Source organism: Jiella marina, assembly GCF_024359545.1.
Lineage (GTDB): Bacteria > Pseudomonadota > Alphaproteobacteria > Rhizobiales > Rhizobiaceae > Jiella.
In genome coordinates, this window is record NZ_JAKQZG010000018.1 from 1 (window position 1) to 55,864 (window position 55,864).

The 55,864-nt window shown below is 60.7% G+C and carries 53 protein-coding genes, 1 tRNA gene, 3 pseudogenes and 1 riboswitch (1 of these 58 cut by a window edge); of the genes and pseudogenes, 28 read left to right on the plus strand and 29 right to left on the minus strand.

Annotated features, from left to right (window positions below; translation table 11 throughout):
• The 7 genes and pseudogenes from MF134_RS22100 to MF134_RS22130 form a co-directional block, all read right to left on the minus strand.
• Positions 1–297, minus strand: a pseudogene (locus MF134_RS22100) (hypothetical protein); the annotation flags it as partial.
• The gene (locus MF134_RS22105) at positions 294–956 is read right to left on the minus strand and encodes a hypothetical protein (protein WP_255341587.1); all 663 of its coding nucleotides are present in this window, start codon (positions 954–956) and stop codon (positions 294–296) included. The pseudogene MF134_RS22100 and the gene MF134_RS22105, both read right to left, overlap by 4 nt.
• A complete protein-coding gene (locus tag MF134_RS22110; RefSeq protein ID WP_255341588.1) occupies positions 919–2,214 on the minus strand; it encodes a restriction endonuclease in 1,296 nt (431 codons plus the stop codon). Before MF134_RS22110 ends, MF134_RS22105 begins: the two co-directional genes overlap by 38 nt.
• A gap of 169 nt (positions 2,215–2,383) precedes the next feature.
• Positions 2,384–3,001, minus strand: coding sequence for a DNA-binding protein (locus MF134_RS22115; RefSeq protein WP_255341589.1), 618 nt, complete (start codon positions 2,999–3,001; stop codon positions 2,384–2,386).
• On the minus strand, positions 2,976–4,166 hold the full coding sequence (locus tag MF134_RS22120; RefSeq protein ID WP_255341590.1) for a helix-turn-helix domain-containing protein: 1,191 nt from the start codon (positions 4,164–4,166) through the stop codon (positions 2,976–2,978). The genes MF134_RS22115 and MF134_RS22120 overlap by 26 nt, the downstream gene beginning before the upstream one ends.
• Entirely contained in the window at positions 4,159–5,532 is a 1,374-nt protein-coding gene (locus tag MF134_RS22125; protein ID WP_255341591.1) for a 7-cyano-7-deazaguanine synthase, read from the minus strand. The genes MF134_RS22120 and MF134_RS22125 overlap by 8 nt, the downstream gene beginning before the upstream one ends.
• A complete protein-coding gene (locus MF134_RS22130) occupies positions 5,529–6,098 on the minus strand; it encodes a hypothetical protein (RefSeq protein ID WP_255341592.1) in 570 nt (189 codons plus the stop codon). The genes MF134_RS22125 and MF134_RS22130 overlap by 4 nt, the downstream gene beginning before the upstream one ends.
• Positions 6,099–6,310: 212 nt before the next feature.
• On the opposite strand from MF134_RS22130, the gene MF134_RS22135 reads away from it, so the two are divergent.
• Entirely contained in the window at positions 6,311–7,060 is a 750-nt protein-coding gene (locus MF134_RS22135; protein ID WP_255341593.1) for a hypothetical protein, read from the plus strand.
• A gap of 22 nt (positions 7,061–7,082) precedes the next feature.
• Here MF134_RS22135 and MF134_RS22140 read toward each other — a convergent pair whose 3' ends face one another.
• Complete coding sequence (locus MF134_RS22140) at positions 7,083–7,415, minus strand: hypothetical protein (RefSeq protein ID WP_255341594.1); 333 nt, start codon at positions 7,413–7,415, stop codon at positions 7,083–7,085.
• A 928-nt stretch (positions 7,416–8,343) separates the two neighbouring features.
• Here MF134_RS22140 and MF134_RS22145 point away from each other — a divergent pair.
• Positions 8,344–9,243: an ArdC family protein gene (locus tag MF134_RS22145; protein ID WP_255341595.1), complete on the plus strand. Its 900-nt coding sequence runs from the start codon at positions 8,344–8,346 to the stop codon at positions 9,241–9,243.
• Positions 9,244–9,366: 123 nt separating this feature from the next.
• Here MF134_RS22145 and MF134_RS22150 read toward each other — a convergent pair whose 3' ends face one another.
• The 4 genes from MF134_RS22150 to MF134_RS22165 form a co-directional block, all read right to left on the minus strand.
• On the minus strand, positions 9,367–9,660 hold the full coding sequence (locus tag MF134_RS22150) for a type II toxin-antitoxin system RelE/ParE family toxin (protein ID WP_255341596.1): 294 nt from the start codon (positions 9,658–9,660) through the stop codon (positions 9,367–9,369).
• Positions 9,650–9,907: a type II toxin-antitoxin system ParD family antitoxin gene (locus MF134_RS22155; protein ID WP_255341597.1), complete on the minus strand. Its 258-nt coding sequence runs from the start codon at positions 9,905–9,907 to the stop codon at positions 9,650–9,652. Before MF134_RS22155 ends, MF134_RS22150 begins: the two co-directional genes overlap by 11 nt.
• Positions 9,908–10,035: 128 nt before the next feature.
• Positions 10,036–10,713: a hypothetical protein gene (locus MF134_RS22160; protein ID WP_255341598.1), complete on the minus strand. Its 678-nt coding sequence runs from the start codon at positions 10,711–10,713 to the stop codon at positions 10,036–10,038.
• Positions 10,700–11,326: a helix-turn-helix domain-containing protein gene (locus MF134_RS22165; protein WP_255341599.1), complete on the minus strand. Its 627-nt coding sequence runs from the start codon at positions 11,324–11,326 to the stop codon at positions 10,700–10,702. The genes MF134_RS22160 and MF134_RS22165 overlap by 14 nt, the downstream gene beginning before the upstream one ends.
• A gap of 146 nt (positions 11,327–11,472) precedes the next feature.
• Here MF134_RS22165 and MF134_RS22170 point away from each other — a divergent pair, with 146 nt between their 5' ends.
• On the plus strand, positions 11,473–11,892 hold the full coding sequence (locus MF134_RS22170) for a hypothetical protein (RefSeq protein ID WP_255341600.1): 420 nt from the start codon (positions 11,473–11,475) through the stop codon (positions 11,890–11,892).
• Positions 11,893–11,926: 34 nt separating this feature from the next.
• On the opposite strand, the gene MF134_RS22175 is transcribed toward MF134_RS22170, so the two are convergent.
• The 4 genes from MF134_RS22175 to MF134_RS22190 all read right to left on the minus strand — a co-directional run bounded on the left by MF134_RS22175 (position 11,927) and on the right by MF134_RS22190 (position 15,523).
• Positions 11,927–13,207 carry a relaxase/mobilization nuclease domain-containing protein gene (locus MF134_RS22175; RefSeq protein ID WP_457590047.1) on the minus strand — a complete coding sequence of 427 codons (1,281 nt, stop codon included), beginning with the start codon at positions 13,205–13,207 and terminating at the stop codon, positions 11,927–11,929.
• The gene (locus tag MF134_RS22180; RefSeq protein ID WP_255341602.1) at positions 13,204–13,659 is read right to left on the minus strand and encodes a hypothetical protein; all 456 of its coding nucleotides are present in this window, start codon (positions 13,657–13,659) and stop codon (positions 13,204–13,206) included. The genes MF134_RS22175 and MF134_RS22180 overlap by 4 nt, the downstream gene beginning before the upstream one ends.
• A gap of 266 nt (positions 13,660–13,925) precedes the next feature.
• Entirely contained in the window at positions 13,926–15,116 is a 1,191-nt protein-coding gene (locus MF134_RS22185; protein WP_255341603.1) for a tyrosine-type recombinase/integrase, read from the minus strand.
• On the minus strand, positions 15,116–15,523 hold the full coding sequence (locus MF134_RS22190; protein ID WP_255341604.1) for an Arc family DNA-binding protein: 408 nt from the start codon (positions 15,521–15,523) through the stop codon (positions 15,116–15,118). Before MF134_RS22190 ends, MF134_RS22185 begins: the two co-directional genes overlap by 1 nt.
• Before the next feature lie 98 nt (positions 15,524–15,621).
• Between MF134_RS22190 and MF134_RS22195 the strand changes: the two genes are divergently transcribed.
• From MF134_RS22195 to MF134_RS23910, 6 genes are all read left to right on the plus strand, one after another.
• Positions 15,622–15,813 carry a helix-turn-helix domain-containing protein gene (locus MF134_RS22195; protein ID WP_255341605.1) on the plus strand — a complete coding sequence of 64 codons (192 nt, stop codon included), beginning with the start codon at positions 15,622–15,624 and terminating at the stop codon, positions 15,811–15,813.
• A gap of 227 nt (positions 15,814–16,040) precedes the next feature.
• The gene (locus tag MF134_RS22200; RefSeq protein ID WP_255341606.1) at positions 16,041–16,304 is read left to right on the plus strand and encodes a DUF6074 family protein; all 264 of its coding nucleotides are present in this window, start codon (positions 16,041–16,043) and stop codon (positions 16,302–16,304) included.
• Positions 16,301–17,002 (plus strand): helix-turn-helix domain-containing protein, encoded by a 702-nt coding sequence (locus MF134_RS22205; RefSeq protein ID WP_255341607.1) that lies wholly within the window; start codon positions 16,301–16,303, stop codon positions 17,000–17,002. The genes MF134_RS22200 and MF134_RS22205 overlap by 4 nt, the downstream gene beginning before the upstream one ends.
• Before the next feature lie 713 nt (positions 17,003–17,715).
• Positions 17,716–17,913 (plus strand): hypothetical protein, encoded by a 198-nt coding sequence (locus tag MF134_RS22210; RefSeq protein ID WP_255341608.1) that lies wholly within the window; start codon positions 17,716–17,718, stop codon positions 17,911–17,913.
• Complete coding sequence (locus tag MF134_RS22215) at positions 17,910–18,458, plus strand: hypothetical protein (RefSeq protein ID WP_255341609.1); 549 nt, start codon at positions 17,910–17,912, stop codon at positions 18,456–18,458. The genes MF134_RS22210 and MF134_RS22215 overlap by 4 nt, the downstream gene beginning before the upstream one ends.
• Positions 18,459–18,463: 5 nt before the next feature.
• Entirely contained in the window at positions 18,464–18,712 is a 249-nt protein-coding gene (locus MF134_RS23910; protein ID WP_304363861.1) for an HGGxSTG domain-containing protein, read from the plus strand.
• A 59-nt stretch (positions 18,713–18,771) separates the two neighbouring features.
• Here the strand turns inward: MF134_RS23910 and MF134_RS22220 are convergent, their stop codons facing one another.
• The gene (locus MF134_RS22220; protein WP_255341610.1) at positions 18,772–19,179 is read right to left on the minus strand and encodes a MerR family transcriptional regulator; all 408 of its coding nucleotides are present in this window, start codon (positions 19,177–19,179) and stop codon (positions 18,772–18,774) included.
• A 65-nt stretch (positions 19,180–19,244) separates the two neighbouring features.
• Between MF134_RS22220 and MF134_RS22225 the strand changes: the two genes are divergently transcribed.
• From MF134_RS22225 to MF134_RS22235, 3 genes are all read left to right on the plus strand, one after another.
• Complete coding sequence (locus MF134_RS22225) at positions 19,245–19,892, plus strand: cation transporter (RefSeq protein WP_255341611.1); 648 nt, start codon at positions 19,245–19,247, stop codon at positions 19,890–19,892.
• A 118-nt stretch (positions 19,893–20,010) separates the two neighbouring features.
• Entirely contained in the window at positions 20,011–21,180 is a 1,170-nt protein-coding gene (locus tag MF134_RS22230) for an HPP family protein (RefSeq protein ID WP_255341612.1), read from the plus strand.
• A gap of 142 nt (positions 21,181–21,322) precedes the next feature.
• Positions 21,323–23,692, plus strand: coding sequence for a bifunctional diguanylate cyclase/phosphodiesterase (locus MF134_RS22235; RefSeq protein WP_255341613.1), 2,370 nt, complete (start codon positions 21,323–21,325; stop codon positions 23,690–23,692).
• Between the two features lie 286 nt (positions 23,693–23,978).
• Here the strand turns inward: MF134_RS22235 and MF134_RS22240 are convergent, their stop codons facing one another.
• Complete coding sequence (locus MF134_RS22240) at positions 23,979–24,578, minus strand: TetR/AcrR family transcriptional regulator (RefSeq protein WP_255341614.1); 600 nt, start codon at positions 24,576–24,578, stop codon at positions 23,979–23,981.
• Between the two features lie 93 nt (positions 24,579–24,671).
• Here MF134_RS22240 and MF134_RS22245 point away from each other — a divergent pair, with 93 nt between their 5' ends.
• The 3 genes from MF134_RS22245 to MF134_RS22255 all read left to right on the plus strand — a co-directional run bounded on the left by MF134_RS22245 (position 24,672) and on the right by MF134_RS22255 (position 27,203).
• Positions 24,672–26,111 (plus strand): coniferyl aldehyde dehydrogenase, encoded by a 1,440-nt coding sequence (locus MF134_RS22245; protein ID WP_255341615.1) that lies wholly within the window; start codon positions 24,672–24,674, stop codon positions 26,109–26,111.
• A gap of 24 nt (positions 26,112–26,135) precedes the next feature.
• Entirely contained in the window at positions 26,136–26,984 is an 849-nt protein-coding gene (locus MF134_RS22250; protein ID WP_255341616.1) for an SDR family NAD(P)-dependent oxidoreductase, read from the plus strand.
• A 63-nt stretch (positions 26,985–27,047) separates the two neighbouring features.
• Complete coding sequence (locus MF134_RS22255) at positions 27,048–27,203, plus strand: hypothetical protein (RefSeq protein ID WP_255341617.1); 156 nt, start codon at positions 27,048–27,050, stop codon at positions 27,201–27,203.
• 149 nt (positions 27,204–27,352) lie between these two features.
• Here the strand turns inward: MF134_RS22255 and MF134_RS22260 are convergent, their stop codons facing one another.
• Both MF134_RS22260 and MF134_RS24120 read right to left on the minus strand, forming a co-directional pair.
• Complete coding sequence (locus MF134_RS22260) at positions 27,353–27,895, minus strand: recombinase family protein (protein ID WP_369695447.1); 543 nt, start codon at positions 27,893–27,895, stop codon at positions 27,353–27,355.
• A gap of 9 nt (positions 27,896–27,904) precedes the next feature.
• The gene (locus tag MF134_RS24120; protein ID WP_369695446.1) at positions 27,905–28,039 is read right to left on the minus strand and encodes a recombinase family protein; all 135 of its coding nucleotides are present in this window, start codon (positions 28,037–28,039) and stop codon (positions 27,905–27,907) included.
• Between the two features lie 190 nt (positions 28,040–28,229).
• On the opposite strand from MF134_RS24120, the pseudogene MF134_RS22265 reads away from it, so the two are divergent.
• Positions 28,230–28,633: pseudogene (locus MF134_RS22265) on the plus strand (integrase core domain-containing protein); the annotation flags it as partial.
• Positions 28,634–28,714: 81 nt separating this feature from the next.
• Here the strand turns inward: MF134_RS22265 and MF134_RS22270 are convergent.
• The 3 genes and pseudogenes from MF134_RS22270 to MF134_RS22280 all read right to left on the minus strand — a co-directional run bounded on the left by MF134_RS22270 (position 28,715) and on the right by MF134_RS22280 (position 36,176).
• Entirely contained in the window at positions 28,715–32,950 is a 4,236-nt protein-coding gene (locus MF134_RS22270; RefSeq protein ID WP_255341618.1) for a hypothetical protein, read from the minus strand.
• Between the two features lie 492 nt (positions 32,951–33,442).
• Positions 33,443–33,592, minus strand: a pseudogene (locus MF134_RS22275) (IS256 family transposase); the annotation flags it as partial.
• 658 nt (positions 33,593–34,250) lie between these two features.
• Entirely contained in the window at positions 34,251–36,176 is a 1,926-nt protein-coding gene (locus MF134_RS22280; protein ID WP_255341619.1) for a methyl-accepting chemotaxis protein, read from the minus strand.
• Between the two features lie 788 nt (positions 36,177–36,964).
• Between MF134_RS22280 and MF134_RS22285 the strand changes: the two genes are divergently transcribed.
• From MF134_RS22285 to MF134_RS22305, 5 genes are all read left to right on the plus strand, one after another.
• Entirely contained in the window at positions 36,965–37,237 is a 273-nt protein-coding gene (locus tag MF134_RS22285; protein ID WP_255341620.1) for a hypothetical protein, read from the plus strand.
• 101 nt (positions 37,238–37,338) lie between these two features.
• On the plus strand, positions 37,339–37,593 hold the full coding sequence (locus MF134_RS22290) for a hypothetical protein (protein ID WP_255341621.1): 255 nt from the start codon (positions 37,339–37,341) through the stop codon (positions 37,591–37,593).
• Between the two features lie 509 nt (positions 37,594–38,102).
• Entirely contained in the window at positions 38,103–38,648 is a 546-nt protein-coding gene (locus tag MF134_RS22295) for a GNAT family N-acetyltransferase (RefSeq protein WP_255341622.1), read from the plus strand.
• A gap of 107 nt (positions 38,649–38,755) precedes the next feature.
• Positions 38,756–39,004 (plus strand): hypothetical protein, encoded by a 249-nt coding sequence (locus tag MF134_RS22300; RefSeq protein ID WP_255341623.1) that lies wholly within the window; start codon positions 38,756–38,758, stop codon positions 39,002–39,004.
• A gap of 79 nt (positions 39,005–39,083) precedes the next feature.
• Positions 39,084–39,266, plus strand: coding sequence for a hypothetical protein (locus MF134_RS22305; RefSeq protein WP_255341624.1), 183 nt, complete (start codon positions 39,084–39,086; stop codon positions 39,264–39,266).
• A 276-nt stretch (positions 39,267–39,542) separates the two neighbouring features.
• Here the strand turns inward: MF134_RS22305 and MF134_RS22310 are convergent, their stop codons facing one another.
• The 3 genes from MF134_RS22310 to MF134_RS22320 all read right to left on the minus strand — a co-directional run bounded on the left by MF134_RS22310 (position 39,543) and on the right by MF134_RS22320 (position 43,451).
• A complete protein-coding gene (locus tag MF134_RS22310) occupies positions 39,543–41,831 on the minus strand; it encodes an MHYT domain-containing protein (protein WP_255341625.1) in 2,289 nt (762 codons plus the stop codon).
• Between the two features lie 384 nt (positions 41,832–42,215).
• Positions 42,216–42,292: transfer RNA gene (locus tag MF134_RS22315), tRNA-Met, on the minus strand.
• A gap of 442 nt (positions 42,293–42,734) precedes the next feature.
• Complete coding sequence (locus MF134_RS22320) at positions 42,735–43,451, minus strand: EF-hand domain-containing protein (RefSeq protein ID WP_255341626.1); 717 nt, start codon at positions 43,449–43,451, stop codon at positions 42,735–42,737.
• 222 nt (positions 43,452–43,673) lie between these two features.
• Here MF134_RS22320 and MF134_RS22325 point away from each other — a divergent pair, with 222 nt between their 5' ends.
• The 4 genes from MF134_RS22325 (at position 43,674) to MF134_RS22340 (ending at position 47,086) form a co-directional block, all read left to right on the plus strand.
• A complete protein-coding gene (locus MF134_RS22325; protein ID WP_255341627.1) occupies positions 43,674–44,396 on the plus strand; it encodes a response regulator in 723 nt (240 codons plus the stop codon).
• Positions 44,393–45,736 (plus strand): ATP-binding protein, encoded by a 1,344-nt coding sequence (locus MF134_RS22330; RefSeq protein ID WP_255341628.1) that lies wholly within the window; start codon positions 44,393–44,395, stop codon positions 45,734–45,736. The genes MF134_RS22325 and MF134_RS22330 overlap by 4 nt, the downstream gene beginning before the upstream one ends.
• 71 nt (positions 45,737–45,807) lie before the next feature.
• Complete coding sequence (locus MF134_RS22335; RefSeq protein WP_255341629.1) at positions 45,808–46,584, plus strand: HpcH/HpaI aldolase family protein; 777 nt, start codon at positions 45,808–45,810, stop codon at positions 46,582–46,584.
• Between the two features lie 109 nt (positions 46,585–46,693).
• Positions 46,694–47,086, plus strand: coding sequence for a GFA family protein (locus MF134_RS22340; RefSeq protein WP_255341630.1), 393 nt, complete (start codon positions 46,694–46,696; stop codon positions 47,084–47,086).
• A 319-nt stretch (positions 47,087–47,405) separates the two neighbouring features.
• Here MF134_RS22340 and MF134_RS22345 read toward each other — a convergent pair whose 3' ends face one another.
• Positions 47,406–47,816, minus strand: coding sequence for a hypothetical protein (locus MF134_RS22345; RefSeq protein ID WP_255341631.1), 411 nt, complete (start codon positions 47,814–47,816; stop codon positions 47,406–47,408).
• 171 nt (positions 47,817–47,987) lie between these two features.
• Between MF134_RS22345 and MF134_RS22350 the strand changes: the two genes are divergently transcribed.
• The gene (locus MF134_RS22350; protein WP_255341632.1) at positions 47,988–49,616 is read left to right on the plus strand and encodes a long-chain-fatty-acid--CoA ligase; all 1,629 of its coding nucleotides are present in this window, start codon (positions 47,988–47,990) and stop codon (positions 49,614–49,616) included.
• A 105-nt stretch (positions 49,617–49,721) separates the two neighbouring features.
• Entirely contained in the window at positions 49,722–50,642 is a 921-nt protein-coding gene (locus MF134_RS22355) for a DUF1499 domain-containing protein (protein ID WP_255341633.1), read from the plus strand.
• 21 nt (positions 50,643–50,663) lie between these two features.
• Here MF134_RS22355 and MF134_RS22360 read toward each other — a convergent pair whose 3' ends face one another.
• Entirely contained in the window at positions 50,664–51,593 is a 930-nt protein-coding gene (locus MF134_RS22360; protein WP_255341634.1) for an MBL fold metallo-hydrolase, read from the minus strand.
• A gap of 235 nt (positions 51,594–51,828) precedes the next feature.
• Positions 51,829–53,124 carry a D-amino acid dehydrogenase gene (locus tag MF134_RS22365; RefSeq protein WP_255341635.1) on the minus strand — a complete coding sequence of 432 codons (1,296 nt, stop codon included), beginning with the start codon at positions 53,122–53,124 and terminating at the stop codon, positions 51,829–51,831.
• Between the two features lie 149 nt (positions 53,125–53,273).
• A riboswitch (glycine riboswitch) is annotated at positions 53,274–53,363 on the minus strand.
• Between the two features lie 292 nt (positions 53,364–53,655).
• Between MF134_RS22365 and MF134_RS24125 the strand changes: the two genes are divergently transcribed.
• Positions 53,656–55,864, plus strand: the 5' portion of a protein-coding gene (locus MF134_RS24125) for a methyl-accepting chemotaxis protein (protein ID WP_255341636.1). 215 nt of this gene lie beyond the right edge of the window; only the first 2,209 of its 2,424 coding nucleotides appear in the window; its start codon is at positions 53,656–53,658; the stop codon falls past the right edge of the window.

The window sequence follows — 55,864 nt, forward strand, 5'->3', positions numbered from 1 at the left end:
AAGGGGCTTTTCCGCTGCCGCAAGCAGTCTCGCACGGAGCTGCAATCCGTTGGCTAAATTGTACGCAATATCGGGACTGAAAGAGAATTCGGCGGAAAGAGTTTCAAGGATATCAACGCCGCGGCTGATGGACGATAGATCACCAAGCGCATCGCCACAATCGATTAGGATAATCGCGGCAGTAGCCCTTCCATCGGGTGTCTCATCCAACTCGCCTACGCGGCGAAGCGCTTCTGCGGGGTCCTTGTCCCGCAATTCCTGAAGCTTTTTAACAACACTATCGGTGCGCTCATTCATGAGCAGATATGATCCATCTTCCGCTTGAACTTTCTACGTAGATCCGCGTTGGCAGGAACCTTCAGTTCAGCAAGATAGGAATCGAATGCATTAACCAGTTGCTGATGCAACAGAGTGCGATTGACTGTGATCCGTCTGTCATGGGAAAAAACAAATACCTTACCGCTCTTACGGACAGTAATGCGGTCCGTTGATCCGGTGTGATGGAGCGCGCACCGACCCTGTTCATAAACATTGACCGCTAGATCGTTAGCGTTTCCGTGTTGCGGTACGCAGGCTATGAATGCCGGCCAATTGGTCAGGAATGCTTTGAAAAGTGCTTTGCTCTTGCCATTGTGGTTGATTAGTCCCTCTCGAAACCCCTGAATGGTCTCGATTAGCAGGAAGTCAATGGCCAAAACGGCAAAGCCGTTTGTCCCGCGGCCCTTTCCGTTTTCTGCATCGATCAGGAGCTGTGCGGGTTCGATAAAACGGCGTCGGATGCGTGCATTGAGGATGGCGATTCCCTTAGTCCAGTCTGCAGTAGCGCCGTTCGCTTCGCTCAGTGTGAGGCTCTTCCAGGTCCTTAGCCGGTGACCGGGAGCAATCTCGAAATCATCCGGCAGCTCAGGCGACCCCATACTATTCTGCCTTTGCTGCACGCTTGGCGGCGTCGGCATCCCTCTTTTCTGCCGCCTGAGCTTTGCGGTATGCCGCTACGCGTTTAATGATGGCCAACAGCTCGCTGAAATTCTGCACACTCGGTTCAATATCGAACAGTGGGCAGTCGTGCTCCTTATCGACACGGAAACCCACCTGGCACGGTTCATTGTAAGATTCCATACGAACGTGCCTAGAAGGCTCTTCAGATTCTTCAATCCCAGTCAGTTCGAGGCGAAGCCAGTATTCCTCGATCTCATCTTTGTCGTCTGTGAGTGTTTGGCGATTGAAGGTGAGGATACGTTTGCAATCCGCGCTACAGATATCCTGAATTTCGGAGAGAAGCTGATTTGCAATCGGCATCAATAGATATGACTGCACATCTTCCGGGAATTTGTCCGGTTCTCCGCGCGTGATTGAATCGACGACGAGGGCCGCCACACTTTCCGGCTGAAGCTGATCGATCGCGCATAAGATCAAATAGGCGAAAGCGCGAATGAGCGGTGTTTGCTCAACACCTGCCTTTGATGCCCGCATCATCAGATATGGAACGTTCACCAGCGCAAGGTGCAACACCTCGACGAGCGACGACGTGCTGAGCACAGCGCCCCAAGGCCGGTGTGTGATACTGCCATTGGCAAATTCGTTCGCGATGAGCGCAAATATGCCTAGCGATGTAAATTCGGCTTCGGCGCGCGCTTTCCACAGTTTTTTCAGTGTGGGGGAGGAAACGAATTCGAGCTTATTCCAGAAACGCGACTCCAGCGCCTGGAACTGACCATCAAGGCTGAGTGCCTCGGAAAACAATCGCAGAACTACATCGGGATGACGCGACAACAGCCGTTCCAGATGGGCGTTGTCCCAAAGCTTCACTTTGGGCCGAGGGTTGTTCCTCTGCCACTCCTTGACCCAATCGCGCGTCGGGTTAGAAAACTGGGTGTTGGTAGCAATGACGACATAGTCGAGGCCGCCTTTGGCCTGAGCGTTGATAATAGCGCTCTTTACCTCGTCAGATTCTACCGTACCGCTTCGCCCCTTGCATTCCACCCACCACACCTGCGGTTCCATTTCTTGATCGGCTGTTGGCGTATAGAAATGTGCTTCGAGATCGCGGCCGCCGTCTGAAGCGCCGCCGCCGCTTCCTCCCGTACGCCATTCAAGGTCTTTGGCGCCCATGGCATCGAAGAGCCAGTACAGACACTCTTCCAAGTCCTTGCCCTTCAATTCCGCGAAGGGAATCGAAGCCGGTAAAACCCATTCTTTTTCTTCTTCATTCATAGGAGTTTAAGCTACTATTTTTATATCCAAATTCCCAAATGAATATTGAATAACTGCAATTCAGACTTTTAGCCAAAGAGCCTTCGTGCCCGTTGGAAACAAGTCCAACAATCCGCCGGTTGGATGCCGCCAGCGCATCAGGTCAAGGAGAAAGCTAGGTTTTACCCTTTCAGCAATCAAGGAATCGCTCCTTGTATTGTGGCAGACAGGTGCACTCGCGTGCCCGAGCCTCACCGATAGCCGCAATTACGGAATCCGCACTTTCCGGCGGGATACGCATGCGTCCGTCTCGCAACGCCAAGAACACAGCATCTACAACAGAAGCTTCACCGAGATTCGTGGAAACGACAGGATGCGTCAGCAAATCCAGCGACCATCCTGCAAGTTGTCCGTTGCGGCAATGCTCGCGTGACCGTTTTCGGCCCCTTCTTTCATCCAGCACTGGGCAAAGACCGCGCTTCGACGCGATGGCTATCGTTGCGGCCTCTCCATCATCGAGGCTGGGCGAAGAGGTGAGCAAATGCAGAAAAAGTTCATATTCATTATCCGTCATTGCCTCGACGACGGCAGTCCCACTGGCGACAGCCTCTCTGAGAAACCCTTGCTCCCCGTTCTGATGACCCGTTTCATGATCCAGCTCGCCAGCCACTTCCTGTGGCACCAGAATCTGGTTCGGTATGGCGTTGAGGATAAGCGCGCCGCTCTGGCAAGCATGAAGATTGATCAGCACGCTTGTGTCGAGAACCAATGGCACGTCCACATTAATCAGCGAGCTTGACCAATTCATCAGTCTCTTTTTCCTCAAGCTCAATCTGATCGATAATGCCGCGAAGCTCGAGACGGCCGATATTTAGTAACTCGGCCAGTTGGCCCTCTGACATAAGGTCGCGCTTCCAGGCGGCATGAGCCATGAGGCTCATTCGATGCGAGACTAGTCGGTCGGCATCGGTTTTTGCAGGATCGCGAAGTACGGCGGAATCGCCAAGCACTTCACGCGCATGATCATCAGTAATGCCGCCTCTATTTTCAAACCAGTCCCACGTTCCTTTCTTCGCCAGCCCTATTTCCTCCAAGCGCAGGCAGCAGGCCTGTCTTGAAATATGGTATTCGTTGGCGAGGAGGATGATCAACCTGATGGTAATCTTTCCTGTGATCTCCTTGATCCGGCGAAAACTCTCAGTAAAACTTTCGGCGGGCGCCATGAAGGACCTGCCAAACGCGTTGGCGTAGCGCTCGTCTCTTGATAGAAATCGTTCGTTCGTTTCCAGAACTTCCGGGTTCTGCCGAGTTCCGAAAAAATGTCCAAGCTCATGCGCCGCAGACTGAACGCGACGGGGAAGGGGATGATTAGCATTAAGAAGGATGCTGGCGCCAATTCCCTCATCATAGCTGAACAACCCGGCCACTTTTGAAGTCGAGGATAGACGCCGCTGGTAAAGCCTGATGCCAAGCTGCCTGTCGATCAGTGAGAAGATGTCTGCAATTGGTCCTAGTCCGAGGCCAAGCCATTCGCGCAGTTCTGCCGCATGCTGCTCCGCAAGCATAACCACGTTACCACTGTTTATCCCGCGCTCTGGAGGATAGTTTCGAATTTTCCGGATTCCCAGCAAGTTTTCCAGCTCAACTTCAGCCTTAATGAGGTTGTTGAGCAACTGAATCGCTTCAGTAGTCTCAGTGTCCTCTGCCTCCCGTAGCTTACGGAATCGTGGCACCAGATCGGTATGCACTGCCTCACGACGAAGAAGCGCGTTGACAGAGAGTCCATAGCGGCTCGCGAGAGTCTGTATCTCCTGAATTCGCACGCGGCGCACACCCTGCTCAATAGATACAAGGGTGGGTCTTGACACGCCGAGGATCCGGGCTGCCTCTTCTTGTCGGACGCCGGCATTCTCACGCGCCATCCGCAGGCGGCGACCGATTTCTTGCGAACTTAGCTCGTTGAGATCAGCCATTGCGCCCTCCATCCATCCAATCATTCAAAAAGCTATTGCTTCCAAGCTCAGATCGATATGCTCTCCATTCATCAGCATGCGCGCTCAACATAGCCCTCAATTTTCTGGTCGTTCCGTCCAAAGTCTCACCCGTAGCAGTCGCGATCTGAGAGGCATGAGTGCGGAGTAATTCGTCCGGGCGGATAGCTAAATCAGCCAGGTGCTGCAGATGTCTTGCACCTACGCTGCCATATTCGATCATGATGTCCCGGTCAGCCTTCTCAGCGACGGGCATAAGCGCTTGCCCGAGGAGAGCCTCTCTGAGGTCTGAGATGACATAGACGCCCGGTTCTTCGTCGATCCCCGCCGCGTACATACTTTGGCGCCTAAGCAGACAGGCGGCACACAGCCCGCACTGCTTCCGGTAACCATCATTAACGATACGGCGGGTTTGCCAGCAGGAATGAGTTTGGGTCAAATGTAGGTAATTCTTGCCCGGCAAGTGCAGGAAGTCCCGCAGCGTTTGCCCCTTAGTGTGCCAGAGCCTGGGTTGCTGAAACTTGACTTCCCAGTCAAGGAGGGCCTGCAGGAACTGCTCCATTCGACGAAAGAAAGCTGGATGGTTCCTGTAGTCGGCATAGACGTTGTGCAAAGGTAGGATCGCAGGCCCTAAAGCCCCTTGACCGCTTTCGGGAACTACGACTCTCGATACCTGATACAACTGTGCCGCCATTGCGGTAATAGCCGCAAATTTGAAGCTGCGGCTTCGGAAGCTGCTTTCGTTCTTACGATAGTTGCGAGTGTCGAATGGAATGCGTTCAAACGGACTATCGTTCTTTTGGCGCCGCTGGCGGGTGCCAGCCACGCGAATGCACAAGGCCTCTTCTTCACCGCCGCTCAGGCCCGTGACGGCGCGTGAATCCAGGCCATCGCTGTAGGCGATTGCGACCTTTTTGGTTTTGTCGAAGTCCAAAGGAATCTGGCGCGCACCGATCGGTGATCTGTTCTTCGCGCGGAAAAAATTAAATTGCCAGGTGTCTCCGGTCAGAAAATACAGAGCCCGTCGCAGAGCATGTTGCACGGCGGGTTTCTGCCACCTTTCCAGGTCGATAACAGGGACGTGGAGGATGAAACTACGGGCCCAAGCACGCGATCTTTTCCAACGCCTGTCCGCAAATTCGATCGCGGCACATACAACGAGCAAATCGAAATGCCGTGGCAGGCATCCCGCTACATCGAACGAGTCAATGATTTCGGCATCAAACTGGATTTGTTCACCAATTTCTGCCAACTCCTCGTGCCCAGAGAGCCGCGCGGGTGGTTTTCCGCCGCTTTCAAGTACGATGAGGGTTTTGGCGGTAAGCGACGTGTGATTGTGGACGTTCATTGTTCGGGCCCTTCATCCACAGTCACTCGCTTCGGAGAACTGAAAGCCCTTCTGTTGCCATCTTTCATGGCCTGACAGAGCTTCTCCACGTCTATGTTGGAAAATGCTTCTGCATTTCGCTCAAGGCACTTTTGGTAGTCGACACGGCTTATGTCACCTAGGTCTCTTGCTTGAATGCAGTGTTCGTCTTGACGGTTCTTCACGATGCCTACCCACTCTCGGGTAGCGGCATCCAGCGCGGGCTGCAGCGCATCCGCAGGGGATGAGCCATCAAGAACATTGGCTATCAGCGTGCGTCGCAAAATGTCTGAAAACGACGACATAGAATGCCTTTCTAAGACGGCCTCGATATCCGAGACGGGATCGAGCGTCAGCTGTGACTGAGACAGGCAGGTCGACAGGTCCTGCACCATGAAGCTGAATTCCTTAACGCCTGCGTCAGTCATCATGCTGTGACATGCCTGGTTGACCCGCTCAGCAGGGCTGGCAGCATCACTGACTAGCTGCTCGCCGAACTTCTTCCATCGGGTACTTAGCCGTAAGTTTCTGAACGGGCCATCGGTCATGACATCTTTCCTTTGAAAAGAAAGTGGACGAAGAATCTGACATTGTCAATAAATAAAATTTTTTAGCTGACATTGATGGTATGATTCTCCACCGATGGGGGCTTACGCCCCCCAATTTTTGCTGATGAGCGCTATCGACGGTGGCCGATAAGGTTAGCTTGATAAGGAAGATATATCGGTGCGTATATAGTACAAATTAGGAAGGAGGGGGTATGGATTACACAAGAATACTCGCAGAGGGGGTTGGTGCTTGGCTTAAATTTGAATATGCTTGTGACAGGAGCGGACTATTTAGCGAGAAGTATCTTTCGCATCCGATCGGTCAAATATTAAGTTCACGTACAGGAAATCTCGCTCAAGCAGAATACAAACATCCTATATTGGCAGAATTATCGAAAGGTGTGGGACGGCGACCTGAGATAGATTCTGTTGTTTGTGATCCATATCCTGCAATTAATGTGGCAGTTGAATCAAAGTGGTTGGGGAAAACCAAGCCGAATGCAAAAGATATAATGTGGGACTTGATAAGGCTTGAGCTTATTGCGAATAAATTCAACGCTAGATGCTTCTTCATCCTAGGCGGCAAGCGGTCTGACTTGGAGAGTTATTTTTCTCGAAAGGCTTTTTCGGGTAAGCAAGAAAGCGGGATGGCCAGGCCGCTCCTTCTTCATAATAGGAACATTGTTCATAAGACAAACCTCGTTCCCCACAACAACCCTCGAGTGTCGCTTTTGAAGAAGCTCTTCGAAAGTTACCAAGATTTTGATTTTCCTCACAGACTGCTCACACGGCGAAGCGCCCCGTTTCCCCCAGGGGCTCGTGCAAAAGACCCGCAGGTATTTGTGTGGGAAGTGATGTCTGCACCAAATCGGGAAACGTTTCAGCCTCGTAACTCGGCTCACTATTCTGCTAGCGGCCAAAGCCGAAGATCAACCTATTCGAAGAAGAAGGATGCCAAGTGAACACGTCAATCTGTTGGCCATCCTATCTCCGTGGCCAACCAAGCTTGTCCGTCTTTTCGCGAACGTCTCTCAGATAACCGCTCAATTCCGGCTTAAGCCAGAACTCCGGTAATTCGACGGTGAAGTAGCCGGGATCGCGGGATACCAGCATGGCTGACTCGCCGCCGGTGGCAAGGCGGATGTCTTCGAGCTGTAGCAGCGGGCGGGATTGCTCCATCAGGTTATCGCCCGAGCCGTTCACCTGATTGGTGTTGACGTTGAAGCCGTGCACCATGACGGAGGTGCGGCCAGATCGGTGCTCAATCTCCTTGAGGGTGTCGAGGTCCGGCAGGCCGCGATAGAGCGTATGCGCCACGGCCTTCTTCCAGATTCGCGCGAGATCTCCTTGCCATATTTGGATTCGATCTGCGCGGCAGCGTTCTGGCACACACCGAGGAAGTTTATGCCGTCCTCGCGTTAGAGCGTCAGTACTTCGTAGAAATCGAGACGTAGAGCTGACCCCATTCCTCGCCGACGACAAGCGCCCGCAAAGGCCCGTGCGCATCGGCGAACCGCTCGATGATCGCGGCCTTCATGGCGCACGCGGGCAGGCGGCTCCAAAGCGCGCGGTGCCGGCATAGGCGGGGCGTCCGCTGCTTTGTCTTTATCCTCGTTCGACGCTTCGAGGATGGCGATACCGACCGATCCCAGCACATAGCCGCCGACCACCACGTAGAACCACACCAGTACGGATCGATCTTGAAGCCGATGAGGATGGCGGAGAAGACGACGAAGGCCGCGCCTGCAAGCCCGCGGTAGATAAACAGTCGTGCTTCATTCGGCTCGATGGTGATGCTGCCGAGCTTGAGCGGCTTCCCGCGTTAGCTGGGCGCGTTCTTCTTCACTGAGGCGGATGCTGAGCGGCGCGGCGCGTTTGCGCTCCGGCCCGTTCGCGGCGACCGGCGGTCCCTTCGCCGCACTTTCCCCAAGCCCGACGGCACTTGCGAAGACATCCGCTACGGAGAGCATGATGGCACCTGAAAATCCTTGGATTTTCGGTGCTCAAGTAGGGTATTCCACGCCTTCAAAGTCTCGAACAACTCGTTCGAGATTTCGCTGTCGAGGCGCACCGTCTCGGCCTTTCTTTCTGGCTTTCCTGACAGCCAGTCTCACCCCTTGCAACGGCCTGAAGGCCGTCTTTCGCTTCGCCCGCCCCTTCGGGGTGCAAGGGCTGAGCCTGCCTGCCTCTCCGGACGCCATCAAGGCCGCGACGGTCGCGGTCCTACCGGCGAAAGGAGAACGACATGCCATCCAAACCTCAGAAATTCGATGTCCACCAGGAGATCACCAACCGCATTGCCGAGGCGATCGAAACCGCGGGCGAATTCCAGCTTCCTTGGATCAGGTCCGGCGGCGGCCTGACGCGTCCCGTCAACGTCGCATCGAAGAATACCTATAACGGCGTTAATATCCTCAGCCTCTGGATTTCTGCGATCCAATCCGAATATCCGTCCAATCTCTGGGGCACCTACCGGCAATGGCAGGAGAAGGGATGTCAGGTCCGCAAGGGCGAAAAAGGCTCCCTCGTGGTTTTCTACAAGCGCTACACGGTCGAGGCCGCAGGCGATGACGAAAACGACGATGGCGAGCGTCTTGTCGCCCGGGCCAGTTGGGTATTCAACGCCGCGCAAGTCGAGGGCTTCTCGATTGAGACGCCGGATATTCCCGAGGCAGCCGTATTCGATCCCTTGGCGCGTGCTGAAGCCTTTGCGCAGGCGACTGGAGCCGTCATCCAGGAAACCGGCGACAGCGCTTGTTATCTTCCCGGCGACGATCTGATCCGTCTACCGGAACGGCGCCGCTTCACCGGCACCGACACCATGAGTGCCGGGGAGAGCTTCTATGCCGTGCTCTGCCATGAACTGGTCCACTGGTCCGGTGCAAAGAGCCGGCTGGACCGCAATCTTGCCCCACGCTTTGGCAGCGAGGCCTACGCGATGGAGGAACTGGTGGCCGAACTTGGTTCCGCCTTCCTTTGTGCGGAACTCGGCATCACGCCAGAACCGCGCACCGATCACGCTTGCTACATCAAGACCTGGCTTGAGGTTCTGAAAAACGACAACAAAGCGATTTTCTCGGCGGCCTCCAAGGCATCCGAAGCCGCGAACTGGTTGATCGCCCACGAGGTGGAGGCGGGCGCGTGAGCGCCCGTCACCCCCTTTTAGAAAGTTCGTCGCGCTCGCCTTCGGCTCGCACGTCGCCCTGCCGATAGCTCGTGAGATTGAATCTCGAATTTCGGAATGGAGCGCCTGATCGGTCCCACGAACTTACGGCTCCAGCAGCCGTTCCCAATCCCGACTTGCTCGGGGCAGCCGGAGCACGAACACGTCGTTTGCCCGGATTGTGTAGATGATCAGATGCGCCCGATAGGGGTGAATGCGGACCGGCGGCGTGATCTCGCGGCGCTCTCGTGCCATCTGCGGATTTTCGGCAATCAGCGATAGCGTATGCAAGAGGCCGGCCTGGTACTTTTCCGCCTGACCCTCGCCGAATTGCAGCGCGCCTTCCACGTAGATGTCGTAGAAATCCTGCTCCGCCAACGCCGAGAGCTTATAGATCATTCTCGTTCTTCTGGCGGTACCGCGACCGCGCTTCGGCCATCAATTCATCCGGACCTTTGTCGCTCTCGCCGCTGGCGATCGCCTCATCGACCATCTTCTGAAGTTGTGCGATTTGCGCGGCTCGCTCCTGATCGCGGCGGATCAGGTCGCGGATATAGTCGCTCGTATTGCCGTAGCGGCCGGATTTCGTCTGCGCTTCGACCCAGCTCCGCATCGGATCGGGCAGGGACACGTTCATTGTTGCCATTTTCAGCACCTCCAAACCTCATTATGGCACCAAATGGCAAAAATTGCCAAAAAAATTCTGTGGGGGTGGTGTTGGGGCGCGGCGGCTAATGGGATGTTGAAAGCTTCGTTTCTTGCTAATGCCCGAACTCACGCAGCCATCGTTCGGCCGTCCGTGATGTCATGGACACGGCACCATTCCGGCAATGTCAGGTCCATGTCGTCACCGCTATGGCGGTTGAAGAATTGCGGATCATCAAAATACGAGCCGACATAGATGACCGGCGCCCGGAATAGCCGCTGGTAGATCACTGTGCCGGGAATTTCTTCCAGCGTGTAATTCAGCGAGCGGGCAAAGATTTTGTCCCGGTCAGGGGTGAAACCCTGCGCTTCCTGGCGGGTCGCGGCCCGCTCGGTGTAGTCGGAGCAGATGCCATCAATGTAGGCTTTGACGGCCGGGTTGCCCTGATAGAGTCCGCGAACCCGACGCTCGATCCTGTCGAACTCCGGCGTTTTGAGATCGTTCCAGACCGTGACGGCCACATGATCGAAGGCGGCATCGAGGATCGGGCGACTCTTGCGCAGCCAGCGCGCTGCACTCGCCCGGCAGGTCTCGACTGCCTCGTCCCAGAGGGGATCGTCTCGGAGCGCGAAATTATGTGCATCGAGCGTATCGCAGAGGATCAGCCGCACCGAGCGAAACCGGCTTGCCGTTGCCTGAACCAGTTCCTTGAAAGCCCGCCCATGCATGGCGTCGATACAGCCGCAGATCGGCATGATGCAGCGATCCGTGCCGGTGAGATGGGCGGGGACATCAATCCGAAACATCGCCACCTCCCACCATCTGGCCATTTCGCCACCAGTACTCGAACTGGCGGCGCATGACCTTGGCATGTACCGCCGACTTCATTACGACGAAGTTGTTCCCGGCCGTGCCGGGCACATGCTGCATCGTCTTGTCGCCGTAGATCACGCAGATTTCCGAGCCGGAGAAGTAATCCTCCGGTATCCAGCGATAATCGGCGAGATCGCCGGCAATGACCGTATTTCCCGCGCAGATCGTCGAACGGAACCTGTAACCGGCTTTCCGCATGTCCTGCAGCTTCTGCGATACGGCTGCGCTCGATCGCCGGTCGTCGGCGCAGTGGAACAGGACTTCCCCACCGGGCGGCACGGTGTGCTCCACATCGGCGAGGACCTCAAGATAGTCGTCATAAGTGGTGAGGACGAAGTCGCGTTTTTCGACGCCGCTCGGCGTGATGAAGATGCCCTGTTCACTGAAACAAGTCTCGATCCGGCGCAACGTCCGTGCATCCGGCTCGCCGCGTTCGGCTTCGAGATTGGCCACGGTGGACTTCGCGAGTCCAGCTTTCTCAGCCAGTTCAGCTTGGCTCCAGTCAAGAAAACCACGCGCGGCTCTGATCTTTTCTGCGTTTAACATCGTCTAAAATATCAATCTGTAAATCAAAATCTGCTTTATATTATCAAAGAAATCATAGAAATTGTCAATGTTAATCCAATTTTAACATAATACATCTAAAACGGACCCATTCTGGTTCAATAATTTCGCTATGTATGAGGTTTGCTATGAAGATTTTGAAGGAAACGTTTTTCGAGCGCCTGCGCAACCGCCTGCCGGCCAACGACGCCCGCCGAGCCATCAAGGCTTTCCGTCGGGCCAAGCACCGGCTCGACATCGATTACATGACCGTCAAAGAGCTGTCGGAACTGCGCGAACGCTACCGCACCTCGGCAATGCTCGCGTGCCGGGCCGTGAAAGAGTGGGAGGTGCGCCATGCGGTTCGCCGCATGCAGGACGTCTACCGGGATCGCGAACGTCAGATCCTTTATGCCCAAGCCCGCGAGGCCGTCTCCATCTATCGCGATATCAAGCAGGACTATGTCGACTTTTACGAGATCGCGATGCATCAGGTCGGCGTGCCGGGTCGTGGGCAGCCATCGAAAGGCGTGTGGTACCCGCCGCAATGCGACCGGAATGGCCTTTGAAACGTCTGCGCAAGCCAAGCTGTGGTTCAACCGCCTACAGGCTTGGGCCTGATCGCTTCCGTCGTCTCTGAATTTCGGAGGCATGGACGCCCTTGGCCTCATCCGACTGAAAGGACCTGTATCGTGTGAGGTTACGGCGCAGGTCGGCAAGCTTCGTCGCCTGCACGTCCCGGAGTTCCTTAATACGTCTTTGGAGGATTGCGCGCTTCTCCCTTTGGCGGTCGATCAGAGCCTGGCGTTCGGCCTCGTGCCGGACTGCCGAGGTTTGAGCTTCAGCTTCCGCTTGACGCCGCAAATCCTGAAAGCGTCCGATTATTCTGTGCCATAGCCCTTTCAGGCCCTTCGGCAGCCGGGCGGCCCTTGTCTGGGCTTCCTCCTGTCGTTCTCGTTCGAGCCGATCTTCCAGCATCTTTCGCGCCGCGCGGTGCGCTTCGGTCATTTGATCGCGTGCAGCGTAGAGCGGTGCCGCCTTCCGCGCGAAGCCTTGGCGTGCGGTCTCGACGTGAGCACGCAAGGCCGGGGTCATCGCGTTGCTGATGACCTTCTTCGTAGCCGCGACGCCACGGAATCCTTCCGCCGATCCCAACCGTACGCGAACGGCCTTCGTCTTCTCGTTCAGAAGGCGCGGGAGAGCATGAATGTCGCCGTCATGCGTCAGAACCACGAAGTCACGCCGGTCGCCCTTGGCGAGGTAAAGGCCACGCTCTTCGAGCGCATGCGAAAACGCCTTGATCCCATCCGATCGCTGCCAGCAGGATTGTACCTGCGCCTTCAGCCAGCGCGGATCGAGACCGGTTCGCTTGGATTGCTGCCATTCTGCCAGGGTGAAATTGGTCGGATTCCGAGCATTGGCATTCTCGATCCCGGCCGGCATCTCCCACCCGTGCGTCAGATAGAGGTCCCGTGCGACCCCCATCAGCCGCGTCTTGAAGAAGGGGAGGTGCCGGGCGGTCATGCTTTCGGCGTCGATGCGGCTCCACACACAGTGCGCATGTCGCCGGCCTTCTTTTTCATGGAAGATGACGGCGCGCGGCTGCCCCTCCAGGCCCAGCCGTGTTTCGATCGTATCAATCGCATCGATGAAGTCCGAAACGGGCAAGCGTGCTTCGGCTGGTGGATTGAGGCTCAGCGAAAAGAGATACTGGCGGCAACGCGTGCCGCGGGAGATGGCTTCTGCTTCCTTGAACGCGTCGCGCAATGTCTCGCCGGCAAACCCGCGCATCTCATGGACGGCGACATGTTCGTTGTCGTCGGTCCGCATAAGATGGGTAGCGAGGTTGCCCCCGCTACCGCGTTGTGAGCCTTTGAGTATCATGCTCGGCTTCCGGTTTTGAGGCCGAGAGCCGTAATCAGGTGGGCCCTAATCTGTCCGACGTGATCGACGGCTTGCCGCAAGCCGGCTTCGAGGTCTGGCGTCACGGGCAAGGCGCCGATCCGTGCGGCGCTGGCCAATTCCTTCAGGCTCGCAGAGAGGTCCGAGCGCCCGAGCAGCGCGAGCGCCTTTGCCAAGGCTTGTCCATCGTCGACGAGGCGACCGCGGCGCCGTCTGGCTGGCGCGCGCAGATCGAGCGCTTTGGTCTTGATGTAGGTCCCTAACGGCAGACCCTCAGCCGCCGCATGTTGCTCTAGGCGCTGCCGCTCGGATGCCGTCAGGCGGAGCGAAAACGGTGCAAGACGTCTTTTGTGTTGCCGTTTCTTCGCTGGCGCGCCTGACTTATCGAAAATTTCTCTGAGTGTTTCCCGACCATTCTGTGCATTTACGGACATGGCGGCCTCGGGCCGCGGTCGAAATTCTCGTGCTTCAGAACGCTATTCCAGTCGGCCAAAACGTCGAACAATTCGTTCGAATGCGACCAGTCGCTGCGCGCCATACCTTTGAATATTCGACCCGGAGAGGACGCGACCGGTAGCGGAGGAGGGACTTGAACCCCCGACACGCGGATTATGATTCTTCAACGAAACGTTGAAATCATTGATCTTCCGCAGGCCATGTCGCGTCCTTGTCGCTGATACTCAGCCATGGAAAACGCATGTCAGGCCAAAAGCAGCCTCTCGGCGGCTGCCAGAGCTTCGGCTTCGTCGGCGGCGGGAAAGAGATGGCCGTAGGTGTCAAAGGTCATCTGAATCGACGAGTGGCCCATGCGGGTCTGAACGGCTTTCGGCGAGAGTTCGAGACCGCCGTCGGCTTTCGCGTTGATGCACCATGAGGCGTACCAATGCCGAAGGGCATGCATGCCGGTGTAGCGGGCAGCGAGGATGGGTTTGCCCTCGTCATCACGCTTGCGGGTCTCGATTGTCACGCCGGCCTTGATTATAGTCGGATGAAGGCCTCGGTTGATGATGTTGCCCAGGCTCTCAACGTTGCCGGCGGAATTCGGAAAGACGAGATCAAGGCGGCTCGGTGGACAAGCAAGCTTCCATTCCCGCAAAGTGTTCACGACGAGGGGCGTCAGTGGGATCGATCGATGCCCTGCCTCGCTCTTCGGAGCGCCGATCGCGTTGAACCGATCGGCGCGCTGGCGAACATGCACCGCGGCCTTGTCGAGATCCACGTCTCGCCAGGGCAGGCCGCGCAGTTCGCTTGCCCGCATGCCGGTGAAGATCGCCGTGATCAGCAATGGCCGAAATCTGCCCTCTGCGGCCTCCAGGATCGCGCGGACCTCTTCACGCGTCGGAATGTCGACGCCGTATTGCAGGCGCTTCCTCTGGCGTTTCTCGGAGGATTTCGAGCCGCGCCGCTTCGACATTTCGGAGACGACGTTCCTAACGACGAGGCCCCTCTCCTGCGCATCCGAGAGGATCGACCCAAGCGAGACCGTCACGCGCTTGACCATGGCCGGCGAGCGGCCATTCTCGCGAAGCGCCTCCTGAAAGGCGCGCACTGCCGGCACGGTGAGCTTGTTCAGCTTGGTGGCCCCGAGGAAGGGCTCGATATGGATCTGGACATGCTGGCGGTATTGGTCCGTCGTCGAGCGCTCCAGCCCGGCGGCGTCACAGCTCTTCAGCCATAGCGTTGCGGCCTCGCGCACGGTGACCGTTTGAGAATCGGCGACGTGGACGCCTTCGCGAACCTCGACGCTCGCCGTCGCGGCGAAGGCGTCCGCTTCCTTCTTCCGGGCGAAGGTCTTCAGCCGGCGCTTACCGGCCATGTCGGTGTAGTCGACCACCCATGCGGTCTTCTCAGCGCCCTTCGGCGTGGTCCAGGTGCGGCGACGGACGGACATTATTCGTCCTCTGAATGCTTTTTGGGGAACGGGTCTTCACGCGCAATGCGCAGCAATAGATTTAGGTCTCTGTCGTTGCCTGATGCCGCCTCGCTTAGTGCTCTGCCGATTGTTACAGCGCTTTTCGTCACAGATTTGAGCTCTCTCTCGATCCTCGTCATATTGGATTTCGTTTCTCTCAGTTCCTCGGCAAGGCTTAAAAACGCTGCGGTTTGCTCGCTGAGCATGCGATCTTGCCGCTCAATCTGCTCCGACGCGTCGTCGATGAACGACCCCTCAAGGCGCGCTATGATCTCCGCATTCATTGAACGATTGTTCACGTCGGCGGCAGCTTTAATGCGGTCGCGCATGCCGTCGGGCAAGCGGAGCACGTATTTATCCTGCGGCTGAGCGGGCTTCTTAGACATAGTGGCTATCAGCCATACTTTAGCGATTGACACAACTAATGGCTATGAGCCATCATACATAATGGCTACCAGCCATCAATGAACGAAAGGTAAACAGAGTGACGGACGACGATGAAGGGAAACTCGATCTGGTTTGGGGAGTAGAAGCCATCGCTAAACTGATCGGCCGCACCCATGCCGCGACCTACCACATGTGCGCCAATGGGGAGCTTCCGGCTCGGCGGATCGGCCGCCGCTGGGTCGCTAAACGCGAGGCTCTGGAGCGGTTCTTCGAGGATACGGCGGCGTGAACGCGAACGGACGGCTCGGCAACAAAAACCGTTAGGTTTGCCACTCACGCTAATCTGGCGGCGATGGTATTCAAGCCAACCGGGACAGGCCCGATCTAAAGCGCCTCCTACCAACGAAAAGCGAGGCGAGGACATGGTTGCCATTCGCCTTCCTACCTGACCCTCTTCAAGACGAAGACCGCAGTTCAGGCCGATAGACAAACCGAACTTATCCGAAGGAGGGCAAGTTGACCGCGCAAATTCTCGTTTTTCCGAGCCACCGCCGAGTTGGTAAAATCAGGCAAGCAGTGGCCTCACTTCGTCGCGCGCAAACCCAGAAGGACTTCACGGCTCGGTGGCTTCAGACCACCCGCATTCTGAAGAGCCAGTTGTTGGCTCTAGGACTGCCCCGAGAGGCCGTCATTCGCGAGGTCGGCCAATTTTCCCTCGCGCTTGAATGCGCCATCGACGTCTACCGCCAGAAGGGCGAATTGCCGAGTGAGATCGCATGAGTAAGATGGATTTCTTGATGATTCCGGTCGACGCGATGTTCAACAAGCACCTGACGTTGAACGATCTTCGTGTCCTCGCCGCTATCACCTTCCATGATCGCCGAGGAGCCAATGGCCGCGGTTGTTTCGCGACGAACTCTACTCTTGCCGTAAGGGCTGGGTGCGACACTAGAACGGTGAAGCGGGCCCTCTCAAGACTTCGAGAGCTTGGGTATGTTCGTTCGGAGCATAGCGCGCATGACGGTCGTCGGTTCGTGCATCGCGTAGTCTATAGGTCCAGCATTGAAGAAAAAGGGGACAAGCACGCCCCCAATTCAGTCCCGGATAGGGGACATTCTGAGACCATATTGGGGACATCGCATCAGGTGCATCTTCAGGAAAATCAGGACCTTGCTAGTAGCAACCAGAAAGAGAAGCATATTCTGCTAAACAGAGAAGCAGATGCAGTGGAAACTGCGTCATCTGGCGATGACGCGAACCTTCTTTATCCACATGCATGGTTGGCTATCGTTGATCGGAACAAGGAAACAGCGTCGACGCGACAGCTCGAACGATGCCTGCCTTACCTCGAAAAGATCATGGAGGGCTACGAGACCGGCGACCCCGTTCACGGTCGTGCGTTCCGCCTGTGTGAGGAGATTGGGGCCATCCTCTATGAGAGGAAAGAGCACCCTGCCTATTCGGAGGCAAACGGTTGACCGATCTTTCCCTCAACCTTCTGTGGGGCACGAATTGCATCGCCAGAGCGGCGCACTGTTCGCTCGGCCTCGTGCAGCAAGTGATGGCACTCCCCGGCTGGCCCTGTCCGGCATCTTGTTGGCGGGTGGTCGATGGCCTTCGCAGGCAGATGATGAAGGTCGACGTCGCCAAAAACCGAATCGGGGATCGAGCTTCGGATCACTGATTGCGTCCAAGCCAAAATGCAGCAGCTGGCGTATTCCGAGCGGTCGTGGCCAGGAGGTGACGCGGCTTTAGGCGCACCACTGCACAAAAGTGGGTGCGGATCCTGCTTGCGCAAAAAACGAGAACGCCGCCATATGCGCTGCCGCCCGTGCCACAATGTCGGCAGCTGACTGTAAAGACCGGGATTTTATCGCGCTTCATGACTAGCCCGTTGCTCTCTTGCTTGGGTTTGGTCTTGCAGCGAATATCTTGAGATCTCTATGTTTTATGCGCCACGCCAAGGATGAGCGATTTCTTTTCAAGTGGTAACATGATACCATTTGACGGTCGATCACATTGAAACGAATTGGCCATGGCGAGGCATCCAGAAGTTCTGATTTTTCGTATGCAGAGCGGCACAAGCGCCGCATTGGCGCAGGTCGCCGAATATGAGAACCGGCAAGCCGGCCGACATCATCCGCGACATAGTCCAAGTACGCATCGAGGCCCATCAGTCGAAGGCGGCGGCATGATGGAAACCGAAGTTTTCCTTTACTCCATTGGGAAACCCAATCGAGCCAAGAACATCAGCTACTCGGATGCGTGTTCAATGGCGCGGATGGGGGTAATCCCTGGCGTCGTCACAGGTCCGGGCGGGTATAGCCTCCTCGTTGCCGTTGATCGGGGCGTCGAGGCCGAAGCGGTCATGAAACGAGTGGCGAATTGAGCGGGAAGAAGCCGTCCGGCGGCGGCAAGCCTACGACCCTCACGGTCGCCGATCCGAAAAAGAGCAAAGGCGCCTTGAAGTCCATTGGCGGTTCGCAGTCGGACGAATGGAACAACATCCTTGCAAATCAGGCCGTGCAAAGCCTTTGGAAAGCGCATTCCGACAGTGAATCGCTAGATCTGCAGATGAGTGCGACGATTGCTGCAATGATGGGCGTAGGGCCCAAAAGCGAGTTGGAGGGAATGCTTGCGACCCAGATGATCGCGACCCACAACGCCGCGATGGAGTGCTACCGCCGCGCGATGCTGAGCGAGCAGACCTTTGCCGGCCGCGATATGGCCCTTAGCCAGGCGAACCGCCTGGTGCGCTCCTACGCCACCCTCGTCGGCGCTCTGGACAAGCACCGGGGCAAGGGGCAGCAGACCGTCCGCGTCGAACACGTTCACGTCCACCAGGGCGGTCAAGCCATCGTCGGTAATGTCAGTCATGCCGGCCGGCGGCCGCAAGAAGAGACAGCAGCCGAAGCCGTCATGGACGGGGAGTGAGAAAGATGACGGTTGACCCCTTGCACTCCGCTCCTCGATGTGGAGCACACTCCCGCCGCACGGGAGAGCCCTGCAGGGCGCCGGCAATGACGAACGGCCGATGTCGGATGCATGGCGGGAGATCTACCGGGCCGGCGAAAGGCTCTCAGAACGCTCTGAAGCATGGGATGCGGTCGGCTGAAGCTGTGGCCCAGCGGAAGGCTTTGAACGCGTTGCTCCGGGAAAATCGAGAGATGGCGCTTCGGCTAAATTGAAACTGACCAATGAAGATGTTTCCAAAACGAGCGCTTTCTGCTCGCTTGGACGATTCTCCTTAATGCGGGGTGATCGCATCGAGGATGCGGCAATTCGAGATCGTGCCGCCGCCAGAGCATCGCGATGCGATGCGCTGCAGTTCATGCGCCAGCGCTTGAAGGTCGGCGATTTTTCGCTCGACCGCGGCCAAATGCGCCGCAGTGATCTCGTCGACGTCGCTGCAGGCGCGTTCATCATCCAACGAGAGTTCGAGAAGTTCGCGGATATTTTCGAGCGAAAAGCCCAGATCCCGGCACCGGCGAACGAACCGAAGCCGTTCCAGGGCCTCGGCGTCATAGGACCGGTAGTTGCCCGCGCTGCGAACCGGTGAAGGCAAAAGGCCGATCTTCTCGTAATATCGAATTGTCACGACCTTGGTCCTGGTCTCCCGGGCAAGATCGCCAATCTTCAGCTCGCCGTGTTTCATGACTTGACCCTATAGCCGCTATAGACAGCACGTAAAGGGTTGCAACGAACGAAGCGAGATTTGTTATGCCCTGCTGCTCCGATGACGGTTGCGCCTCAAGCGCGACGAGACAAACCGGCCAATATCGCGGCGTTCTCTGGATCGTGCTTGTGATTAACGCGAGCATGTTCCTGATCGAAATCATCGCCGGTCTCGCTGCCGGATCGACTGCGTTGCAGGCCGACGCGCTCGATTTCTTTGCCGATGCCGCGAATTACGGCATCAGCCTGTTCGTTCTGGGCATGAGCTTGCGCTGGCGTGCGAGTGCTGCCCTCGTAAAGGGCGCCTCGATGGGTTTCTTCGGTCTTTGGGTCATTGGAAGCGTCATCTGGCACACGCTGAACGGCGCTGTGCCAGGATGGGGCACCATGGGCGTTGTCGGGAGTATCGCACTCGCCGCCAATGCCGCCTGCCTTGCTCTCCTTTATGCTTGGCGCGAAGGCGATGCGAACAAGCGCTCGGTCTGGATTTGCTCGCGCAACGACGTGATCGCCAATCTCGCGGTTCTGGCGGCCGCCCTCGGTGTTTTCGGCACGGGCACGGGGTGGCCCGATATCATCGTGGCAAGCGTGATGGCAGTCCTGGCGCTGCAAGGGGCGGCAACGATCCTCCGGCAGTCTCTGTTCGAGCTTCGGGATGATCGCCGGATAAGCCTCCTGCCCAGTCCTCGCTGAAGCCATTTGTTGGTTTTCAGGCTCGCATCTCTGAAGGTAGCCAACCAAACCAAGGCGCCTGTCGTTTGTGCAGAATGGTGATAAATGCGGCGTTATTTTCCGCATGTGGGCATTCTCGATGACGCGGCTTCTTGTTCGTCTCCTTCCAGACCTCGGCCATATTAGTGCTTTCGAGCAAATGCGAGCCAGCATCGGAGCGCTTATCGGCATTGCCGTTACAGGCTTCGCCACGCTTCTGCTTCTCGGTGCTGATACCGCCATACCGCTTCTGGTGGCGCCGATGGGTGCGTCAGCGGTTCTTTTGTTCGCGGTGCCGTCCAGTCCTTTGGCTCAACCTTGGTCGATTATCGGCGGCAACGTATCTGCTGCGGTGGTCGGGATTGGTTGCCGGATGCTAATTCCCGACCCGCTTCTTGCCGCAGCGGTCGCAGTCTGCCTTGCCATAGCTCTCATGTTCGTTCTGCGATGTCTTCATCCTCCAGGTGGGGCGGTTGCGGTCACCGCCGTTCTGGCTGGCCCGATCGCCGACACCTTGGGATTCGGCTTTGCCGTCGTTCCGATCGGACTTAACTCGGCGCTCCTGCTTGCGGTGGCGCTCGGCTATAATCGATTGACAGGACACCGATATCCGCGCCTGCGGCCATCAGGGAATGTGAATCCCCATGGCACAAGAGATCCGTTGCCGCGTGATCGGACCGGGTTCACGCTCGACGATCTCGATATAGTGCTGGAGCGCCGAGGAAAGGTCGTCGATATCGATCGCAACGATCTGATGGAAATTTTGACGACGGCCGAGCATGAGGCTTATCGGCGCCGATCAGGAGATCTGACTTGTGGGGATGTGATGTCACGCGACGTGGTGACAGTATCGCCGACGACGACAATCGGCGAGGCGTGGGCCATCATTCGCGATCGAGATTTCAGCGTGCTTCCGGTAACAACGGACGATCGCAAACTCGTCGCGCTCCTGACGCGGGAGAATTTCGTTGACGCTGTCGGAAAGGGTCTTGGACGACCGTCCCTGCTGGCGGACAAGCGGTTGGAGCGCGGTCTCGACAAGGGATTTTCAACACGAATGCCGGTGGAGAGGATCGCCTCTAAAGCCCCCCTGACAGCCATGACGACGACGTCCATCGCGGAACTTGTTCCGATTCTGTCGAAGGCCGGACTGCACCATATTGCGGTGGTCGACGAGGCGACCCGACTGATCGGGCTTGTCACCCAGACGGATCTGGTGATGGCCCTGTTCAAGGGCAATGTCGGCAGCATGAACAAGAGAGCCGACTGATCCAAACTTGAAACAGAATACGATGAAAGTGTTTCAAAGACGAGCGTTCAAAGGATCGGTATGGGTGGAAATGGCATGTTATAGGGTTGAATTAACCACCCCCGTTGGCAAACGCGAAACCTGCTGACTTTTACCATGGGTCATGATTGCGATTCTCGCCCAGTTGGCTTCCGACCATTCGCTAGTCACGGTTCTCGCCGCACTCGTCATCTGCCTTGCCGCAGGATGGCTTCTTACGTCATTGCGCGATCGGGCGACGGCATCGGTCGGCATCGTCCGTCTCCAGTGGCTGGCCGGCACTGCGTTCGTCGCAGGGCTAGGGGTGTGGACCACTCACTTCATGGCCATGATCGGCTACCGCCCCGATCTCCCCCTCGGTTACGGGGCGGGCATCACCACCGCCTCCGCCGTGATCGGAGTTCTTGCGGTTGGTATGCCGGTCGCGGCCACGGTCGTCGTCCGGAACGCTGCAGCACGGGCTGCGCTTGGCGCCATGGCCGGCCTTGGCATCGGTGCCATGCACTACACGGGGATGCTTGCGCTGTCGGGTTGTCTCCAAAGCCAGCATGCGGGTGCGACGATCGCGGCCTATGGCGCGGGTGCCGTTCTCATGGCCATCGGTTGCGGCTCGTCACGGATTTCGTCATCGACTGCGCGTTTCTGTGCCGCGTTCACGCTCGCGGTCTGCAGCTCGCACTTCCTATCCATCTCGGGCACCACGCTCGCTCCTGTGCCCGACATGGCTGGGGTAGCCAGCGACAACGTTACGCTCAGCATCTTCACGGCGATGGGAGCCGCGGTGCTGTTGATCGGTGCGCTCATGACTATCCTCGCGGCACGACGCTTTGATGCCCAGGCCGAAGCCCATACTGCGATTCTGGCGACCGCGCTCCACAACATGTCGAATGGGCTGGTCTTCATCGAGAAGACGGGCAAGATCGGCCTCTTCAACGAGCGCTTCGTCGAGATGTTCGGTCTTTCCGGAATGGGACTCCGCCTCGGAATGACGATTGATGAGGTCATCGACCTAGTTTCGTCCGCCGCAGGATGGGATGCAGGCCAGCGCAAATGGGCTGCCGGACGCATCGAGGAACGCCTCCGGGCGACCAAATTCGCCCCTGTCGACTACGTCCTGCCAAACGGGCGCACTGTCGAGATCGACAGCAACTCCGTGGCGGGAGGCGGAACCGTCATCACCTACAACGACGTCACCGAGGAACGCGCGGCTCGCGCGGAAATCTCGGAGCTGGCCTACCACGACCCGCTCACCGGTCTGCCGAACCGCCTGGCCTTCCGGGAACGCAAGCTCGCCTTGATGGCGGGAGATAAGCCGTTCCATCTCCTTCTTGTCGATCTCGACCGCTTCAAGGCCGTTAACGATACCTACGGGCATGGGGTCGGCGATGAGCTTCTGGTGCAGGTCGCCAGCCGTATCGTCGCCATGGTCGGCGAGAACGGGTTCACGGGCCGCCTCGGCGGGGATGAGATCGGCGTGTTCGTCTACGGCGGCGCAGACAAGGCTTCTCAGATCGCCGAGGGAGTGGTCGAAGCCCTCTCGAAGCCGTTCATTCTGAGTGGGTTTACCGTGTCTGTCGGGTGTAGCATCGGTCTTTGCTCCGGCGAAGGGATCAATTCTCCCGACGTTCTGATGCAGTGCGCCGACGTCGCGCTCTACGATGCCAAGCATCAGGGTAAGGGACGCGTCGCCGCTTACCGCACCGGAATGCTTGAGGCAGCGACCGAGCGACACAAGCTAGAGGCGGACCTCCGGCAGGCCATGCCCCTCGGGCAGTTCCATCTGGCCTACCAGCCGATCATGACACTCGATACCGAAGAGATCGTCGGCTATGAGGCGCTCCTGCGTTGGGAGCACCCCGAGCGCGGCATGGTGCCGCCCGCAACGTTCATCCCGCTTGCCGAGGAGACGGGGCTCATTGTTGACATCGGACGTTGGGTATTGGAGGAGGCGTGCCGCGAGGCGGCATCATGGCCGAACGAGCGTCACGTTGCGGTGAACGTCTCGGCGGTCCAGTTCCGGTCGCCGCTGCTCCTGTCGCATCTGACTTCGGCACTGGCCGGGAGCGGGCTGCCGGCTCGGCGTCTAGAGGTCGAACTGACCGAAACGGCGCTGGTGGAGGACGGTGCGAAGATCGCCAGCGTGTTGGCGGACATTCGGCGTCTCGGCGTGAAGGTGGCGATGGACGATTTCGGGACGGGCTACTCGTCGCTCGCTCACCTCTGCGACTTCCCGCTCGACCGCATCAAGATCGACCGCAGCTTCGTCGTGGCGGCGGAGAAGAACTTGCGCGCTCATGGTGTCGTGATGGCCGTGGTGGCCCTTGGGCGGCAAATCGGAGTGCCGACGCTTGCGGAAGGCATCGAGACGGAGGAGCAACTGGAACTTCTTCGCGGCCTCGGGTGCGGAGCGGTTCAAGGCTACCTTATCGGGAAACCCGCCCGCCTGCGGGGCAAGGATTTCTCGTCACAAGGGCCTTGGCGAGCAACGGCCTGATCCTCTGCCTCTTGGACATGCCGGATCGTCGAAGACAAACCGAAGGGTGTGTATCTGGCCGATCATGCTGCGTCGGACCGGAACGACTGCTCGTAGGCGCGTCGGCGCGATGGAAAAAGGTTTGCAAAGGGTTGGAAGCTGCTGAACGTTTACCCGATCAAATCTGAAACAAAATTGCGAATTCTGTTGCAGGTTTGGCGACGCGGGCGATCGGCGGATTGGTAAGGTAAAAGGTCGTGACCGAAGATTTTTCTGGCGAGCAGTTCTTGCGAAGAAACGAAGTGGGCTATGTCTGGAGGCCTTCAAAGAGCGTACTCAACGCCAGTTCTGTAGCGTTGTCTCCGACTTTTTCGGGCTGGAGCAACCCGTTCAACTCCAGCATCGTCAGACCATGAATCTGTGCCCAGCAGGCCGTGGCCTGTCCTCTTGAGGGGCGTTCACGAACCTGGCCTTGCCGTTGCCCCAGTTCAATCAGGGCGACCGCGAAATCGAATGTTTTCAGGGCCCGAGGATCGAGATGGGCCGAGATCGTCCCGAATTCTCCGCCAAACATCAGACGGTAGAGCGACGGGTTCTGTCGCGCAAAGTCCAGATAGGCCGATGCTGCAGCGAAGAACTTCGATCGAAATCCTTTAGGCGCTTCTTTCGCACTTTTGTCGAGCGTCGCCGTCAATCGGTCGAATCCGACCAGTGCCAGCTCGGTCAGGAGCGCTGCCTTGTCCTCGAAATGCTTGTAAGGTGCCGCATGGCTCACTCCGGCGCGGCGTGAGACCGCGCGAAGGGTGAAATTCACCCCCTCGGGTTCGGCCAGCATGGTCATGGCGGTGTCCAAGATCACTCGCCGCAGATCGCCATGGTGGTAGGGTCGTTTGCTCGGTCCGGTCATTCAGTTTCCGACATCGTTCACCTTTTATGTTGACATCGTCTACATGAGCTTCTAGATGGCTGCAAGTTGTCACTGTCTACATAGGAGGCGGACATGAAACATACCAGCGAACTCGTCGCCGACACGACGACCGGTCCCAACCCGGCCGAAATCCTCGACCGTCAGCGGACGGCCTACCTGCGCGATGGCGCGCCGGATTTGGCGACGAGGCGCGCGGACCTTGGGAAGCTGCGTGCCCTTCTGGTCGAAAACCGCCGCGCGCTTGAAGAGGCCGTCGCTGCGGATTTCGGTCACCGCTCGCACAATGAGACGGCTATCATGGAACTCGTGCCGACCGTCGAAGGCATCGACTACCTGTCGAAGAACCTGCGCCGCTTCATGGCGCCGGAACGGCGGCATGTATCAGCCGTGTTCCGTATGGCGCGCGCCCGCGTCGCTTATCAGCCGCTCGGCGTGGTCGGCATCATCTCGCCCTGGAACTACCCGCTGAACCTCGCCCTGATGCCTCTCGCAACCGCCTTGGCAGCGGGAAACAGCGTGATGCTGAAACCCTCAGAGCTGACACCCCGCACCAGTGCACTCATGCAGCGGCTTCTCAAGGGCGCGTTCAAGGAGGACAAGGTTGCAGTCGTGACCGGGGATGCCGAGGTGGCGAAGGCGTTCAGCGCCTTGCCGTTCGATCACCTGATGTTCACCGGCAGCACCAAGGTCGGGCGCGCGGTGATGCGCGCCGCCAGCGACAACCTGACGCCAGTGACACTGGAGCTTGGGGGCAAGTCGCCGACGGTCGTCGCGCGCGGCGCGGTTGGCACGATGTCTGCCCGACGCATCGCCTACGGCAAGCTGGCCAATGCCGGACAGACCTGTGTCGCGCCCGATTATGCGCTGGTCCACCAGGACGACGTTGAGGCCTTCACGGCCGCATTCGACGCCGCGACCGGTAAATTCTATCCCGGCGGACCCACCAGCGACGACTACAGCACCATCGTAAGTGACGGTCACTTCGACCGGCTCACCGGCCTGATCGAGGACGCGCGGGCCAAGGGTGCCAGGATCGTGACTGTGGGCCACGACGCGGGCGACGCGGCGAAACGCAACCGCACCATCGCGCCGACCCTGATCCTGGACCCGACCGGGGACATGGACATCATGCAGGAGGAAATCTTCGGCCCCATCCTGCCCATCATGACCTACCGGACGCTGGAAGAGGCCATCGCCTTCGTCAACTGCCGCCCGCGCCCCCTCGCGCTCTACTGGTTCGGCCCGTCAGGTGAAGAGCAGGATCGCCTTCTGACGAAGACGACATCCGGCAACGTCGGCATCAACAGCACGGTCCTCCATGTCGCACAGGACGATCTTCCCTTCGGCGGTGTCGGCGAGAGCGGCATCGGGGCCTATCACGGCATCGAAGGTTTCCGCCGGTTCAGCCACGCCAAGGGCATCTACGCGCAGGGACGCTGGAACCTCGCCGATCTCGCCATGGCACCCTTCGGCAGGGTCGCCGAACAGCTTCTGAAGTTCATGCTCAGATAACGCGCAAACCACGGAGAACACACCATGACGCAGATTGCGGGGCGCACGGCGCTGATAACCGGCGGCGCTTCCGGCATTGGGCTTCTGATGGGCCGGATGCTCATGGAGCGTGGCGCGGCACGTCTGTTTGTCTGGGATGTCAGCGCGACCAATATTGACTTGGCTCGGGTCACCCTCGACCCGCTTGGCACCGTCGTCTTCGACCGCGTGGACGTGTCGGACACCGAAGCCGTTCGTGCCGCCGTCGCGCGGCTCGAAGCCGATGGTACGGCGATCGACCTGCTGATCAACAACGCGGGTATCGTAGTGGGCAAGCCCTTCCTCAAACATGGCCACGCCGATATCGACCGAACGCTGGCAATCAACACGGGGGCGCTGATGCACCTGACCCGCGCCCTGCTGCCCGGCATGGTGTCGCGGGGCCGGGGGCATGTGGTCAACATTGCCTCGGCGGCGGCGCTCGTCTCGAACCCGAACATGAGCGTATACGCCGCCAGTAAGTGGGCCGTGACCGGCTGGTCAGACTCCCTGCGTCAGGAGCTGGAGCGGTCAGGCACCGGCGTGCGCGTCACCACTGTTCTGCCCTATTACATCCACACCGGCATGTTCGACGGGGTGCGTTCGCGCCTCATCCCGATCCTTCAGCCCGAGGACGTCGCGCGCCGCATCCTGCGCGCTGTGCAGCGCGACGCCGTCTTTCTCCACATGCCCGCCATCGTGCGCCTGCTGCCGTTGCTGCGGGGACTTCTGCCAACTCGGGCGCTCGATTTCGTTCTCAACCGCATCTTTGGCGTCGCGAGCAGCATGGATGATTTTCACGGGCGTCAGGAAACGGCGAAAGATGTGCGCGAGCCAAAAGGCGACCTCTCGTGAAGACTGATAAGTGCGCCGGAGCGATCGTCCCCACGGTCTTTTAGTACCCGGATCGTCCTGCGCGTGATCGAGACACGCATCCCGCAACCTCGAACATTCATGTTTGGCGCAGCGAAAGACCGGCGGCTGCCCGGAGTGACCAGCATCCGCTCCAACCTGTCGCTGAAGGAAATGAAAGCGTCGAGCAAGTTGCCGGTAACGCCCGCCGCCGGCACTTGAGCGATACGCCGCTTGGTCAGAGGCAGGAGCGAGTGTCTGGCGAACCTGGCGCACAGCAGCCATTCGCTCATAGCCTGGCGAATGGCCAGTTTCCACCCACCACGGCCATTCGAAAGCTCGTTTCTGAAACACTTTCATAGTATTCTGTTTCACGCAGCGGGCTGCATCTTCTCCAGTACGCGCTGCACCTGCACCGCCTGCCACTGGCCACCACGAGCCGTTTTGAAGCTCCTTTCATTCAGGGCTTTGGCGATGGCGGACATGGACGAAATCCCTTCCGAACGAATGTCCTCGATCACTGGCGTCAGATCAGCCGCATGCTGCATGGCCTTCTCCTGACGACGGGCGATTGAGACGGCGCGGCCCTTGGTGCTCTCGGCTGCGAGGTTGCTTCGATCTCCACCGAGCTTCACGCCTCGCGCCTTTGCAGTGGCAAGCGCATCCTTCGTGCGCCTGGAGATCATCCGACGCTCTTCGTCGGCGACCATGGCCATGATCCCCACCGTCAGACGGTTCGCCGTTGGCATGTCGGCCGCGACGAAATCGACACCGGCCTTTTCGAGGCCGAGCAGGAAATGCGCGTCGCGGGACAGGCGATCGAGCTTGGCAATGACCAGGGTAGCATTGTGGAGCCGGGCAAGGCGCATGGCCTCAGCGAGCTTCGGGCGATCGTTCTTGCGACCGCTTTCGATCTCGACGACTTAGGCGACGAGCTGCCAGTTTCCACCGTTCAGAAAACCCTCGACGGCTCTGCGCTGCGCCTCGACACCGAGACCAGACTGACCCTGCCGTTCGATCGAGACCCGGAGGTAGGAAATGAAGCGTCCGTCAGCCATGTCTGGCGCCTTTCATTTGTTGCAACGAGCATTGCTACAAATGTAATCGATATTCTGAGGAGGTGTAAGAGACAAAATGGCAGCGGACCTCCGTCGGGTAAAATTCCGGAGTGAGCGAGGTCTCAGGACACACCGAACTCGCTAACGAGCATCGGTTCCGGCATTCTAAATGTCATCGACGAGTTCACACGCGACAGCCGTAAGGGAATGGATCTTCGCGGTCGGAGCGAAGTCAGCGTTCATCGAGCCTGTAGCCCTTGGGAGAACGGCTATCGCGAGAGTTTCAATTCCAAACTCCACGACGAGATTCTGAACGGCGAGGTCTTCTACTCGTTCGCCGAAGCAAAGGTCGTGATCGAGAACTGGCGCCGCCACTGCAACACGGCGAGGCCGCACTCGTAGCTCGGCTAGCGGACGCCTGCACCGGGGACCGTTCAATGGCCAGCGCCGCTAAACGGACCGGCGTCGACGGCAGCGCCAACTATGGCGCAAGGGCCGCCCCCCACTAAGATCCACCCCGGACCACCTCGTAGGGGCAGACCAAGCAAATGGTCTGCTGCTGGTTTCGCGGACACCGAGATAGGTAATCCATGAACACAGAGTGGAAGTGCGTTTTCGTATCTCGGTCCAGGCCTTTTGCTTTCCCGCTTTGGGCGGTGATTGTGCTCCAGTCGATCAGTAGGATCTATAGGCCGACATGATCGCGGTGATCTGCAGCGTGTCCAGCGAATGAGTTTGCGTCGGCGTGATGGCTTGCAGCTGTTCGGGTCTCAGACTGAGGATGTTGGCTGATGAGAGGCCGGCTATCGCGGTGTTGCTGATCGCGGCGATGTCCGTCGTCGAGAAGGCCGAGAGCTGGCTGGCCCCGAGCGCAGCGATCTGTGCCGCGCCAAGGCTCGCGACTTGAGCGGGCGTCAGGGCCTCCGCCTGCTGGGCTGTCAGAGCCATGATCATGTCTGGTGTCAGGCCAGCGATCGCGCTCGGATTGATCGCCGCGATCTGCTCTGCCGAGAGCGACGCGATCTTGTCTGTGCTGAACGTCGCCACCTGGATCGCGTTGAGCGTGCCCATCTGCGCGGTTGTCAACCCGTGGATCTGCGGGCTGTCCAGCGCCCTGAGTTGATAATAGGACAGGGCCGCAATCTGCGGGCTCGTCATGGAAGCGATCTGGTCGCCGCGGAGCGCCGCGATTTGGTCGGCGGAAAGCCCGGCGATTGCCGTTGTCTTGATCGCCCCAATGTGGGCGGCGGAAAACGCGGCGAGGTCTGCGGCACCGAGTGCGGCAATCTGGGTGGAACTCAGCGCACCAACCTGTGCAGGTGAGAAGCTGGTGATTTGAGCTAAGCTAAGAGCCTCGATCTGAGACGGCATGAGACCTGGAAGCGCTTTCGCGGTCAGGGCTGCAACCTGCGACGTGGTGAGCGCGCCTATCCCACCGGTCGAGAGCGCGCCCAACTGGCCAGCGCTAAGAGCGGTGATCTGCGCTGTCGTAAGGACCTCCACCTGCGAGGGCGAGAGGATGGCGACTTGGTTTGGCGTCAGTCCGGCGATCTGTGCTGGCTGAAGGGAGGATATCTGATCGAGGCTGAAGCCGGCGATACGCTCGGCGGGAAGACCGGCGATCGCGGAGCTGGCGAGCGCGGCAATGTGGCTAGACGACATTGCCGCGAGAGCGGAGCTGCTAAAGGATGCCACTTGTGCCGCGCTCAGAGCGGCCATCTGCGCCGTCGACAGCTTGGCGATCTGTCCGTCGCTGAGGGCCGGGATCTGAGTTGTCGTCAGGCCGGCGATCGCCTTCGGACCAATCGCAGCAAGCTGATCCGACGTCAGCGTATTCAGCTTGTCCGCCGAAAGGCCTGAGACTTGACCGGCACCGAGCGCACCAATCTGCGTCGTCGACAGGGCGCCAATCTGCGTTTGAGACAGGGAGTTGAGCTGCCCCGCGGTCAACGCCGCCATTTGGCTGTTCGTCAGTGCCGCGATCTGTTCGGCGACGAGTGTTGCCAATTTCTCTGTGGTCAGGCCGGAGATGGCGCTCGGGCTGAACGCAGCGACGACGGTAGCAGAGAGGCCCGCCAGCGCATCCACACTCAGGGCCTGGATCTGGGGCGCCGTAAATGCCGCCAATTGCTTTATCGTGAGACTATGGATCCGGTCGGAAGTAAGGCCCGCGACGTGATCGGGGGTCAGTCCGGCGATGGTCTTCACGCTGATTGAGGTGAACTGGTCCCCCGACAAGGCAGTCAGATGGTCACTTGACAGCGCGGCCACCTGCATCGCGGTCAGGGCTGCGATCTGGTTGGTCGACAAGGCGCCTATCTGCATCGGCGTAAGGGCGGCGACCTGCGCCGGCGTCAACGCGGCGATCTGGCTCGGGGTGAAAGCTGCCGATTTCTCGACGCTGAGGGCGGTGATAGCGTCCGGGGAAAGGCTCGACACCGACCCGGTTCCGATCGCTGCGATGTCGGAGATTGAAAAGGTCGCCAGATCCGCCGGGCTGAGCGCTCCGATTTGCGCAGCAGTCAGCGCGGCAACCTGTGTTGACGTCAGGGCTTCTGCCTGCATGGTGGTCAGGCTCGCCACGTGCGAGGCTGTCAGGCCCGCCACCGCCTTGGTGTTGAGCGCGGCAATCTGATCGACCGAGAATGCGGCGATGGATGCGTCAGACATGGCCGAAAGCTGCACCGCAGTCAGGCCACCGATCTGCGAAACCGACAGGCTCTGGATCTGGGAGGGGGTCAGCCAGGCCGCCTGCGTGCTTTTCAGCCCAGCAATCTGCGTCGCTGAAAGTGCCACGATCTGGGTCTCGTCGAAATCGGCGATCTTGTCGCCGGAGATACTCGAAAGTGCGCCGACGCCGAGTGCCGCGATGCCTTCTGGCGCTAGCGCCGCCAATTGGTCGGCGCTCATGGCTTCCACCTGCCGGGGCGTGAGCGATGCGATCTGCGTCGGCAGCAGTGCTCCGATCTGCGAAAGTGATAGAGCAGCAGTTTGATTGGCTGTCAGGCCTGCGATCGCCTTGGGAGCAAGCGCAGCGATCTGTTCGGGCCCAAGCGAGGAAAGGCTTTCCGTGGGGAGGACACTGAGTTGAAGTGCGGAGAGCGCGCGTATCTGCAGCGTCGATAGCGCTTCGGCCTGCGCCGGCGTGATGGCTGCAATCTGCGTCGGCTTCAACGCGGCGATATGGCCGGCTGTTAGGCCGGCGAATTGGTCGAGGCTGAGAGTTGCGACATTGCTTGCGGAGAGTCCGGAGATGGCAATCGGATTCATCGCCGCGACATTCGCCCGGGAGAAATGCTCCAGGGTGACCGGGGTGAGGGCAGCGAGCTGCAGCGCTGTCAGGCTGGAGACTTGCGACGAACTGAAGGCCTCGGCCTGTGCGGGCGTGAGGGCCGCGACCTGCGCTGCGGTCAGCCCGGCGACGGCGTTGGGTCTCAACGCCCCGATCTGCTCGGCGGATAGCTCGCCGAGCGCCGGGATGGACAGGGCGCTGACCTGTGCGGCCGTCATGGCGCCGATCTGCCGTGCCGACATAATATCGGCTTGCGTAGCACCGAGGGCGCCGATCTGAACGGGCTTCAGGGCGGCGACTTGCGCACTTGTCAGAGCAGAGACTTGGTCGAGGGTGAGAGCGGAGATAGTTTGTGGGGCAAGTCCAGCGATGGCGCCGTTGCCGATCGCGGCGATCTTCCCAATTGAGAAGGTCGCGACTTGTTCCGCCGACAGGGTGGCGATCTGAGGCAGGCTCAGGCTCGCGATCTGCGACGCGTTCAACGCCTCGGCCTGAGCCGGAGTCATTCTTCCGATCTGGGTGGTCGTGAGACCAGGGATGGCCTTGGGATTGATCGCGGTCACCTGCGCCAGGGAGAAATTGGCAAGGCCCTCGGTGCCCAGTGCGGCGACGTGGACCGCGGCCAAGGCGCCGACTTGGGCGACCGAAAGGCCCTGGATCTGCGCGGACGAGAGCGCTCTGACCTGGCTGGCCTTCAGCGCGGCGACTTGGCCGGTTGTCATGGCCCCAAGTTGATCCAGCGTCAGCGCCGCGCTGGACAGCCCGGTGATTGATCTCGGGTTAATGGACGCGAAGCCCGTGGTAGAGAAATGCGAGATCTGCTCAGCGCTGAACGCTGCGACCTGCTTGGCCGTGAGGCCCGCGATCTGCAGTGGCGTGAGAGCTGTGATATGTTCGCTGTTCATCGCGGCGATCTGCGCGCTCGTCAGTCCACCGATCGCGCGCGTGCTGATTGCGGCGACGTGAGAGCTCGACAACGCGGCGAAGGTCTCCGGCGAAAGCGCTGCAATCTGGCTTGGCCCGAACGCGCGCATCTGGATTGAGCTCAACGCCTGGACCTGCGTGTCCGTCAGCGCTTTAGCCTGGCCGGCACTCAAGGCCGCGATCTGGGTTGCCGATAGGGCCGCTATCTGATCGCCAGTGAGCGAGGCGACCTTATCACCCGAAAGACCCGGCAGCCCGACGACGCTTATCGCAGCGATATCCGCCTGCGAAAAGGTCGCGAGGTCGGCGATACTCAAGGCCGCAATCTGCGTGCGGCCGAGGCTTGCAATCTGGGCCGGCGTCAAAGCCTCTGCCTGGTCCGTGCTGAGGCCTGCAATCTGCGATCCGCTAAACGCAGCGATCTGGGAGCTTCGCAGGCTGGCGATCTTGTCGGCTCCAAGAGCCGCGATCTGATCGGCGGTGAGGCCTGGAATTGCCTTTGCCGAGATCGCAGAAACCTGGGCTTGAGACAAATGAGCGATTCCATCGACCGAAACGGCAGCGATCTGTGATGCGTTCAGGGCTCCGACCTCAAGCGGGCTCAGCGCGGTCAGCTCATCAATGCTCCAGCTGGAGACGGTCTTGGCCGGGATGGCCTTGATCTGGAGAAGGCTCTGAGAGGAGATCGTTGTCATCTTGGCGTGTGTCCGGGCTTTTGCTGAAAACTCTCGATGATCAGCAACCGTGCCAAGAACGTTGAACGACGTCCTCAGCGACCTTTGCCCTTCATCCGCGAGCCTGCGGCACGATCGCTGTCGATCAACCCTCCGCCCTCTCCGCATCTCCCAATGATCCGTGTGCAGGCTTGCCCAAGGCTGTCGGAAGGGGACAACCGGGCGCTGGGGCGGGCGATCGAATAGACAGCGTCTGATTGACGGACAGTTCACTGTCAGCCTGACCCTCCACGCCCATCAGAAGACGAAGGCAGATGCCCACCAAGCCGAATGGAATGGGCATCGCGAGCGTTCGTGAATGAGGCAAGTGGGCCGACCGGGAACCCAGTGGCGACGGGGCAGCCGCAGCTGTCGAGCATTAGGGCTTCGCCTCGGGCCGCAGCGAGAAGCAAGGCGGGAGCACGAGGGGAGTTCAGGGCGGCTCCAGCATTAATTGCGCTGGGCGAGGCGTTAGGCGCTCTTCTCGCCATAGGCTGCACCGGTGGCGGCGCCGACCTCCAACTCCATCAGCCGTTCGGCGGCAAAGCCGATCATCTCGCGAAGAATGTCTGCGTCGGCGCTCTGTTCGACCAGCGCGCGTAAGTCCATCATGGGTTTGGTCATCGGGGGCAGTCCTCGGTTCGGTTGCGTGTCGCAACTCGACCCTACCGCGGATCCCTCGGTGGCCGCTCACCTACACCACTCAGTGGGACACGACCTGATTGCATAGCCGTCTTGGAAGCCCTTTGAGCAAAGTATGACTTGGATTGTTTGGTATCAAAAGGCGATCTTAGCTCTCGGCAAGTGAAATCCAAGGCGCGGTGTTTGATGGACTGGATCGGACTGACGGATGAGGATCGTTCTCTTCTCCTGAGGTTGTTTGACCATGAGGCAGTCCCGCATATTCTGCCGTCACATATCGCGGAAGAGTTGCTTTTTCTTGGGTTCATTGAGCGTTGCGGCAGAGCTTTCGTAATCAGCGACGATGGCAAGGAGTTTGTTCGGATATTGGCGCGTCACCCGTGGTCTTCTCCTTGACGGCTTTGAGGTTCCGCTGACCATCCCAAGCAGCTTCGAACTTTCACCGCTGCGCTTAAAATTGGTGATACCTCCACATCCAAATGAGCAGATCACCCGCCAGACAAAGCGTCAATGATATCGATGGGGGGACTTCGAAGGCCGCGCGCGCCGGCCAAGATTGCTAGAAAGGGAGGCCCCGCTGACGGAGCAACGAAACCTCCCTTGTCAGTCAGTCTATGTGCTGATGCCCTCGCAAGTACGATCAGAACTCGGCCCATTCCTCTTCTGAACGGACCTGTTTCTCGACACGTGCAGCAGCTCCCGTTCCGGATGTCTTCAACTGCACCACGGTGGAACGGCCTGCACTCCGCGCTTTGCGGCCAGAGACCTGGCCGGCCTGACGCGGGCGTGACGAAGCGGTGGCTGTCTTGAACTGTGCCATCAGATCAGAAAGCTGATCGGTCTCCTTGGACAGCGTCTGGCTGGCAGCCGTCGCCTGTTCCACCATGGCTGCGTTCTGCTGCGTAACCTTGTCCATCTGGTCGGCAGCGCCTGCCACCTCGCGGAGGCTGACGGCCTGCTCGCTGGCGCTGGCGGCGATGCTCGCGATGATCTCGGCCGTGTGGCTGACCTGCGCTACGATCTCGTTCAGCGACTTTCCCGACGCGGTCACGAGTTCGACGCCGCTTTCGACTTCCTCGCGTGAAGTGGTGATCAGGCCCTTGATCTCTTTGGCAGCCTCTGCGGAACGCTGGGCGAGGCCGCGAACCTCCTGTGCGACAACGGCAAAGCCCTTCCCAGCCTCGCCGGCACGCGCCGCTTCCACGCCTGCATTAAGGGCGAGGAGATTGGTCTGGAACGCGATCTCGTCGATCACAGAGATGATCTGGTTGATCTCTTCGGAGGATTTCTCGATCCGATTCATCGCCGTGACTGCACGGCCGACGATCTCTCCGCCCTTCTCGGCATTGCTGCGGGCGGTCGTTGCTGAAGTCTGGGCGCGGCTGGCACCCTCCGCCGTTTCGTTGACGGCCTGCGTGATCTCGCCTAGCGCTGCGACTGTCTCCTCGATGGAAGCAGCCTGCTGCTCGGTGCGTTGGGCGAGGTCGTTGGAGGCGGTGTTGATTTCGGCAAGGCCGACACGAATCTGGCTGGTGGCGTGCACTACTTGGCCGATTGCACCTTCGAGCTTCTCGACGCTGTCATTGAACTTGGCCCGGATCGGCTCGAATTCCGCGGCGACCGGGTCCGACATGCGGACGGTCAGGTCGCCATTGGATAGCCGGTCGAACCCGACTTCGACGACCCCCACGAACGCACGTAAATCCTCGGCCTTGGCATTGTCCAGAGCCGCCTGGCGCTTCTTGGCCTCCTCTTGGCCGATACGGGAGCGCTCCGCCTCGCTCTTGAGGCGCTCCTGTTCGATCGCAGCCTGTTTGAAGGTCAGCACCGCGCTGGCCATCTGACCAACTTCGTCCTTGCGGTCGGTTGCTGGAACATCGACGCTCTTGTCGCCACCGGCAAGGCGGCGCATTGCCTCGGTCATGGCGACGACCGGCCGTGCGATCGAACGTGACAAAAGGAAGCCCATCAGCCCGGCGATGAACATGGCGAGAACGGCACCCGCCATCAGGGTCGTTTTGGCAGAAGCGTCAGCGGCAACTCGACCCTGAATTCGAGCCGCGACGATCGATTCCTGAGTTGCTCGAATCTCCTCAATGAGTTGTCGACCTTCGGTCAGCTTGAGCTTGCCGGTAAGAGCGAAAGCCATTTCGCGCGTCCGCGGATTCTGAGCGAGTTGAATCTGACGTTCGGCCGAATTCCTTTGCCAGTTTGCGACTGAGGCCTTCAGTGCGTCTATGCGAGCGACTTGCTCACTCGAAACTGTATGAGATTTGAAGTATTCGGCAGTCTCATTGAATGCCGTCTTCGCATGCTCATATGTCTGCAGGAAGATTTTGTCGTTACTGAGTAGGAAGCCGCGGACTGCATTCTGCTGCTCAAGCATGGTCTGAAGCAGTTGTTCAGCCCGGACGTTGAGATCAAAGCTCTTCTGGTTCGCGCTGGCGTCCTCATTAATCGTCTCAAGCGCGCGATATACGACCAGGTCAGCCGCTGCAGTTGCCACGATCACAGCAACAAAGGCGAGGATCAGTTTCTTGGGGGTTTTTAGATTGTCGATGAACACGTCGGAAGCCTTAGCAATTCGTTACCACTCTCGGTAGCGTGAAACGTATGGAGCACAGAATTTAATATTTACGAAACAGCGAACGGGCGCTCATCTCTCTGGGCGCACTGCAGAACTCCTTAGCTTAGGGGCGAATACGGACACCGTCATTTGGAACAGCTCCTTCCGCTCACTCTCGACCCGAGCCAGTCGCCAAACGAACGTTGCTGCATGCCAACTTCCCGAACTAGGCATTAAGAACCGGCGATGCGTGCCGGATCTGCCCGTTCATCTCGCTGCAGCGTTCTTTCGCTGTCGGTGTGGGAGCACGCGGATCCGGTCGCGGTCGATCAAGCCATCCGATCCACAGCGAGCGCGGCCGGGACAGGCTCGCGCCTGGTCGGAACGATCGCAATGCAGAATGCCGGGCTCGCTCGGGGTGCGGCCAGTCGCCGGCCACGCCCCGGAATCGCTCAAGTGAAGGTATGCAGCGCGAGCTTCAGGCTGCCGTCGTCTCGCTTCTCAAATACATGGGTGGCGATGCCGCCGATATCCGGACCATCGCCACCCTTCGCGCTCCACTTCTCCCCTGCCGGCTATGAGCCGGATTATTCCGGACACGCTCCAAGATCGCCGAAACCGCTCTGATGCTTCCACAGCTCACAACTGCAAGGTTTCGCTTGAGCGAGGAGCCGATCAACCAGCGATGAACGCTCCATGAATATTACGCTCAGTCAACTTTCAAATGGGCCTTGCAATAAAGCCTGCGCAGCCGAGCGATCGGCCTGCGAAACAGAAGGAAGGAAATCATGAGCAAGACATTGAAGGCGGCAGTGATCGCGATCGCTGCAGCCCCGCTGCTGCTCACCTCTATCGCTAACGAGGTTGCAGCAGCCCCCAAGAAGAGCGGGACCATCAAGTCCGGATCCTACGAGACGGTCTGCGACAAGAAGCCGAAGAGCTGCGGCTCGGAAGTCGAGCTGCCCCCGCGCAAGCCCAAGGCAGCCAAGCCGGCCAAGAAGGTCAGTCGGAAGCCTGGTGGTAATGGCTACACGCCGATCCCCGGAAAGGTGAAGCGTTGAGAAAGCCGCGAAGCGGCGCCGGATTCCCGATGGACCGACCGTCATTTGGTTCATGTGGAATCCGGCGCCGCTCTGACCACCCTCAATGAGGAACTGGAGCCATGAGCATCAACATCAAAGCCCTCAGCGGCTTGGTGCTCGCCCTCGGTCTCTCAGCCATAATGGTCACCTCGGCCAGCGCCGTTAAGCCACGCACCTGCCCGGACGGGACGGTGGTGGCGGACTCTGAGCGTTGCCCGAAAACCAAGAAGCCTGGCCCCAAGGCCAAGCTTCCCGGTCCCAAGCCATTGGTTGAGCGTCCGTCTGGGCGACATCGCCATCTCGCCCCCACCAAAGGGCAGGTCATCGGCCGATAGGCGCCTGCGCTTCGACGATGATCGCTGCGGCGAAGGAATCCCGAAACGAAGAAGATCTCCCTCAACGCGTCCGCAAACACGGTCCGTATGAGTGAACCAAGGAAAACAGTCATGTCTATTAACCTGAGCGCCTGCGGGGCGAGAGTCCGCCCCGCTCTCCTCCTGGCTATGGTCGCCTGTTTCTCACTGTCGGCGGCAGAGCAAGGCCTCGCCAAAAAAGCGAGTAACACGGGTACGACCAAGATCACCGTCAGCAACCTGAAAAAGAAGGGCTACAAGTGCGAGGTCGTGTCTTTGGGGCTCACCGAATGCGCCAAGACAGGCTCGAAGACCTATTGGTGCAGCACAAAGACCACGTGCACAGAAAAACCCCGAGTGCATCGCCCGGTTCGCGACCGCGCCGGCCCCGCCCCAATAGCTGGCCCCGTCGCTCCTCGTTGAGCCGCAATCCATCCCTCGATGTCACTGCCATGGCGCTAAAATGCGCCATGGCAGTAGGAGAACGTGCCATGTTGCCGGAAATCACCACGCCGCGTCTCACGCTTCGTGAAACCTGTCTGGAAGACGCACCCGGGATTCAGGCTTACCAGGCCGAGCCCGATCAATGGCGCAATCAGGCCGTCGAGCCTGAGGAACTGGCGGACGCTGAATTGCGGATCCAGCGCTATTTCGAACACAAGGGTCCCGACGATGCACGTCGTCTCTTCGTGTTCACCGCGCGCGAGAGGGCTTCCAACAACCGTGTTGTGGGTCAGGCCAGCATCTCTCGCTCGCATCCGGCCATCGGGCATCTAGGCTTCGGAGTGGGCGCCACATTTGCAGGCGCCGGCTTCGCAACCGAGATGGCGCAAGCCATGCTCCGCTTCGGCTTTGAGGATGTTGGCCTTCACCGCCTGGTCGCCAATGTCGCTGTCGAGAATCTCGCCTGCATCCGCGTGGTGGAAAAGATCGACATGGTCCGCGAAGGCGTCGAACGGGAAGCCATTTGGGCACAAGACCGCTGGTGGACCGAAGCGATGTATTCGATGCTTGAGGGCGAGTACGAGCGACTCTAGGTAGCTGGCTACGCTTCTTCTCAAGCGTCGCCAGCCGCGAGACAAACGGGGGCAGCAGCCTTCCCGAATCGCAGAACGTGAACAAAATTGGAACATCGGAGGTGCCGGTGTTCCAGACAATCGACGATTTGCGGCGAAACAAATGGTGGCTGGAACTGCGCTGTGTTGATTGCGAGCGATGCGTTCAGGTGCCCCATGCGATGCTGCCTCGGCGCTGCCGCCCCGACCTCCCCATCCATCTCGCCGCAGCGTTTTTCCGCTGTCGATGCGGCAGCAAGCAGATCCGCTCGCGGGCCGTCGATCTCGCCGATCCGGGACGCGCGCGGCCGCACTGGGCTAAGGCTTGGTGGGAGTGAGACCTGCGATCTACGCCAGGCAACCACCGAGCACCGGTGACCGTTCAGGGTGGTCGGCTTGTCGAGGATGGCCAATCGAATGAAACCGGAAGAACGCTATCCCAGTCGCCGGAAGGACCGGCAGACCCGCGCCTATGTGTTGATGGCCGTCGCTGCCGCCGCAGTCGCAGGCCTCATTGTTTTCGTCTTCAGCGGGGACGATCCATCCGGTGGCATCGAGCCGCGACAACAGGGCACGCCGGGCGACACAAGCGCCGGATAGGCGATCATCTTCTCGACCTCATCTTTGGGCTTCGATCGGCGTTTTCGGCGCGGCGAGTTCGTTGAGGGCGGTCGGGCTTAAATCGAACACGATGTTCGGCGAGGTGGCGAGTTCTTTTCATGAAAGCGGCGACGTCCGCACGTCCGAACAAAGCAACTGCCGCCGCTTGGGATTCTGTAGCGGTGACTGTCTTCGGGAGGCCGGAGCGCTGGCATAGTCCCGAACAGCCATCCGCTGTTGGGCGCATGAAGCCGCGCCTCAGCGACGACGACGAGCTTAGCGCGATCTTTGATGCAGGAAGGCGATATTATCGGCGTGAGACGTCGACACGGCTGCATCTATTGCGGCAGCAAGATCCTCTAGTGAGAAGGGCTTTGAGAGACGTGGAAGATTTCGGTTCGTGCCTGGCGGCAACTCCGCGTAACCGGTGACGAGCAGAACCGGCAGTTTAGGTTGCTCCTCTCGGATCGCGGCGATGAGCTGAAGGCCGGTCATGGCAGGCATTGCCTGATCGGTGATGACGAGATCTACGGCGGTATGTTGGATTATCTCCAATGCATTCGTGCCAGAGTGGGCTTCGATGACCCTATGGCCGAGATCTTCCAGCATGGCGACCGTGCCCATCAAAACGATTGGGTCGTCGTCCACCGCAAGGATCGTCAAAGTCTGTATTGGCGCCGGTCGCGTCTCTTCCGCTGAGACGGGGGGAGCGTCCTCGGCTACGGCGATATCCTTGGCAACAGGAAGCCATATCTCGGCCGTCGTTCCGACGCCCACTGCGCTCGAAAGCACGAATTGACCCCCAGACTGCCCAGCGAAGCCATGAACCATCGAGAGGCCAAGGCCTGTGCCCTTGCCGACGTCTTTGGTGGTAAAGAAGGGCTGGGTGGCAGACGCAAGAGTCGCAGAATCCATGCCGCATCCCGTATCGGTGACAGTAAGGCGAACATACTCACCAGCGGAAAGGGTTTCATCCGCGGCAACTCTGCTGACACCTTTGGTCGAGATCGTGATCGTTCCACCGTCCGGCATGGCGTCGCGCGCATTGACCGCGAGGTTGACCAGGGCCAATTCAAGCTGGTTGGCATCAGCATTGACCGACGGAAGACCGATCGGGAAGTTAGTCTCGATCTGCACGCTGGGCCCGATTGACCGCTGCAAGAGGTCGGCCATGCCGTGAACAAGTTCTGGCAGGTTCACGGCGGAGGGACGCAGATCCTGCCGCCGAGAGAACGAGAGCATGCGCTGAGTAAGTGAAGCCCCACGTTCCGCGCCGAGTATGGCTGTATCGATCAGCTGGCGGAGCTTCGGATCCTCAGGGAGGCGCTTCCTGAGAATTTCGAGGTTGGCCAGCACAGCGGCCAAGAGGTTGTTGAAGTCATGAGCCACGCCGCCGGTCAGATGGCCCAGCGCTTCCAGCTTCTGAGACTGACGAAGCTGTTCTTCAGCCTGCCGCCGAGCAGTGATATCGACTAGTCCGCATAGAGCTTGGACGAAGCGTCCGTCGGCGTCGCGCTCGACATGCGCGGATAACAAACAATCCAGCTGCCGTCCGTCCTTCGTGACGAATTGATATTCGGCGCCACGTACCTGCTGAGAGGCCAACAATGCAGGCCAGTCGACCTCCACACGGCGGCGTGCGGAGGCTTCTGTCATGAAATCGGTGAGTGGACGCCCGACAACTTCGGCGAACTCATAGCCGAGCACCTCAAGCCACACGTCGCTGACATGTTCGATGCAGCCGCTCTCATTAAGAGCATGCAGCGGAAGAGGGGTCCGCCGATAGAGAGTGACGAAGCGTTCTTGGCTTCTCTGTGTTGCAGCTGCTTCGCGTGCGCTCGCGAGGGCGAAGCGCTGATCGATGATCGAGGCGAGCAGAGCTAGGAACAGGATCAGGAAAGTCAGCGCGGCAACGGCGGATGCAAGAGCCATAGGATCGAGCGCCGGGGCCATCGCCGTCTTGCCAGCATCGGAATGCATCGTCATGGTCGCAGCCGCCATGCCCGTATAGTGCATTCCAGAAATCGCGAGGCCCATGGCGCCGGATGCCGCAAGCTTTCGCGAGGAGACTGTGCCCGTAAAAGCTAGCCAGAGTGCAGCAATCGAAGCGCCAATGGCAATGGCCACCGACGCGCCTACCAAACGGAGATCGTAGTCGATCGAGGCTGGCATCTGCATGGCATGCATTCCGAGGTAATGCATCGTCGCGATACCGCACCCCATGATGAGGCCGCCGGCGATCAGAATCGGCCAACTCACCACCCGGTCGGAAAGCAGCGCGAATCCGATGCCCGTTACGAGAATGGGCAACGCGAGCGACATGGCCGTCAGAGTGACGTCGTAACCGACCTCCATCGGTGTTCTGTAGGCGAGCATGGCGACGAAGTGCATGGACCAGATACCGCCACCCAGCGCAGTCGCTGCGGTGACAATCCAACCAATGCGAACCCATCCCGCTGCAGTTCGCACGCGGCCCGCGAGATCGAGAGCGGTATAGGCGGCCACTGTTGCGATAGAGACGGAAAGAATGACCAGCGGCCAGCTGTAGGTGCCGTCAACGATCATAACTTTTCCATCCTTGACATCTCGCCGTAGGCTGTTCGCAGGTTTTGACTGAGGTGGCAGATCCACCAGAGCAGAAGCCAGATCTAGCCTTCCCAGTTCCACGGCAGCCTGAACAGCGTCCGAGCTCTTAAGGACCTGATCAAGAACTGATGCTGAAACGTCCAGGTGAAAACCGGATAGCGGATCAAAAGTTGTCGAAATGTCAGCACTTCGGCCAACCCAGCTTTATCGCCCGTGTCGCATCCCATGTCGCGTGGAGCTGCCGAGCTTGTCAAGAAACCCCTGTAAGTCAGGGGAAATCGCTGCAACATGACTGCAACATCGAGAGACGGTCAAGATAGCACCGCCGCCGTTCTATGCCACTGATTTTAATACGAAATTATGTGGTAGCGGAGGAGGGACTTGAACCCCCGACACGCGGATTATGATTCCGCTGCTCTAACCAACTGAGCTACTCCGCCGCCGGGCCGCTTTGGCGGCAACGTCGCGGGGGTATAGGAGCGGTTTGCGATCCCTGTCAATGCCCTTTGCATGTGAGATCGAAACATTCGCCACGCGACTGTCGCGGCCCGCGCAGCCTGTCGATGTTGCAAAGCCCGCGGCGCTCCATAGTTCGGAGCGCCGCGGGTCTTGGCGGGCGGTACCGAGGCGCAGGGAGGGCGGGGGATCCACGCCTTGGGAACGCGCCCGCAGGCGGCCTGATCAATCCTTCAGTCCAGAGTGTTGGAGCGCCGTGCGTCCGCCAGGACGAACAAAAGGACGCTCCAACTCTCTGAATCGACGCATCAGGCTTTCCGAAAATCGATGCCGATTTTCGGGCCGATGCTGTAGCCGTCCCTTTCGATTACTCCGGGACGGACGGCGCTTCAGGCGCGAGAGCGCATTGCCTCGCGCCTTGCCGCCTTATTGCTGCGCGGCGTCATCCCCGTCGATGTCGCCGGAATCGTCCGGCTGGGCCTGATCGGGCATGAAGCGCATGCCGCGGCCGCCGCGCCGGTCGGAGCGGTCGAGCTTGCCGTCGCCATTGCGATCCATGCGCTCGACGAGACCGGAAAGCCGGCGATCGAACTCGGCCTGGGTGACTTCACCGTCGCCATTCGCGTCGAGGTCCTGGAAGCGGTCGACCATGCGCTCGCGCATCCGCTCCAGCCAGAGCGTCTGGAACTCCTCGATGGAGAGCGTGCCATTGTTGTCGGCATCGAAGCGGGCGAGTTGCTGCTGCCTGGCCTGATCGATCTCGTCCTGGGTCAGGCTGCCGTCCTGGTTGAGATCGAGCTCCTGCATGCGTTCGTGCATCATCGCGCGCGGTCCGCCGCCTCGGCCGCCCCAGCCGTGAGGTCCCATGCGGCCATGATGCATGCCGTGGCGGCCTTCGCCCCAGCGCTCGCCATGGCCCCGGCGTTCGCCATGATGGCCGCCGCGGTGGTGCCGGCCTTCGCCGCGTCCGCGCCAACCGTCATCGTCGTCACCGCGCCAGTGGGCCTGCTGGACGGGGCGTTCGCGGGCACCGCCGTTCTGGGCCGCATCGTTCTGGGCATTGCCGCTCTGGGCGAAGCTCAGACCACTCCAGAGGGCGGCGGCAGTGATGGCGATGGTCGAGATGGTCAGGGTCTTTTTCATCGGATCCTCTCTTGATTTCCCGAGGGTTTTCCGCCGGGGATGAGCGAGAGATAGGGCCTTGCCGTCGCAGAAATGTCCCGGCCGACCCGCCGATCTGTCGCCGCCTGTCGCATCCGGCCGTCTTGCGACAATCGCTTACAATTTTCTGCTGCGGCCTTTGCCGGGATGCCTATTGTCGGGTCATAGGAAGCCGTCCGCAGCAAGCCGAACGAAACGATCCCCATGGAAACAAGGCCCCATATCCTCGTCGTCGACGATCAGCGCGACATTCGCGAGCCGCTTGGCCGGTATCTCGAGAAGCACGGGATGAGGGTGACGCTTGCCGGCAGCGCGGCCGAGGCGCGGGAGGCCTGCAAGCGCCATTCCGTCGATCTCGTCGTTCTCGACATCATGATGCCGGGCGAAGACGGGCTCTCCCTCTGCCGCTCCTTGCGTGAGAGCGCCAACATGCCGGTGATCCTGCTCACTGCCATGGCCGAGGATGCGGACCGGATCGTCGGACTCGAAGTCGGCGCCGACGACTATGTGGTGAAGCCCTTCAATCCGCGCGAACTGCTCGCGCGAATCAAGGCAGTGCTTCGCCGGGCGACGACGCTGCCGCAATCGATGCAGCCTGTTTCCGAAGACCGAATGGCCTTCGGCGAATGGGTCTTCGATCTCGCCCGGCGCGAGGTCATGGGCGCTGATGGGGTGGTGGTGCCGCTTTCGACCGCCGAGTTCCGGCTGCTCTCTGCCTTCGTGCAGCGCCCGGGCATGGTGCTCACCCGCGATCAGCTCCTCGATCTCACCAGCGGACGCGAAGCCCATCCCTTCGACCGCTCCATCGACAACCAGATTTCGCGGCTCAGGCGCAAGCTGGAGGCCGATCCCAAGAACCCGGAAATCATCAAGACCGTCTGGGGTGGCGGCTATGTCTTTGCCGCTGCCGTGAAGGAGGCCTCGTGAGGCGCCTTCTTCCCCGGAGTCTGGGTGGCCAGTTCGCGACGCTTCTCATCATGGCGCTGCTGTTTGCGCATCTCGTCAGTCTGGCGCTGTTCTTCGACGAACGCGGCCGCGTGGTGCGGGCGGCCATCCGCTTCGGGGTCGTGGAGAAGGTTTCGACCCTCGTCCAGGTCTTCGACGACACCACGCCGGAACTCGGCCAGCGTCTGGCGACGGCCCTCAGCAACCGGCGCACGCGCCTCGAGATCGCGGAACGGAGCAGTTTGCCGCCGGACGGCATGAGTGAACGCGAGGAGGAATTCGCCGAGGAACTCGCCGATGCGCTCTCGGTCGACGAGCATGGCCCCCGCGCCCGCTTCACCGACCGCCCCCCGCGTCGCGATGAGGGCTGGATGCATCGCCACCATCGCGCTTTCACCGGTGTCGAGATTTCCATTCCGCTCGCCGGTGGGCGGTGGCTGAATGCGACCTCGGTGGTCAGGGCGCCACCCATCGGGCTCTCCTGGCCGTGGCTGGTCTCGCTTGGCGTCAGTGCGATTGCGACGCTTCTGGTGGCGGCGCTTCTCGTGCGCCGCATCACCGGGCCGATGCGCGAACTGGCGGCCGCGGCGGAAAAGATCGGCCGGGGCGAGGCGATCGACCCCGTGCCGGCGAAGGGGCCGAGCGAGATCCGCACCACCGTCGAGGCGTTCAACGTCATGCAGGAGCGTCTCTCGCGCTTCGTGCGCGACCGCACGCGCATGGTCGCCGCCATCAGCCACGATTTGCGCACGCCGATCACTTCATTGCGGCTGCGTGCGGAATTCATCGAGGACGCCGACCTTAAGCGCGACGTCGTCCGCACGCTCGACGAGATGCAGGCGATGGCGGATGCGACCCTGGCCTTCGCGCGCGAGGAGGGCGCGGGCGAGGCCACGCGCAGCGTCGATGTCGCGGCGCTGATCGACGGCTTCGTGGAGGACATGCGAGGCCTCGGCAAGGATGTCACTTATGAGGGGCCGGAGCGGCTCGTCTGGCGCTGCCGCCCGGTGAGCCTCAAGCGGGCTCTCGCCAATCTCGTGGAGAACGCCGTGCGCTATGCCGGCGCGGCGCGGATCGGTCTCGTGGAGGAAGGCGGCGAATTGCGGATCACGGTCGAGGACGACGGACCGGGGATCCCGGCGACGCATCTGGAGGAGGTCTTCGAGCCTTTCGTCCGTGTCGAGACCTCGCGCAGCCGCGAGACAGGTGGGGTCGGGCTCGGCCTGTCGATCGCCCGGTCGATCGTGCGCGCCCATGGGGGCGAATTGACCCTGACGAATCGGCAAACAGGCGGTCTCGTCGCCACCATCAGCCTGCCTTGAAGCCTCTCGCCGCCTTGGCGCCGCGGCCTATTTGGCTTGACTGAGTGTTGGCCGATTGCAAGGGGGAGGCGATGTTCAGGAACGGATTGCGGGAGATATGGGATTCCGGCCGGCCGGCGCTCAATGGCTGGCTCTCCATCGGCAATTCCTTCACCGCCGAGATCATGGCGGCGCAGGGCTATGATTCTCTGACGATCGATATCCAGCACGGCGCGCTCGACTATTCCTCGTTCCTGCCGATGTTCCAGGCGATGCGGGCTTCAGGCGTCGTGCCGATGGCCCGGGTGCCCTGGCGCGAACCGGGCATCGTCATGAAGGCGCTCGATGCCGGGGCGATGGGCATCATCTGCCCGATGATCAACAATGCCGAAGAGGCCGCCGAATTCGTCAGCTTCACGCGCTACCCGCCGCGTGGCCAGCGCAGCTTTGGCCCCACCCGCGCGACCGTCGCCTACGGCGGATACGACCTGTCGGCCAATGACGAAGTGCTGGCGCTGGCGATGATCGAAACGCGAGAGGGGGTCGAAAATCTCGACGCGATCGCGGCGACGCCCGGTCTCGACGGGCTCTATATCGGCCCCGCCGATCTCGCCCTCGGCAATTCCGAGGGGCGTCTTCCCCCGGGCTTCGACCGGGAGGAAGACGAGATGATCGCCCTGATCAAGCGGATTCTCGCGGCCTGCAAGGCGAACGGCATCAAGGCCTGCCTGCATTGCGCATCGCCTGACTATGCCGCGCGCGCGATTGGGTGGGGCTTCGACCTGACGACGGTCTCCAACGACGTGCGGCTTCTGGCAGAGGCCAGTGCCAATTCGGTGAAGCGGTGGCGGGAACTCGCCGGGTCGTGATCCTCGGCGACAAGCAGATGATCTGGTCTTGATCTTTTGAGCGCTGGAAGCGTCTTCATTCCGGCCAAGCGGCAGTTCGCCGCGAGATCCTGAATCCGGGAGGCGAGGGATGGACCGGTTTACCGGTGGCTGCCTCTGCGGCGACGTTCGGATTTTGGCAACAGGCCAGCCCTATCGCGTCGGCCTGTGCCATTGTCTCGACTGCCGCAAACATCACGGCGCACTGTTTCACGCTTCTGCCGTCTTTCCGCGCGAGGCGGTGACGGTTGAGGGGGAGGTGCGCGACTATGCCGGGCGCTTCTTCTGTCCTTGCTGCGGATCCTCGGTCTACTCGGTCAGCGCGGACGAGATCGAGGTGCATCTGGGTTCACTGGACAAGCCCGACCAACTGGTTCCGACCTATGAGTTGTGGACCATTCGCCGGGAATCCTGGCTTCCGGATTTTCCGATCGCGCGACACTATGAGCGGGATCGGGAAAACGAGAGCCGCGCCGAAGAATAGACTGGCTTCTCCCGGCATTGATGCCGGGAACGAGGGCCGCGAGTTGAGGACGATCGCCAGGCTTTCCGATGTCAGGGCAGAAGACCTGGACAACAGTCACTTGACACGACGGCTGCCGACACACCAGCGCCGCCTCCGTCCATAGGAGGGCTTCCACCCCGCTATCGTTCGTCGAGCTCTTCGCTTCAACCCACTGACGTCTTACCGCCCGCCCCTGCTGCGGCAGGATGGTGACCGCGGAGCGAGCCTGCCGCCATGCCGCCTCTCCGACGCCAGTCGGTTCGGAAGTCCTCGCGGGCGACAGACATCTTCGGCAGGCCTACGCCGTGCCTTCCGGCTCCATGTGGCCGAAGGGCAGTTCGTCGCGGATGCGGGTCAGGACGCCGATGAAGGCGCGCGCAAAGCCGTAGAAGCGTTCGCCGACCTCGTCGCGATCGGGCACGCGGATCGCATCGCCCTCTTCGTTCAGGACCGCGAACAGCACCCGGCCGCGGCTGTTTTCGGCCAGATGCACGGCGGCGATCTGGGAGACGTCCTCGAACGTGCCGTCCGTCGGCATGGCGAACAGGAATTCGCCGCCGATCATTTCGGCCGCCTGCCTCACGCAATCCTCAAACGAACCCTCCGCGAGGTCCGTGGCGTCGAGCGCCAGCTCGAACTCCACCGTCTCCACGCCCTCCCCGGCCTCGAAGACATGGCCTGGCTGCACCTGATCGATATCGATGGACATGATCGTCATTCCCCCTGTCTTATCCCTTGGCGAGGAGTGTGACGCGCCGACATGTCCAAACTTGGGCGGCCGGTCCGCCGGGTGGACAAGCCCGCGGCTTTCGGAAGACATTGGCTGCTCGAAAAAGACGCCGTCCATGCAGCGGCCGTCGCAAAATACGGGAGGAAATTCATGCGCGGTTTGATGCAGGACTGGCCGCTCTTGTGTTCGAAGATCATCGATCATGCGGCGCGCGAACACCCGCGTCGCGAGGTGGTCTCCCGTTCGGTCGAGGGCCCGATCCATCGCACCAATTACAAGGCCGTGCGTGAGCGCGCGCTCAAGCTTGCCCAGCGGCTCGAAAAGGACGGGTTCGGGGTCGGCGACCGGATCGCCACCATGGCCTGGAACACCTGGCGGCATCTGGAATGCTGGTACGGGATCACCGGCATCGGCGCAGTCTACCACACGCTCAACCCTCGGCTGTTTCCCGAACAGATCGCCTGGATCATGAACGATGCCGAGGACAAGCTCCTCTTCGTCGACCTGACCTTCCTGCCCCTCGTCGAGGCGCTTCAGCCCAAACTTCCCAGTCTCCGGAAGGTCGTCGTGCTGACCGACGCCGCGAACATGCCGGAGACGAAGGTCGCGAACGCGGTGCCATACGAGGAATGGCTGAACGAGGTCGATGGAGACTTCGCCTGGAAGGAATTCGACGAAACCACCGCAGCCGGCATGTGCTACACCTCGGGCACGACCGGCAATCCCAAGGGCGTCGTCTATTCCCACCGCTCCAATGTGCTGCATTCCATGCTATCGCAGGCGCCGGACGCCATGGGGCTTGCCTCCCGCGATTCCATGCTGCCGATCGTGCCGCTGTTCCATGCGAACGGCTGGGGTCTGGCTCTCACGGCGCCGATGGCCGGTGCGCGGCTGGTGATGCCCGGCCCGAAGATGGACGGGGCGTCGGTCCACGAGTTGATCAATACGGAAAAGGTCACCTGTTCGGCTGCCGTGCCGACGGTCTGGCTGATGCTGCTCCAGCATCTGCAATCCTCCGGCGGCGAATTGCCGACGCTCGACCGCGTGGTGATCGGCGGCTCGGCCTGTCCGCGCAAGGTGACCGACGCCTTCCAGAACCGCTACGGCGTCAAGGTTGTCCATGCCTGGGGCATGACGGAGATGAGCCCGCTGGGCACGCTCTGCGCGCTCAAGCCGGAAGTCGCCGACAAGACAGGCGAGGAACTGCTCGACGTCGAGGAGAAGCAGGGCTTCCCGCCCTTCGGCGTCGAGATGAAGGTGACGGACGATGCCAATGTGGAGCGGCCGCGCGACGGCAAGACATTCGGCCGCCTGAAGGTGCGCGGGCCGGCCGTCGCCAGCGCCTATTTCAAGAATCAGGGCGCCGAGATGTTCGATGAAGAGGGCTGGTTCGATACCGGCGACGTCGCCCATATCGATGAGAACGGCTACATGCAGATCACCGACCGGGCGAAGGACGTGATCAAGTCGGGCGGCGAATGGATTTCCTCGATCGAGCTGGAGAATATCGCCGTCGGCCATCCGGAGGTGGCCGAAGCCGCCGTGATCGGCCTCCAGCATCCCAAATGGGACGAGCGACCGCTGCTCGTCTGCGTGAAAAAGGAAGGCTGCGACCCGACGAAGGAGGACATCCTGGCCTTTCTTTCGGACAAGATCGCCAAATGGTGGATGCCGGACGACGTGGTCTTCGTCGAGGCGATTCCCCACACCGCGACCGGCAAGATCCAGAAGACGACGCTTCGCGAGGACTTCAGGGACTACGTCCTGCCGACGGCCTGACGCATCGCCAGCAAGGCTCGAACGCCGTCCTCGGCCCGGGCGCGCTTCCTAAAGCTCCGCAGCTTCTGTAGGATTGGCTGCGGACAAGAACTCCAAGCGTGAGCGATGAAGAGCGCCTTCGGCCATCTGCCGGTCTCCGGTCATTATGTCAGGAAGCGGCTGCGTCTGGCGGGTTTCGCCCGCTGGCTCGCCGGCTTCTCCCTCGTGACGACGCTTGCCGGCTTCGCCGTCTACCGGCTCGGCGGAATAGAATTGCGCGCGCTGATCGGCCTGTTTCTGCTCTGCGCAGGGATGGGTCTCCTCGCCTTTCTCCTGTCGTGCTACAGCCTCATGCGCGTCTGGTTCGGCGGCGTTCTGGGCGGCGGCAAATCGATCGCCGCCTTCGTGCTTGCGGTTCTGGCACTTCTGCCCTTGGGTCTTGCCGCCTATCTCCTCTACACGAATCCGCGCGCCAATCTCGCCTACACGGAAGGCATGGAGCCCGACACGATCGGCGAAGTGATCGAGACCGCTCCAACCGCGGCCGAGCGCTGGCGTCTGGCGATCAATGCCGAAGACCGGCCCAGCCTCGTGACCGGTCGCCGCTACTTCGCCGTCGCACCGGAAGTCTACAAGGCGGTGCGTCTCGTCCTGGCCGACCGGGGTTGGGAGGTGAACGAGGTCGAGGTCGGTCGGCCGGAGGAAATCGCCGAGGCCATCGAGAGCGGGGATCTCGGCGTCAGCGGGACGGTCGAGGCACCGATCCCCACGCCGCGTTCCGAGGCGCGGAACCTGACCGAGGCGGATCTCGTCACCACCCGCGACAGCGACCGCTACCAGATCGAAGCCACCGCCGAGGATTTCGTCTTCGAACTCCCGAGCGACATCGTCATCCGCATTCAGGAAGACGGCAACGAGACCTTCGTCGACGCCCGTTCGGCATCGCGGGCCATCGGTGTCGATTTCGGTCAGAACCGCCGTTTCCTCGAGAGCTTCTTCGACGACCTCGACACGGCGCTTGCGGGGCAGGTGGCGACGTCGTCGTAGGGCGCTTCAGCGTGGTCGGTATCAATCGGCAGGCCGATAGTGCCGGTCCTGCAAAGGCCCATCGGTTTCACAGACAATGCGACCGCGCTCTTCGAGGTCGTCGAGATGGGCCTTCACGGACAGGCCGGCGGCGCCGTGCAGGCGTGGATCGAGCCCCTGATAGATCGCGGCGACGATCTGAGGGATCGTGCGGTCGCCCGCCTCGATGCGCTTGACGATCGCCGCTTCGCGCATCGTCCGGTGGCGGATAAGTCCGCGCACGAAAGGGATCGGCCTTTCGACCGGCCCGCCGTGACCCGGCAGATAACGACCTTCCGAGCGCGTCAGCAGCTTGCGCAGCGAACTCATGTAGTCGCGCATCACCCCGTCGGGCGGCGCCACCACCGGTGTCGACCACGCCATCACATGGTCGCCGGAGAACAGAACGCCCGCCTCGGGCAGCGCCAGGGCAATGTGGTCGGACGCGTGGCCGGGCGTCGCCACCACCTCCAGCCTTCGGCCCGCGAGGTCGAGAACCTCGCCGTCTTGCAGAACGCGATCGAAGGCAAGACCGGTTTCGGCGGCGGCGTCGAGCCCTACGCCGCCATCGTCACCACGCGGCCTTGCCGTCATTCCGAGCAAGGGGGCGTCGACGCGTTGCCGGAAGTCGGCGGCCAGGGCCGCATGGTCGCGATGGCTGTGGGTGAGGATCACGCTCTCGACGGTGCGCTCCCCGATCGCCGCAATGAGCGCATCGCTATGGGCGTCGTCGTCCGGACCGGGATCGATGACGAAGCATTCACGGTCGCTCCCCAACACGTAGCTGTTGGTGCCCTTGAAGGTGAAGGCAGATGGGTTGTTCGCCGTTACCCGAAGGATGTCGGGCGCCACCGCGATCGCCGCGCCATAGGCCGGATCGAAATCGGTCCTGAAGGTAGGCTCCTTTTCGTCGCTCTCGTCGATCTTGCTCATGTCCCGGGGATCGTCCTCCAGCCCGTTTCCCGCTCGCCTTACCCTTCCTGCTCCGAAACGGCGAGGCGGATGGATCGTTTCCCGTCTGCGACCTGCGACTTAGGAGATATGTCTTCCAGGCGGCAGGCATTCGCGCGGCAAGCGACGGCAAAGGCTGCGCCCGAATTAATTGGCACCAGTCGCAGCACATTGCCCTCAGGGTATAGAGGCGATCGTTGCCGGCAAGGAAGCTGGATCAAACGCCTTGGGTTGCCAGGCCCTCGTGCGAATCCTGGACCGAGACGCCGGGCCGGACGCGCCGGGAATAGGCGCCGGCAACCTCGCCGGCGATCATGTCGGCGGTGACGGCGGAGAGCGTCCAGCCGAGATGGCCGTGGCCGGTGTTGTAGAAGACGCCCGGCCGGCGGCCCTGCCCCACCCGCGGCATCATGTTCGGCATCATCGGACGCAGGCCCGCCCAGGGCACGACGGAGGCGGTCGAAACGCCCGGGAAATGCGTGCGGCACCACTCGACCAGCGGGCGGATGCGGGCCGCCTTGATGTCGCGGTTCTCGCCGGTGAATTCGGCCGTGCCCGCGATGCGCAGTCGGTCCGCACCGAGGCGGCTGGTGACCACCTTGGCATGATCGTCGAGGATGCTGACCATCGGGGCGGCGGCCCGGCTCTCCTCGTCGTCCAGATTGACGGTGATGGAATAACCCTTCACCGGATAGACATTCACCCGATCCCCGAGCTGGTGCGCGAATTCGCGGCTGGCGACGCCGGCACAGACGACGACGCCGTCGAACCGCTCCTGCCGGGATGCATCGGTTCCGTCCTTTGAGCGCCACGAGACAGCAACGCTGCCATCCGAATTGGAGGCAAGGCGCGAGACATCCGCGCCGAAATGGGTGTGAGCGCCACGGCGGCGGCAGGCATCGGCCAGGCGGCGCGTATATTTGTGGATGTCGCCGGTAAAATCGGATTCAGTGAAGAAGCCGCCGATGAACTTGCCACGGATCGTGGGTTCGATGGCGGCGACCTCTTCGGCGGAAACCGCGACGCGCTTCAGCCCTCCCTTTTCAAGAAGTCTGTTGACCTCGGCTGCATGGTCGAATTCGCCCTGTTCCTCGTAGACATGCAGGATGCCGCGCTTTTCGACGTCGAAGTCGAAGCCTTCGCGCTCGGCCATGTCGAGGAGATGCCGGCGCGCGGCGATGGCGAGCCGGGTGGTGGCGATGGTGTTCTCTTCGTAGCTGCGGGCTGCGAGCACGAATTCGGCCATCCAGGACAGCTTGTGCCAGGACGGCGTCGGGTTGACCAGGAGCGGCGCGTCCTTGGTCAGCATCCATTTGAGGCCCTTGAGGAAGGTGCTCGGCCGGTTCCAGACCTCGGCGTTGGAGGCCGATAGCTGGCCGCCATTGGCGAAGGACGTCTCCATTGCAGCATAGGCCTGACGATCGAAGATCGTGACCTCGAAGCCACGCATGAGGAGCTTGTAGGCGGTGGTGATGCCGGTGATGCCGGCGCCGATGACGGCGATCGAAGTCATGACGAGCCTTTCTTCCGCGGTTTTCGCGGAGATCCGTGCGCGCCCCTCCCGTCATGAGCCTGAGAGCTTCACAGAAAGCCGGCGTACCCGGCCTCGTGCTTTCTCCTTCGGCGGACGGCCGGTGCCCTGGCCGCCACTCTTCGGATTTTTGCGACGAAACGGTCCCTTTGCCTGAGAGTTTCCGGGGCGGTTGCTCCTTCGGCGCCGGCCCGAGGGCCGATCTCTCCCGTATTCGTCGGTGATCGAAGTCTAGTGCCTGAACCTTGACCCGACAATGACGAGTCCCTCAAAGGTCCATGCATAGCTGCTATGCATTTTTGCATGATCAGATGGTTATAGCCGCATCCGGCCAACCTTGCGCGATTCGGCAAGCGCCAGTCCAAGTCGCGACGTTAGGATCGCCTCACGTCGCCTGAGAACCGGCCGCGTCGGCGGAGCGTGACCGGGCGACAGCCACGAACAAGACCCGCATGCGAAATCATCTGGACCCGCATTCTTGCGGACCATGTCGGAAAAGAGAACGTAACAAGCGTGGGCATCAAGGGCCGGATCATCGTTGCATTCCTGCCGGTCGCCATTCTGGCGATCGCGCTCGGTCTCGTCGCCCAGATGGCATGGCCGGAGGCAAGTCCCGCACCTGCGGTGACGGCGGTGCCGCAGCCGGTCCGGATCGCACCCGCTCCTGCTCCTGCTGCTCCAGCACCTGCCCGGCTGAACAAACCGGCCCCGCTCGGCGAATTCGCCTTGCGCGCTTCCAGCGATCTCGAACGCCTGCGAATCGCGGCCGTGGACTTCATCGAGGACGGCCGGAAGGACAGCTACGACCGCTTCCAGAGCGCCGCGAGCGAATTTGGCGAGCTTTCGCCGGAAGACCGCCGCCTTCTCGCCGGCGACGCAGGATCGGAGGCCGCCTGGAAGCGGGTAGAGACCGGTATCGCCTCCTGGCAGTCGGCGATGGACCAACTCTACGGCCTGCGAACCGGTGAGGCCAAGGCGACGGGCGCGGTGGCCGAATCCGGACCGCTGGCCGTCTCGGCGATGTCCGACGTGATCAAGCTTGCCTGGCGCGCCTTCGACATCGAGGCGCTCTATCACGCGACCGCCACCTTCGAATCCCTGAATGCCAGCCTCGTCTCGGCCGAACGGTTCCTGCGCACCGACGAAGGCGCCGCCTTCGACGTGGCGCAGTCCAAGCTGAACGAGGCGATTGGCCGGCATGCGGCGATGACCAAGCTGATGACGGACCCTGCCCAGCTCGAACGGGCGCGGGAATCGCTGTCGCTGATGAAGGATTATGGCGAGAAGCTCGGCGCAACGAAGGACTTCGCCGCGCGCATGCGCGAGCTTCGCGCCGGCATGCTGATCACCCTGCCCCGCGCGCTTGCCGACCACGTCGCGACGCTGCGGCGAGCAGCCACTGCAGATGTCCCCTCAATCGACCCGGTCGAGACGGCAAGCGTCTCGGCCGCCGACGGCGACGAAAACGCCGCGACCACCGCAAATCCGGGACCGGCGACCGCCGGCTTCGCACCCGGGCCCCTGGTGCTCGCCGGCAGCATCCTGATCGCGCTGGTCGCGCTCTTGAGCGGGTTTGTCGCCGCTCGCAAGATCGTCGGACCCTTCACCCAGTTTTCGGCGGCGCTGACCAGCCGGGCCCAAGACGAAACCCGCGCCCCGCTCGAGGAAGCCGAACGGGAGGACGAACTCGGCGACATCGCCCGGGCCGTCATTGCCATCGAAAAGCAGTCGAGCCGCAACGACGCCGCAAGCGCCGAAGCCGACGCCCGCCGTCGCCTCGGCGAGCTCGAGAAGATCGAGCAGCAGACGGCCTCCCTTTCGGCCGAGCGGGAGGCGCTCGAAGAGACGATGGGAACCCTGTCTTCAGGCATCAAGCGGCTGAGCGCAGGGGAAATGAACGTTCGGATCGCTGACGAGATGGGCGATCATTCCGAAATCGGCGAAGAGTTCGACAGGCTCGCCGAGAAGCTCGAACAGACCTTCAGCGCGCTGTCGATCGCCAATTCCTCGCTCGCGACGGGGCTCGGTGAGATTTTCGTCGCGACCGACGATCTCGCTCGGCGCACCGAGCAGCAGGCTGCCAATCTGGAACAGACCGTCGCCTCGCTGGGCGACGTCTCCGGTGCCGTTGCGGAAACGGCGGAAGGCGCGCGTCAGGCCGAACTCGCGGCAGCGACCGCCAAGGAGACGGCCGGTCGCGGCGGCGACATCGTCGGACGGGCGATCTCCGCCATGTCGGCAATCGAGCAGTCGTCCCAGAAGGTCGTGAAGATCATCGGCGTGATCGACGAGATCGCCTTCCAGACCAATCTTCTGGCGCTCAATGCCGGTGTCGAGGCGGCACGCGCCGGCGAAGCGGGACGCGGCTTCGCCGTCGTCGCCCAGGAAGTCCGCGGCCTCGCCCAACGCTCGGCCGACGCGGCCAAGGAAATCAAGCAGCTGATCAACGCCTCGAACGGTCAGGTGAAGGAAGGCGTGTCGCTGGTGACGGCTTCCGGCGACTCGCTGGGCGAGATCGTCGGCAAGGTGGCGGAAGTCAGCCGCCTCGTTGCCGAAATCTCCCAGCGCGCCCAGGATCAGGCGGTGAATCTGAAGGAAGTTTCGAGCGCGGCCGAGCAGATGGACCAGGCGACCCAGCAGAACGCCGCCATGGTCGAGGAGACGACCGCCGCTGCCCAGAACCTGCGCGCCGAGACCGAGACGCTGGCCGTCCTGATTTCCG

Coding starts and splice junctions, on each gene's coding strand:
- MF134_RS22105 (WP_255341587.1), bottom strand. CDS start 956: ATGCCGACGCCGCCAAGCGTGCAGCAAAGGCAGAATAGTATGGGGTCG.
- MF134_RS22110 (WP_255341588.1), bottom strand. CDS start 2,214: ATGAATGAAGAAGAAAAAGAATGGGTTTTACCGGCTTCGATTCCCTTC.
- MF134_RS22115 (WP_255341589.1), bottom strand. CDS start 3,001: ATGAATTGGTCAAGCTCGCTGATTAATGTGGACGTGCCATTGGTTCTC.
- MF134_RS22120 (WP_255341590.1), bottom strand. CDS start 4,166: ATGGCTGATCTCAACGAGCTAAGTTCGCAAGAAATCGGTCGCCGCCTG.
- MF134_RS22125 (WP_255341591.1), bottom strand. CDS start 5,532: ATGAACGTCCACAATCACACGTCGCTTACCGCCAAAACCCTCATCGTA.
- MF134_RS22130 (WP_255341592.1), bottom strand. CDS start 6,098: ATGACCGATGGCCCGTTCAGAAACTTACGGCTAAGTACCCGATGGAAG.
- MF134_RS22135 (WP_255341593.1), top strand. CDS start 6,311: ATGGATTACACAAGAATACTCGCAGAGGGGGTTGGTGCTTGGCTTAAA.
- MF134_RS22145 (WP_255341595.1), top strand. CDS start 8,344: ATGCCATCCAAACCTCAGAAATTCGATGTCCACCAGGAGATCACCAAC.
- MF134_RS22150 (WP_255341596.1), bottom strand. CDS start 9,660: ATGATCTATAAGCTCTCGGCGTTGGCGGAGCAGGATTTCTACGACATC.
- MF134_RS22155 (WP_255341597.1), bottom strand. CDS start 9,907: ATGGCAACAATGAACGTGTCCCTGCCCGATCCGATGCGGAGCTGGGTC.
- MF134_RS22160 (WP_255341598.1), bottom strand. CDS start 10,713: ATGTTTCGGATTGATGTCCCCGCCCATCTCACCGGCACGGATCGCTGC.
- MF134_RS22165 (WP_255341599.1), bottom strand. CDS start 11,326: ATGTTAAACGCAGAAAAGATCAGAGCCGCGCGTGGTTTTCTTGACTGG.
- MF134_RS22170 (WP_255341600.1), top strand. CDS start 11,473: ATGAAGATTTTGAAGGAAACGTTTTTCGAGCGCCTGCGCAACCGCCTG.
- MF134_RS22175 (WP_457590047.1), bottom strand. CDS start 13,207: ATGATACTCAAAGGCTCACAACGCGGTAGCGGGGGCAACCTCGCTACC.
- MF134_RS22180 (WP_255341602.1), bottom strand. CDS start 13,659: ATGTCCGTAAATGCACAGAATGGTCGGGAAACACTCAGAGAAATTTTC.
- MF134_RS22185 (WP_255341603.1), bottom strand. CDS start 15,116: ATGTCCGTCCGTCGCCGCACCTGGACCACGCCGAAGGGCGCTGAGAAG.
- MF134_RS22190 (WP_255341604.1), bottom strand. CDS start 15,523: ATGTCTAAGAAGCCCGCTCAGCCGCAGGATAAATACGTGCTCCGCTTG.
- MF134_RS22205 (WP_255341607.1), top strand. CDS start 16,301: ATGAGTAAGATGGATTTCTTGATGATTCCGGTCGACGCGATGTTCAAC.
- MF134_RS22210 (WP_255341608.1), top strand. CDS start 17,716: ATGATGGAAACCGAAGTTTTCCTTTACTCCATTGGGAAACCCAATCGA.
- MF134_RS23910 (WP_304363861.1), top strand. CDS start 18,464: ATGACGGTTGACCCCTTGCACTCCGCTCCTCGATGTGGAGCACACTCC.
- MF134_RS22220 (WP_255341610.1), bottom strand. CDS start 19,179: ATGAAACACGGCGAGCTGAAGATTGGCGATCTTGCCCGGGAGACCAGG.
- MF134_RS22225 (WP_255341611.1), top strand. CDS start 19,245: ATGCCCTGCTGCTCCGATGACGGTTGCGCCTCAAGCGCGACGAGACAA.
- MF134_RS22230 (WP_255341612.1), top strand. CDS start 20,011: ATGACGCGGCTTCTTGTTCGTCTCCTTCCAGACCTCGGCCATATTAGT.
- MF134_RS22235 (WP_255341613.1), top strand. CDS start 21,323: ATGATTGCGATTCTCGCCCAGTTGGCTTCCGACCATTCGCTAGTCACG.
- MF134_RS22240 (WP_255341614.1), bottom strand. CDS start 24,578: ATGACCGGACCGAGCAAACGACCCTACCACCATGGCGATCTGCGGCGA.
- MF134_RS22245 (WP_255341615.1), top strand. CDS start 24,672: ATGAAACATACCAGCGAACTCGTCGCCGACACGACGACCGGTCCCAAC.
- MF134_RS22250 (WP_255341616.1), top strand. CDS start 26,136: ATGACGCAGATTGCGGGGCGCACGGCGCTGATAACCGGCGGCGCTTCC.
- MF134_RS24120 (WP_369695446.1), bottom strand. CDS start 28,039: ATGGCTGACGGACGCTTCATTTCCTACCTCCGGGTCTCGATCGAACGG.
- MF134_RS22270 (WP_255341618.1), bottom strand. CDS start 32,950: ATGACAACGATCTCCTCTCAGAGCCTTCTCCAGATCAAGGCCATCCCG.
- MF134_RS22285 (WP_255341620.1), top strand. CDS start 36,965: ATGAGCAAGACATTGAAGGCGGCAGTGATCGCGATCGCTGCAGCCCCG.
- MF134_RS22290 (WP_255341621.1), top strand. CDS start 37,339: ATGAGCATCAACATCAAAGCCCTCAGCGGCTTGGTGCTCGCCCTCGGT.
- MF134_RS22295 (WP_255341622.1), top strand. CDS start 38,103: ATGTTGCCGGAAATCACCACGCCGCGTCTCACGCTTCGTGAAACCTGT.
- MF134_RS22305 (WP_255341624.1), top strand. CDS start 39,084: ATGAAACCGGAAGAACGCTATCCCAGTCGCCGGAAGGACCGGCAGACC.
- MF134_RS22310 (WP_255341625.1), bottom strand. CDS start 41,831: ATGATCGTTGACGGCACCTACAGCTGGCCGCTGGTCATTCTTTCCGTC.
- MF134_RS22320 (WP_255341626.1), bottom strand. CDS start 43,451: ATGAAAAAGACCCTGACCATCTCGACCATCGCCATCACTGCCGCCGCC.
- MF134_RS22325 (WP_255341627.1), top strand. CDS start 43,674: ATGGAAACAAGGCCCCATATCCTCGTCGTCGACGATCAGCGCGACATT.
- MF134_RS22335 (WP_255341629.1), top strand. CDS start 45,808: ATGTTCAGGAACGGATTGCGGGAGATATGGGATTCCGGCCGGCCGGCG.
- MF134_RS22340 (WP_255341630.1), top strand. CDS start 46,694: ATGGACCGGTTTACCGGTGGCTGCCTCTGCGGCGACGTTCGGATTTTG.
- MF134_RS22345 (WP_255341631.1), bottom strand. CDS start 47,816: ATGTCCATCGATATCGATCAGGTGCAGCCAGGCCATGTCTTCGAGGCC.
- MF134_RS22350 (WP_255341632.1), top strand. CDS start 47,988: ATGCGCGGTTTGATGCAGGACTGGCCGCTCTTGTGTTCGAAGATCATC.
- MF134_RS22355 (WP_255341633.1), top strand. CDS start 49,722: ATGAAGAGCGCCTTCGGCCATCTGCCGGTCTCCGGTCATTATGTCAGG.
- MF134_RS22360 (WP_255341634.1), bottom strand. CDS start 51,593: ATGAGCAAGATCGACGAGAGCGACGAAAAGGAGCCTACCTTCAGGACC.
- MF134_RS22365 (WP_255341635.1), bottom strand. CDS start 53,124: ATGACTTCGATCGCCGTCATCGGCGCCGGCATCACCGGCATCACCACC.